Annotated in this window: 56 protein-coding genes, 1 tRNA gene and 1 pseudogene (2 of these 58 running past the window's edge); 30 read left to right on the top strand and 28 right to left on the bottom strand. The window is 63.6% G+C overall.

The window, feature by feature from the left end; all coding sequences use genetic code 11:
• Nucleotides 1–132, top strand: partial view of a low specificity L-threonine aldolase gene (locus NMG46_RS06760; protein ID WP_254816920.1) — the end only. Its footprint begins 921 nt before the window's first position; only the last 132 of its 1053 coding nucleotides appear in the window; the start codon falls outside the window, past its left edge; the stop codon is at nt 130–132.
• A 90-nt stretch (nt 133–222) separates the two neighbouring features.
• On the opposite strand, the gene NMG46_RS06755 is transcribed toward NMG46_RS06760, so the two are convergent.
• Nucleotides 223–687, bottom strand: a complete 465-nt coding sequence (locus NMG46_RS06755) for an Hsp20 family protein (protein WP_254816919.1) — start codon at nt 685–687, stop codon at nt 223–225.
• 471 nt (nt 688–1158) lie between these two features.
• On the opposite strand from NMG46_RS06755, the gene NMG46_RS06750 reads away from it, so the two are divergent.
• Together NMG46_RS06750 and NMG46_RS06745 are read left to right on the top strand one after the other, a co-directional pair.
• Nucleotides 1159–2133 carry an alpha/beta fold hydrolase gene (locus NMG46_RS06750; protein ID WP_254816918.1) on the top strand — a complete coding sequence of 325 codons (975 nt, stop codon included), beginning with the start codon at nt 1159–1161 and terminating at the stop codon, nt 2131–2133.
• A gap of 139 nt (nt 2134–2272) precedes the next feature.
• On the top strand, nt 2273–2731 hold the full coding sequence (locus NMG46_RS06745; protein WP_254816917.1) for a hypothetical protein: 459 nt from the start codon (nt 2273–2275) through the stop codon (nt 2729–2731).
• Between the two features lie 149 nt (nt 2732–2880).
• Here the strand turns inward: NMG46_RS06745 and hisN are convergent, their stop codons facing one another.
• Nucleotides 2881–3654, bottom strand: a complete 774-nt coding sequence (gene hisN / locus NMG46_RS06740) for a histidinol-phosphatase (RefSeq protein WP_254816916.1) — start codon at nt 3652–3654, stop codon at nt 2881–2883.
• Between the two features lie 343 nt (nt 3655–3997).
• Nucleotides 3998–4939 carry an N-formylglutamate amidohydrolase gene (locus tag NMG46_RS06735; RefSeq protein ID WP_254816915.1) on the bottom strand — a complete coding sequence of 314 codons (942 nt, stop codon included), beginning with the start codon at nt 4937–4939 and terminating at the stop codon, nt 3998–4000.
• A gap of 135 nt (nt 4940–5074) precedes the next feature.
• Here NMG46_RS06735 and cpdR point away from each other — a divergent pair, with 135 nt between their 5' ends.
• Both cpdR and NMG46_RS06725 read left to right on the top strand, forming a co-directional pair.
• Complete coding sequence (gene cpdR / locus NMG46_RS06730; protein ID WP_006199474.1) at nt 5075–5437, top strand: cell cycle two-component system response regulator CpdR; 363 nt, start codon at nt 5075–5077, stop codon at nt 5435–5437.
• Between the two features lie 104 nt (nt 5438–5541).
• Nucleotides 5542–5616 (top strand) — tRNA-Val (locus NMG46_RS06725).
• Between the two features lie 92 nt (nt 5617–5708).
• Here NMG46_RS06725 and NMG46_RS06720 read toward each other — a convergent pair.
• Both NMG46_RS06720 and NMG46_RS06715 read right to left on the bottom strand, forming a co-directional pair.
• Nucleotides 5709–6671: a GDP-L-fucose synthase gene (locus NMG46_RS06720; protein ID WP_254816914.1), complete on the bottom strand. Its 963-nt coding sequence runs from the start codon at nt 6669–6671 to the stop codon at nt 5709–5711.
• A 162-nt stretch (nt 6672–6833) separates the two neighbouring features.
• Nucleotides 6834–7988 carry a dihydrodipicolinate synthase family protein gene (locus NMG46_RS06715; protein WP_254816913.1) on the bottom strand — a complete coding sequence of 385 codons (1155 nt, stop codon included), beginning with the start codon at nt 7986–7988 and terminating at the stop codon, nt 6834–6836.
• A 243-nt stretch (nt 7989–8231) separates the two neighbouring features.
• Here NMG46_RS06715 and NMG46_RS06710 point away from each other — a divergent pair, with 243 nt between their 5' ends.
• The 13 genes from NMG46_RS06710 (at nt 8232) to NMG46_RS06650 (ending at nt 22909) form a co-directional block, all read left to right on the top strand.
• Nucleotides 8232–9287 (top strand): LacI family DNA-binding transcriptional regulator, encoded by a 1056-nt coding sequence (locus NMG46_RS06710; protein WP_254816912.1) that lies wholly within the window; start codon nt 8232–8234, stop codon nt 9285–9287.
• Nucleotides 9284–10300: a Gfo/Idh/MocA family protein gene (locus NMG46_RS06705; RefSeq protein WP_254816911.1), complete on the top strand. Its 1017-nt coding sequence runs from the start codon at nt 9284–9286 to the stop codon at nt 10298–10300. Before NMG46_RS06710 ends, NMG46_RS06705 begins: the two co-directional genes overlap by 4 nt.
• Complete coding sequence (locus NMG46_RS06700; RefSeq protein ID WP_254816910.1) at nt 10297–11898, top strand: acyl CoA:acetate/3-ketoacid CoA transferase; 1602 nt, start codon at nt 10297–10299, stop codon at nt 11896–11898. The genes NMG46_RS06705 and NMG46_RS06700 overlap by 4 nt, the downstream gene beginning before the upstream one ends.
• A complete protein-coding gene (locus NMG46_RS06695; protein WP_254816909.1) occupies nt 11891–12667 on the top strand; it encodes an enoyl-CoA hydratase/isomerase family protein in 777 nt (258 codons plus the stop codon). Before NMG46_RS06700 ends, NMG46_RS06695 begins: the two co-directional genes overlap by 8 nt.
• Nucleotides 12668–12682: 15 nt before the next feature.
• Entirely contained in the window at nt 12683–14194 is a 1512-nt protein-coding gene (locus NMG46_RS06690; RefSeq protein ID WP_254816908.1) for an aldehyde dehydrogenase family protein, read from the top strand.
• Nucleotides 14195–14254: 60 nt separating this feature from the next.
• On the top strand, nt 14255–15508 hold the full coding sequence (locus NMG46_RS06685; RefSeq protein WP_254816907.1) for an ABC transporter substrate-binding protein: 1254 nt from the start codon (nt 14255–14257) through the stop codon (nt 15506–15508).
• 139 nt (nt 15509–15647) lie between these two features.
• A complete protein-coding gene (locus NMG46_RS06680) occupies nt 15648–16607 on the top strand; it encodes a carbohydrate ABC transporter permease (protein ID WP_254816906.1) in 960 nt (319 codons plus the stop codon).
• Nucleotides 16604–17548 carry a carbohydrate ABC transporter permease gene (locus NMG46_RS06675; RefSeq protein WP_254816905.1) on the top strand — a complete coding sequence of 315 codons (945 nt, stop codon included), beginning with the start codon at nt 16604–16606 and terminating at the stop codon, nt 17546–17548. The genes NMG46_RS06680 and NMG46_RS06675 overlap by 4 nt, the downstream gene beginning before the upstream one ends.
• Before the next feature lie 4 nt (nt 17549–17552).
• A complete protein-coding gene (locus NMG46_RS06670) occupies nt 17553–18668 on the top strand; it encodes an ABC transporter ATP-binding protein (RefSeq protein WP_254816904.1) in 1116 nt (371 codons plus the stop codon).
• Nucleotides 18669–18673: 5 nt separating this feature from the next.
• Complete coding sequence (locus NMG46_RS06665; protein WP_254816903.1) at nt 18674–20188, top strand: GMC oxidoreductase; 1515 nt, start codon at nt 18674–18676, stop codon at nt 20186–20188.
• On the top strand, nt 20185–20946 hold the full coding sequence (locus NMG46_RS06660; protein ID WP_254816902.1) for a 3-ketoacyl-ACP reductase: 762 nt from the start codon (nt 20185–20187) through the stop codon (nt 20944–20946). The genes NMG46_RS06665 and NMG46_RS06660 overlap by 4 nt, the downstream gene beginning before the upstream one ends.
• A gap of 12 nt (nt 20947–20958) precedes the next feature.
• A complete protein-coding gene (locus tag NMG46_RS06655; RefSeq protein WP_254816901.1) occupies nt 20959–22587 on the top strand; it encodes a GMC family oxidoreductase in 1629 nt (542 codons plus the stop codon).
• Nucleotides 22588–22597: 10 nt separating this feature from the next.
• Complete coding sequence (locus NMG46_RS06650; protein ID WP_254816900.1) at nt 22598–22909, top strand: Dabb family protein; 312 nt, start codon at nt 22598–22600, stop codon at nt 22907–22909.
• Here the strand turns inward: NMG46_RS06650 and NMG46_RS06645 are convergent, their stop codons facing one another.
• The 12 genes from NMG46_RS06645 to NMG46_RS06590 all read right to left on the bottom strand — a co-directional run bounded on the left by NMG46_RS06645 (nt 22910) and on the right by NMG46_RS06590 (nt 37308).
• Complete coding sequence (locus tag NMG46_RS06645; RefSeq protein ID WP_023675361.1) at nt 22910–23755, bottom strand: EamA family transporter; 846 nt, start codon at nt 23753–23755, stop codon at nt 22910–22912.
• 7 nt (nt 23756–23762) lie between these two features.
• A complete protein-coding gene (locus tag NMG46_RS06640; RefSeq protein WP_254816899.1) occupies nt 23763–24677 on the bottom strand; it encodes an endonuclease/exonuclease/phosphatase family protein in 915 nt (304 codons plus the stop codon).
• Nucleotides 24678–24766: 89 nt separating this feature from the next.
• On the bottom strand, nt 24767–26317 hold the full coding sequence (locus NMG46_RS06635) for a sodium:proton antiporter (protein WP_254816898.1): 1551 nt from the start codon (nt 26315–26317) through the stop codon (nt 24767–24769).
• A gap of 155 nt (nt 26318–26472) precedes the next feature.
• On the bottom strand, nt 26473–27537 hold the full coding sequence (locus NMG46_RS06630; protein ID WP_254816897.1) for an ABC transporter ATP-binding protein: 1065 nt from the start codon (nt 27535–27537) through the stop codon (nt 26473–26475).
• Nucleotides 27538–27553: 16 nt separating this feature from the next.
• Entirely contained in the window at nt 27554–28345 is a 792-nt protein-coding gene (locus NMG46_RS06625; protein WP_254816896.1) for an ABC transporter permease, read from the bottom strand.
• Complete coding sequence (locus NMG46_RS06620) at nt 28342–29256, bottom strand: ABC transporter permease subunit (protein ID WP_023675356.1); 915 nt, start codon at nt 29254–29256, stop codon at nt 28342–28344. Before NMG46_RS06620 ends, NMG46_RS06625 begins: the two co-directional genes overlap by 4 nt.
• A 64-nt stretch (nt 29257–29320) precedes the next feature.
• Nucleotides 29321–30427, bottom strand: coding sequence for an ABC transporter substrate-binding protein (locus NMG46_RS06615; protein ID WP_254816895.1), 1107 nt, complete (start codon nt 30425–30427; stop codon nt 29321–29323).
• Between the two features lie 242 nt (nt 30428–30669).
• Nucleotides 30670–31842: an iron-containing alcohol dehydrogenase gene (locus tag NMG46_RS06610; RefSeq protein ID WP_254816894.1), complete on the bottom strand. Its 1173-nt coding sequence runs from the start codon at nt 31840–31842 to the stop codon at nt 30670–30672.
• Nucleotides 31843–31859: 17 nt separating this feature from the next.
• Complete coding sequence (locus NMG46_RS06605; protein WP_254816893.1) at nt 31860–33248, bottom strand: aldehyde dehydrogenase family protein; 1389 nt, start codon at nt 33246–33248, stop codon at nt 31860–31862.
• Nucleotides 33249–33428: 180 nt separating this feature from the next.
• A complete protein-coding gene (locus NMG46_RS06600; RefSeq protein ID WP_254816892.1) occupies nt 33429–34799 on the bottom strand; it encodes a glutamine synthetase family protein in 1371 nt (456 codons plus the stop codon).
• Nucleotides 34800–34905: 106 nt separating this feature from the next.
• Nucleotides 34906–36462 carry an amino acid permease gene (locus NMG46_RS06595; RefSeq protein ID WP_254816891.1) on the bottom strand — a complete coding sequence of 519 codons (1557 nt, stop codon included), beginning with the start codon at nt 36460–36462 and terminating at the stop codon, nt 34906–34908.
• A 21-nt stretch (nt 36463–36483) separates the two neighbouring features.
• A complete protein-coding gene (locus NMG46_RS06590) occupies nt 36484–37308 on the bottom strand; it encodes an N-formylglutamate amidohydrolase (protein WP_254816890.1) in 825 nt (274 codons plus the stop codon).
• A 146-nt stretch (nt 37309–37454) separates the two neighbouring features.
• Here NMG46_RS06590 and NMG46_RS06585 point away from each other — a divergent pair, with 146 nt between their 5' ends.
• The 3 genes and pseudogenes from NMG46_RS06585 to NMG46_RS06575 all read left to right on the top strand — a co-directional run bounded on the left by NMG46_RS06585 (nt 37455) and on the right by NMG46_RS06575 (nt 40129).
• On the top strand, nt 37455–38282 hold the full coding sequence (locus tag NMG46_RS06585; RefSeq protein WP_254816889.1) for a MurR/RpiR family transcriptional regulator: 828 nt from the start codon (nt 37455–37457) through the stop codon (nt 38280–38282).
• A 520-nt stretch (nt 38283–38802) separates the two neighbouring features.
• Nucleotides 38803–39595, top strand: a pseudogene (locus NMG46_RS06580) (SDR family oxidoreductase).
• Between the two features lie 39 nt (nt 39596–39634).
• The gene (locus NMG46_RS06575; protein ID WP_031211357.1) at nt 39635–40129 is read left to right on the top strand and encodes a MaoC family dehydratase; all 495 of its coding nucleotides are present in this window, start codon (nt 39635–39637) and stop codon (nt 40127–40129) included.
• Nucleotides 40130–40169: 40 nt separating this feature from the next.
• Here the strand turns inward: NMG46_RS06575 and NMG46_RS06570 are convergent, their stop codons facing one another.
• Nucleotides 40170–40871 carry a hypothetical protein gene (locus NMG46_RS06570; protein WP_254816888.1) on the bottom strand — a complete coding sequence of 234 codons (702 nt, stop codon included), beginning with the start codon at nt 40869–40871 and terminating at the stop codon, nt 40170–40172.
• A 192-nt stretch (nt 40872–41063) separates the two neighbouring features.
• Here NMG46_RS06570 and NMG46_RS06565 point away from each other — a divergent pair, with 192 nt between their 5' ends.
• The gene (locus NMG46_RS06565; RefSeq protein ID WP_254816887.1) at nt 41064–41705 is read left to right on the top strand and encodes a TetR/AcrR family transcriptional regulator; all 642 of its coding nucleotides are present in this window, start codon (nt 41064–41066) and stop codon (nt 41703–41705) included.
• 177 nt (nt 41706–41882) lie between these two features.
• On the top strand, nt 41883–42122 hold the full coding sequence (locus NMG46_RS06560; protein WP_254816886.1) for a DUF680 domain-containing protein: 240 nt from the start codon (nt 41883–41885) through the stop codon (nt 42120–42122).
• Nucleotides 42123–42223: 101 nt separating this feature from the next.
• Here the strand turns inward: NMG46_RS06560 and NMG46_RS06555 are convergent, their stop codons facing one another.
• Genes NMG46_RS06555 through NMG46_RS06530 form a run of 6 tightly spaced genes read right to left on the bottom strand, consistent with a single transcriptional unit; the run spans nt 42224 to nt 48043 of the window.
• Entirely contained in the window at nt 42224–42448 is a 225-nt protein-coding gene (locus tag NMG46_RS06555; RefSeq protein ID WP_254816885.1) for a hypothetical protein, read from the bottom strand.
• A 53-nt stretch (nt 42449–42501) separates the two neighbouring features.
• Nucleotides 42502–43080 carry a sarcosine oxidase subunit gamma gene (locus tag NMG46_RS06550; RefSeq protein WP_254816884.1) on the bottom strand — a complete coding sequence of 193 codons (579 nt, stop codon included), beginning with the start codon at nt 43078–43080 and terminating at the stop codon, nt 42502–42504.
• On the bottom strand, nt 43073–46066 hold the full coding sequence (locus tag NMG46_RS06545; RefSeq protein ID WP_254816883.1) for a sarcosine oxidase subunit alpha: 2994 nt from the start codon (nt 46064–46066) through the stop codon (nt 43073–43075). Before NMG46_RS06545 ends, NMG46_RS06550 begins: the two co-directional genes overlap by 8 nt.
• Nucleotides 46063–46359, bottom strand: coding sequence for a sarcosine oxidase subunit delta (locus NMG46_RS06540; protein ID WP_254816882.1), 297 nt, complete (start codon nt 46357–46359; stop codon nt 46063–46065). Before NMG46_RS06540 ends, NMG46_RS06545 begins: the two co-directional genes overlap by 4 nt.
• Nucleotides 46360–46367: 8 nt before the next feature.
• On the bottom strand, nt 46368–46790 hold the full coding sequence (locus NMG46_RS06535; RefSeq protein ID WP_254816881.1) for a hypothetical protein: 423 nt from the start codon (nt 46788–46790) through the stop codon (nt 46368–46370).
• Nucleotides 46790–48043: a sarcosine oxidase subunit beta gene (locus NMG46_RS06530; protein WP_254816880.1), complete on the bottom strand. Its 1254-nt coding sequence runs from the start codon at nt 48041–48043 to the stop codon at nt 46790–46792. Before NMG46_RS06530 ends, NMG46_RS06535 begins: the two co-directional genes overlap by 1 nt.
• 200 nt (nt 48044–48243) lie before the next feature.
• Here NMG46_RS06530 and NMG46_RS06525 point away from each other — a divergent pair, with 200 nt between their 5' ends.
• The 7 genes from NMG46_RS06525 to NMG46_RS06495 all read left to right on the top strand — a co-directional run bounded on the left by NMG46_RS06525 (nt 48244) and on the right by NMG46_RS06495 (nt 53996).
• A complete protein-coding gene (locus NMG46_RS06525) occupies nt 48244–48618 on the top strand; it encodes a YrdB family protein (protein WP_254816879.1) in 375 nt (124 codons plus the stop codon).
• Nucleotides 48619–48724: 106 nt separating this feature from the next.
• Nucleotides 48725–49483, top strand: coding sequence for an SDR family oxidoreductase (locus tag NMG46_RS06520; protein ID WP_254816878.1), 759 nt, complete (start codon nt 48725–48727; stop codon nt 49481–49483).
• A gap of 106 nt (nt 49484–49589) precedes the next feature.
• Nucleotides 49590–49976, top strand: a complete 387-nt coding sequence (locus NMG46_RS06515) for an SET domain-containing protein (protein ID WP_254816877.1) — start codon at nt 49590–49592, stop codon at nt 49974–49976.
• A gap of 266 nt (nt 49977–50242) precedes the next feature.
• Entirely contained in the window at nt 50243–50515 is a 273-nt protein-coding gene (gene rpsU / locus NMG46_RS06510) for a 30S ribosomal protein S21 (RefSeq protein ID WP_023675331.1), read from the top strand.
• A 161-nt stretch (nt 50516–50676) separates the two neighbouring features.
• The gene (locus tag NMG46_RS06505) at nt 50677–51522 is read left to right on the top strand and encodes a tetratricopeptide repeat protein (protein WP_254816876.1); all 846 of its coding nucleotides are present in this window, start codon (nt 50677–50679) and stop codon (nt 51520–51522) included.
• Nucleotides 51523–51658: 136 nt separating this feature from the next.
• Complete coding sequence (locus tag NMG46_RS06500) at nt 51659–52132, top strand: DUF992 domain-containing protein (RefSeq protein ID WP_254816875.1); 474 nt, start codon at nt 51659–51661, stop codon at nt 52130–52132.
• Between the two features lie 409 nt (nt 52133–52541).
• Nucleotides 52542–53996: an MFS transporter gene (locus NMG46_RS06495; RefSeq protein WP_254816874.1), complete on the top strand. Its 1455-nt coding sequence runs from the start codon at nt 52542–52544 to the stop codon at nt 53994–53996.
• Here the strand turns inward: NMG46_RS06495 and coaBC are convergent.
• The 4 genes from coaBC to ubiB form a co-directional block, all read right to left on the bottom strand.
• Entirely contained in the window at nt 53993–55219 is a 1227-nt protein-coding gene (coaBC, locus tag NMG46_RS06490) for a bifunctional phosphopantothenoylcysteine decarboxylase/phosphopantothenate--cysteine ligase CoaBC (RefSeq protein ID WP_254816873.1), read from the bottom strand. The two genes, NMG46_RS06495 and coaBC, sit on opposite strands and share 4 nt — an antisense overlap.
• 25 nt (nt 55220–55244) lie before the next feature.
• Entirely contained in the window at nt 55245–55652 is a 408-nt protein-coding gene (locus NMG46_RS06485; protein WP_254816872.1) for a type II toxin-antitoxin system VapC family toxin, read from the bottom strand.
• Nucleotides 55649–55909, bottom strand: a complete 261-nt coding sequence (locus tag NMG46_RS06480) for a hypothetical protein (protein WP_254816871.1) — start codon at nt 55907–55909, stop codon at nt 55649–55651. The genes NMG46_RS06485 and NMG46_RS06480 overlap by 4 nt, the downstream gene beginning before the upstream one ends.
• A gap of 70 nt (nt 55910–55979) precedes the next feature.
• A protein-coding gene (ubiB, locus tag NMG46_RS06475) for a 2-polyprenylphenol 6-hydroxylase (RefSeq protein ID WP_254816870.1) crosses the window boundary here: on the bottom strand, nt 55980–56241 show its 3' end. The gene runs 1313 nt beyond the window's last position; the window shows 262 of its 1575 coding nt (coding positions 1314–1575); its start codon lies beyond the right edge, outside the window; its stop codon occupies nt 55980–55982.

Raw genomic sequence — 56241 nt, 5'->3', positions numbered from 1 at the left:
TTCCATGACTGGCACAGGCCGCTCGGCTACGACGGCCACATCGGCGAGGACGAAGCGCTCTACCGCTTCGTCACCAGCTTCGCGACCACGCCCGACGAGGTCGACCGTTTCGGCTACCTGCTCGCCGGATAGCAAGCCTTACCCAGCAAAAAGAGCGGCGCATTGCTGCACCGCCCTTTCTTCCGGGGGAGTTGGCGTCCCCGGAGAACTTAGCTGCCTGGCTTAGGCGGCAGTCTTGGCCTCGATCTGCTTGGCCTTGGCCGGAGCCGAGGTGATCGCGATCTTGCGCGGCTTCAGCTCTTCGGGGATGTTGCGCTTGAGGTCGACGGAGAGCAGCCCGTTCTTCAGCGCAGCGCCGACGACCTCGACGTGATCGGCAAGCTGGAAGCGGCGCTCGAAGGCTCGGCTGGCGATACCGCGATAGAGCAGTTCGGAGCCTTCGCCATTGCCTTCCTCCTTGCGCTCACCCTTGACGGTCAGCACATTGCGGTGAGCTTCGATCGAAATCTCATCTTCCGAGAAGCCGGCCACAGCCATCGAGATGCGATAGGCATCCTCGCCCGTGCGCTCGATGTTGTAAGGCGGATACGTCGGGCCTTCCGGCTGCGCAAGCGAATCGAGCATGGTGAACAGCCGGTCGAAACCGACGGTCGAACGGTAGAGCGGGGAAAAATCAACGTGACGCATGATGTGTTCTCCTGTTGAGCAACAAGGTTGCGTATGGCCGGTGCGAAACCCGTAACAGCGTTTCGGATGGGCCAGCGGCCCCGACATTGGCGACCGCATGACAAATTTGGGAAGCGGACGACGGCATTTCAAGATTTTCCCGCGTCCAAACGGGACTGGTCTCGGCCGACGTCCCGATGCCGATGAACGGCAGATGAACCGTGGCTTCGGCGAGCGTTCAGCCAGGCGGCATTAAACTGTTCTCGAGATAACGAACAGGTCGCGAAAAAGGCGACACGACGAGGCCGAACCGGGTGCAACGTCCCTTCCTCCCGGGTCGACAGAGGCCGGAAGTACGCCCAAGGCTGCTTCCGGCCTTATTTCTTCGCTGCATCGGTCGACCTCCCCGGCGTCCCGAATTCCTTTGCTTTTGGTGCATGGGCGTTTATGCCTGACTTGCGCCCGTCGGCACCGACACCAACCAAACACCGTATGACCGATCTTTTCCACCAGACCCCCGTCTTCCACGAAACTCCGGGCAATCCGCTGCCGGAAAACGCAGCCGGTGGCTTCTTCACCACGCGCGACGACAAGAAGATCCGCTATGGGCTGTTTGGCGCGGTTGCCCGCCCCATGAAGGGCACCGTGGTCGTCCTGACCGGCCGCAACGAGTGCATCGAGAAGTATTTCGAGACCATTCGCAACCTTGCCGACCGGGGCTTTGGCGTGGCAACCCTCGACTGGCGCGGCCAGGGCGCTTCCGACCGGATGATCGGCGACCGACAGCGCGGCCACGTCCAGAGCTTCTTCGACTATACCGGTGATCTGGAGCAGTTCTTCGAAGAGATCGTGCTGCCCGATTGCCGAGGGCCCTACTACATACTGGCCCATTCGGCTGGCGCGGTGATTGCGCTGCTTGCCGCGCCCTCAATGGCGAACCGCGTGCGCCGCATGGTGCTGATCGCACCGTTCTTCACAGTGCCCGACCTGCCGGTTTCGGTAAAAACCGTTCGCCGCATCTGTTCGCTGTTCTGCCTTCTCGGCCTCGGCCGGCTCTATGCCGCATGGGGGCCGCGGCCGAAGGAATCGGTGCCCTTCGCCATGAACAAGCTGACCAGCGACCCGGCGCGCTATCGACGCAATACGCTGATCTACGAAACCTATCCGCAGCTGGCGCTCGGCGGACCGACGATCCGCTGGCTGAAGGCGGCCACGGAGGCGTCCTTGATCGTCAGCGACCCGGATTTCATGGCCAAGATCCAGGTGCCCTTGTTGATGATCGCCGCCGGCGCCGACCAGGTCGTCTCGACCAGGGCAGTCGAAGCCTATGCGAGACGTCTGCGCGTCGGCTCGCTAGTGATGATCGACGGCGCCCGCCATGAGATCCTCCAGGAAGCCGACCTCTATCGCGAGCAGTTGCTTGCGGCATTCGATGCCTTCATCCCCGGAACCGGCGACGCTGTTTGACCACTTCGCCAGCGCCCGCCAACAAAGCCCGTACGGGTCGCTTGTCCGGCGCAGCGTGCTCCCCTTATTCCCGTTCAGGCATCGAGCGCTAGCTTGCTGCCAAAGAGGTTGGAGGCCATTCGCCGGGAGAAAAACGACCATGAACGCATCAAACACGCTGTCACGTCAGGGGCATCGGCTACTGCAGATTGGCGTCGCGCTGCTGCTGTTTTCGTCATTCGAAGGGTTTGCAATACCGTATCTCGCCGCACCGCGGCTCGGACTGTCCGCGCACACGCTCGGCGCCCTGGAGGGCGTTCTCTTGCTGGCTCTAGGCCTCACATGGTCTAGGCTCAATCTCGGCGCGGCGACGTCGCGGATTGCATTCTGGCTGCTGATCTATTCGGCTTTGGCGATCCTGGCCGCCTACGTGATCGCCAGCGCCTGGGCGGCCGGCAACGAGACTATGCCGTTAGCGGCCGGAGCCTTCCACGGAGGCGCTTTTCAGGAAGCGGTGATCAAAGGTGTGGCGTATTCGTCCGCGCCGACCGGCCTCATCTCTTTCGTGCTCATTTTGTGGGGCCTGCGTCTCTCGGACGCTTGGCCTGCCGATAGCTAATGCATGTCGCGCAAAAGTGCGCAGCGGTCGTGCGATAACGACATACAAAAAATGCGCGCGCGCCCCGTTCAAACGCGACGCACTTTGGAACCGTACCGCGGTTTCCGTCGGATTTTGCGCAAAACCAGACGCGTGGGTGCACCGGATGCCTAGCCGCGCAGCGCCGCCATCGCCGCCGCGTGCAGTTCCGGTGTCGCCGCCGCCAGGATGTCGCCGCCGTTTTCCGCCGGCCCGCCTTCGAAGGTGGTGACAACGCCGCCTGCCTTCTCGATGATCGGGATCAGCGCGACGATGTCGTAGGGTTTCAATCCGGGATCGGCAACGATATCGACGCTGCCCGCCGCCACCATGGCGAAGGCATAGCAGTCGGTGCCGTAACGGGCGAGTTGGACCTGTTGCTCGAACAGGTCGTAGCGCAGGCGCGCGTCTCCCTTGAACAGCGCCGGCGTGGTCGTGAACAGCGTCGCCTCGGCGAGATTCGTCGTCTTGCGCGTTGCGAGTTTTCGTGGGCCACCCGGACCTTCATAGTGCGAGCCGGAGGCATTGGCGTAGAACAGCTCGCCGGTGAAGGGCTGCGACATCATGCCGGCGACGGCGTCGCCGTCGACCGTCAGCCCGACCAGTGTTCCCCATACCGGCAGGCCGGAAATGAAGGCGCGTGTTCCATCGATCGGATCGATCACCCAGACATGCCGGCTGGAGATGTTTTCGCTGCCATGCTCCTCGCCGAGGATCCCGTGATCGGGGTATTGCGCGTTGATCAGCGCCCGGATGGCCCGCTCGGCCTCGCGGTCGGCTTCGGTGACGGGGTCGAAGCTGCCGCGCTCCTTGTTGGTGACCGCGCCCTGATTGCGAAAGCGCGGCAAGGTCTCGGCTGCGGCGGCATGCGCAACGCGCCGCATGAACTCGATGCTGACGTCCAACTGATTCTCCCGCTCCAGCATGTTTGAGATGCCCGTTAGCCCACGGTTTTATGCCGAAACAAGGGCGTTTGTGCCGAAACAAGGGCGTTCGGAGCTTTTCGCTGGACGCTAACTGTTGCTCGAATGCAACGCAATCATCGTGGAAATGCAATTTCCACTTCACAGTGAATTAAAAAACCCGGAACGCGCCTTGACATTTGTGCAGCGCACAATACGTTTGTTCTCGGACAGGGTTCCTGTCCATGCCCTCCTTGGGCGTTTCCTCCCTAGACTTCGACCGTGTCGTGCAAACGATGCGGTCTTTTTTTATGCCGCATGAGCGGCGAGTGCCGCGATTTCGGCGCTATTCTGCGGCCAGAGGCAGATCCATGAAATTGTGATCGGGCATCGCCATCAGTTCGGCTGAAAACCGCGCCAGATCGTCCGCCAGGGCGTCGAAACCAGATGATCTCTGGAACGTCCGCTCATTCATGTAGAGCCCGCGATTGACCTCGATCTGCAGCGCATGCAGATGGCGCACGGGCCGGCCATAGTGCTCCGTGATGAAGCCTCCGGCATAGGGCTTGTTGTGGGCGACGCTGTAACCCATGCCGGTGAGCAGGCCGATCGCGGTTTCGGTCAACGCCGCCGCGGCCGAGATGCCGAAACGGTCGCCGACGATGAAATCCGGCCGCAATCCGCTGTCGCCGACCCTTATACTTGCCGGCATCGAGTGGCAGTCAATCAGCACGGCATAGCCGAAGCGCGCATGGGTTCTGGTCAAGAGCCGTTTCAGCGTCTCGTGATAGGGCTTGTAGACCGCTTCGATGCGCGCCACGGCTTCCGCCAGCGGCAAGCGGCCGGAATAGATGTCGAGCCCCTCGCCTACAAGCTTGGGCACGGTGCCGAGTCCGCCGGCCACCCGCGCTGAGCGGATGTTGCAGAATGACGGCACCGGTTCGGCGAACATGCGCGGGTCGAGTTCCCACGGCTCCCGGTTGACGTCGAGATAGGCACGCGGGAAGTTTGCCGCCAGCATCGGCGCCCCTAGCGCGACGGCACCGCCGAACAATTCCTCGACATAGCAGTCCTCGGAGCGACGGATCGCGTTGCGGTCCAGCTTGGCCATCGCCATGAACCGGTCCGGATAGTAGCGGCCGCTATGCGGCGAGTTGAAGAGGAAGGGAACGCGCTGTTCGGCGCCCGATCGGATTTCGAAGGGTGGAACGACCGAAAAATCCTCGGCTGCCGTTTTCAATTTGAACGAACCCGGGAATACCAATGCATCATGATAGGAAAGTGCCACCTCGCCGCCCGCATGTCCAGCCGCCGAAGCGTCAGCCAAATCAGGATTGTGCGCCCAACGTTCACTTGATGTTTACCGTCACCTCCTCATATACAGCATGGTTAACGGGCGGTTGGGTGATTCGGACGGGACAAGATGGCACGCATTCTGCTGGCGGAAGACGACGACGACATGCGCCGGTTCCTCGTCAAGGCGCTGGAGCGCGCCGGTTATCAGGTCAGCGATTTCGACAATGGCGCCAGTGCCTATGAGCGGCTGCGCGAGGAGCCTTTTTCGCTGCTTTTGACCGACATCGTCATGCCCGAGATGGATGGCATCGAGCTCGCCCGCCGCGCTACCGAGATCGATCCCGACCTCAAGGTGATGTTCATCACCGGCTTCGCCGCCGTCGCCCTGAACCCTGACTCCAAGGCGCCGAAAGACGCCAAGGTGCTATCGAAGCCGTTCCACCTGCGCGACCTCGTCAACGAAGTCGAAAAGATGCTGCAGGCCGCCTGACGCGCTTTTTGTCGCGTCTTGACCAACGCCGCAAGCCGGCCATTCTTTCCCCTTTCCCGCTATTGACGTGCAGAACCAAAAATGGTGTATGCGCGGCTTCGGATGGGCGTGTAGCTCAGCGGGAGAGCACTGCATTGACATTGCAGGGGTCACAGGTTCAATCCCTGTCACGCCCACCATCCAGACAATCCCTCGATTGACCGTAGGTATTTTCATCGGCTGTCGTTCCCGGCCTCATCCGATCCTGATGCCGAGCTTGCCTATTCCAGCCTCAGGCCGCGCCGAGGCGGAGATCACCGGTCTCGACGTGCTGGAGAAACCACGCATAGGTCTGTTCCAATCCGCTGCGCAGCGAGTAGCGCGGGCGCCAGCCGGTGGCGAACAGGCGCGACACGTCCATCAGCTTGCGCGGCGTGCCGTCCGGCTTCGTCGCATCGAATGTTATTGCGGCATCGGCGCCGGCGACCGACACGATGGTGCGGGCAAGGTCGGCAATGGTGATGTCTTCCCCCGAGCCGACATTGATGTGGCTGTCGCCCGAATAATTCTTCAGCAGCCAGACCAGCGCGTCGGCGGCGTCGTCGACATGCAGGAATTCACGCATCGGCGTGCCTGATCCCCACACCTCCAGGCTCTTGCGGCCGGCGCGCTTGGCCTCGTGCGCCTTGCGCATCAGAGCGGGCACGACATGGCTGGAATTGAGGTCGAAATTGTCGCCCGGACCGTAGAGATTGGTCGGCATCGCCGAGATGTAGTCGACACCGTACTGGCGCCGATAGGCCTGGCACAGTTTCAGCCCGGCGATCTTGGCGATCGCATACCATTCGTTGGTGGGCTCGAGCGGCCCGGTCAGCAAGGCGTCCTCGGAGATCGGCTGCGCCGCGAATTTGGGATAGATGCAGGATGAACCGAGAAACAGCAGCTTCTGCACCTCGTTGCGGAAGGCGCTGTCGATGACATTGTTCTGCATGACGAGATTGTCCTGCAGAAAATCGACCGGAAGCCTGTTGTTGGCCAGGATACCGCCAACCTTGGCCGCCGCCATCACCACTGCATCCGGCTTGCGGTCGGCCATCCAGTGCCGCACGCCGGACTGGTCGAGAAGATCGAGCTCGGCGCGCGAGGCGGTCAGGAGCTCGCAATCCTCGTCGGCCAATCGGCGCAGGATGGCCGAGCCGACCATGCCGCGATGTCCGGCCACGAAAACACGCTTGCCCTGAAGGTCGAAGGTCATCAGCTTACCCCAATGCAGAACGGCAGCTATGCCAGTTGGCCGGCGGAGCGCCGGATCGGCTTCTCTGTTGCCGGACGCATACCGCATACAGATTTGCCCAGACAAGGCAAATCGCAAAGCCACGCGAAGCAACCTTTGGATCGGACGCTGTAGCGCTCGCGATCAGACGCCCGCTACCGCGCAGAGGCTTGTCATTCTGGCAATGGCAAGCTCGGGGTCGGCCAGCAACCCTGCCTGGTCGGCAAGGCGAAAGACATCGGAATAGTGGCGGATGCCGCGCGCCGATTGCATGCCGCCGATCATCGAAAAATGCTCCTGGTGGCCGTTCAGCCATGCCATGAAGACGATGCCGGCCTTGTAATATTCGGTCGGCGCCTCGAAGATTTTGCGCGACAGCGGCACTGTCGGCGCCATCAGCGTGTCATAGCCGGCGCGGTCGCCGGCGGCCAGCTTTGCCAGCGCTGCATTGGCGACCGGCGCGATCGCATCGAAAATGCCGAGCAGCGCGTGCGAATGTCTGTCGCCGTCGCCGGCGATCAGCTCGGCGTAATTGAAGTCGTCGCCGGTGAACATCACCACGCCCTCGGGCAGCCGGTGCCTGAGCGCGATCTCCTTGCCGGCATCGAGCATCGATATCTTAATGCCCTCGACCGTGCCGGCGTGGCGTTCGATGATGGCGATCACCGTCTCGAGCGCAGTTTCGAAATCGCTGCTGCCCCAGTAGCCTTTCAGCGCCGGATCGAACATGTCGCCCAGCCAGTGCAGGATGACCTTGCCGGATGCCTGGGACAGGATGCGGTCGTAGACGCGGGCATAATCGTCGGGGCCTTTGGCGATCGCCGCAAGCGCGCGGCTGGCCATCATGATCGCCTTGCCGCCAAGCCCTTCGATGAACCCGAACTGCTCCTCATAGGCCGCGATGACATCGTCGAGCGTGCTCGCCGCCCCCGGCGTCAGATGGTCGGTGCCTGCGCCTGACGCGAGAGTGGCGCCCTCGACGCTCCGCGCCTCGGCGATCGAGCGGCGGATCAATTCCCTGGCATTCACCCAGTCGAAGCCCATTCCGCGCTGCGAGGTATCCATCGCTTCGGCGACACGGAAGCCGAGCCGCCAGAGGTGATGGCGAAACGCCATCGTCTTGTCCCAGTCGACCGCGGGCCTCGACCATGGATTGGTCATGGCGAAAGGATCGGCGACGACATGGGCCGCGGCGTAGGCGATACGCGAGAACCGCGCGCCGGCCACAGGCTGCACCGGCTGGCCGATAAGCCGGTAGAGGACGCGGCCGCCGCCTTTCCCGGGCAAGGTGATGTCCATGGCTCTCTCCTTCCCAGCGCCTATTAAATGGAACGTTCCAATAAATCAAGAGACTTTGCCGCCCTGCCTCGCGCAGCTCAAATTGCTGCATCGCAGCAGGTGAAAGCCGTGTTTAGGAGACGATTGCACCCACTGAGCCGCATTTTTCTCGGGTTCGCAAAAACACGATTGACTCAAATGCCTCGCAGAGATTAGATCGTTCCAATAAAATCGCATAAGAAACCGCCGGGAGGACAGATCTGGATGGCCAGCCGGGCCAAGGCAACGATACTCGACATCGCCCGTGAGGCGGGCGTGTCCAAATCGACGGTATCGCTGGTGTTGCAAGGCAGCCGGCTGATCCGGCCTGAGACCGCGCTCAAGGTGCGCAAGGCGATCGAGGATGTCGGCTATGTCTACAACCGCGGCGCCGCCAATCTGCGCAAGGCCCATTCCAACGTCATCGGCATGGTCATCAACGATCTTACCAATCCGTTTTTCGCCGAGATGGCGGTCGGAATGGAGCGCGTCTTCCAGTCGGCCGGCATCGTGCCTTTCATCGCCAACACGGCGGAGAGCCCGGTGCGCCAGGAAGAGGTTCTGAAATCGCTGATGGAGCAGGGTGTCGCCGGGCTCGTCGTGTCGCCGGCGCGCGGCACCACGCCTGGCGCGTTCCGCCGCCTTGAGACTGCAGGCGTTCCGGTCGTTTTCGTCATGCGCCGCCTCCCGGAAAGCCGCATCCCGGTGATCACGCCCGACAATCATCGCGGCGCCTATCTTGCCACCGCCCATCTGATCGGCAAGGGCCACCGCCGGCTGGCCTTCTTCGGCGGCTCGTCCGACCTTGTCGTCTACCACGAGCGGCTGGGCGGCTTTCGCGCGGCCTGTGAAGCGTTCGGCATCGCACCAGCCGACAGGCTGGTCTTTGAGGGCGAAACCAGCCGCAAGGGCGGCATTGCCTGCCTGGAAACCGCGCTTGCCATGGCCGCGCCGCCGACCGCGGCCCTTTGCTTCAACGATGCGGTCGCCTTCGGCGTCTTGCTGGCGCTGCGCAAGCGCGGCCTTGAGCCCGGCGCGGACTTTGCCGTCGTCGGCTTCGACGACGTGGCCGAGGCCGAGCACTACATGCCGGCGCTGACCAGCGTCGCGGTGAACACCGCCGGCCTCGGCGAGCGCGCCGCCCATGTCGTGCTGAAGATGATCCAGTCGCGCACCACGCGCGCCGAGGATCATATCGGCGCCGTCAACCTCGTAGTCAGGGAGAGCTGCGGCCCTGATCGCAAGGAGCATGGCTGCGCAGGAATGGGAGACGCGGCATGACCGTCAGTTGGGGGCTGATCGGCGCCAGCACGATCGCAAGACAGTTCATGATCGGCGCCATCCGCGCGCAGCCGGACGGCGAAATCGCCGCAGTGATGAGCTCCAGCCCGGAGCGGGCTGCCGCCTATGCTCGGGAAAACCGCATTCCGGCGGCGGTCTCGACGCTTGATGAATTGCTCGGCTCCGACATCGACGCCGTCTACATCTCGACCACCAACGAATTGCATCTCGAACAGGCACTCGCCGCCATCGAAGCGGGAAAGCATGTGCTTTGCGAAAAACCACTGGCGCTGACCAGCGCCGACGCCCGCAAGATCGTCGCGGCGGCCAGGGCCGCCGGCGTCGTGCTCGGCACCAATCACCACCTGCGCAATGCGGGCTCGCATCGGGCGATGCGCGAAGCGATCGCTGCCAGCCGCATCGGCAGACCGATCGCCGCGCGCGTCTTCCACTCCGTCTATCTGCCGGAAAACCTGCAGGGCTGGCGCATCACCAGGCCGGACGCCGGCGGCGGCGTGGTGCTCGACATCACCGTCCACGATGCCGACACGCTGCGCTTCGTGCTCGGCGACGATCCCGTCGAGATCTCGGCGTTCACGCAATCGGCCGGCATGGCCGCCGGCGGGCTGGAAGACGGCGCCATGTGCCTCTGGCGCTTCGCATCGGGCGTCATCGCCCAGTCGCATGAGGGCTTCACCACCAGATTCGCCGGCACCGGCTTCGAGGTGCATGGCAGCGAAGGCTCGCTGATCGCCAGGGATGTGATGACGCAGAAGCCGGTCGGCTCGGTATTGCTTCGAACGGCAAAGGGCGAGGAGGAATTGAGCTTCGACCGCGAAGATCTCTATGCCCGTTCGCTGCGCCAATTCCACGCCGCAATCCGTGGCGAGGGCCAGCCTTCCGCCACCGGCGAGGACGGCGTCTGGTCGCTGACATCAGCCGAAGCGGCATTGCAATCGGCCAGGTCCGGCAAGGCCGTTGCCATCGACCCGAAGCTCGGGAGTGCTGGATGAGCAAGCTCGTGTCCGCGGCTGAGGCTGCCGGCCTGATCAGGGATGGCGTGGTCGTTTCCGTGTCGTCGTCGAGCGGCCTCGGCTGCCCGGATGCGGTGCTTGCCGCGATCGGCGAGCGCTTCGACGCCGAAGGCCATCCCAAGGACATCACGACGCTGCACCCGATCGCCGCCGGTGACATGTACGGCATCAAGGGCATCGATCACTTAGCCAAGCCCGGCCTGTTGAAGCGCACTTTGTGCGGGTCCTATCCTTCCGGGCCGTCATCTTCCGAACCACCGCAGATCTGGAAGATGATCGGCGACAATTCGGTCGCTGCTTACAACGTGCCGTCCGGCATCCTGTTCGACATGCATCGCGAAGCCGCCGCCAAGCGTCCCGGCGTGCTGACCAAGGTCGGGCTCGACACCTTCGCCGACCCGCGCCACCAGGGCTGCGCCATGAATGCTGCCGCCAGCGAGCCGATCGTTTCGGTGCAGCAGTTCGATGGCGAGGAGTGGCTCTATTTCCGCGCGATCGTGCCGCAGGTCGCGGTCATTCGCGCCACCACCGCCGACGAGCGCGGCAACCTCACCTATGAGCATGAAGGTGCCTATCTCGGCGGCCTCGAACAGGCGCTGGCCGCCCGCAACAATGGCGGCATCGTCATCGCGCAGGTCAAGCGCGTCGTCGAGAACGGCACGCTGAAGCCACACGATGTGCGCGTGCCCGGCGTGCTGGTCGATCATATCGTCGTGGCGCCCGACCAGTTGCAGACGACGCTGACGCCCTACGATCCGGCCATCTCCGGCGAGATTTTCCGGCCGCTGTCGAGCTTTCGCAACGCCGAGATGAACGTCCAGAAGGTCATCGCCCGCCGCGTCGCCATGGAGCTTGCCGACGGCATGGCGGTCAATATCGGCTTCGGCATCTCGGCCAACGTGCCGCGTATCCTGATCGAGGAAGGCCAGCACGGCAAGGTCACCTGGGTCATCGAACAGGGTGCGGTCGGCGGCGTGCCGCTGCTCGACTTCAAGTTCGGCTGCTCGTCGAATGCCGACGCCTTCATGCCCTCTCCGCACCAGTTCATCTATTTCCAGGCTGGCGGCTTCGACGCTTCGCTGCTGTCCTTCCTGCAGATCGACCGCCACGGCTCGGTCAACGTGTCCAGGCTTTCGGCGCGACCGCATGTCACCGCCGGCGCCGGCGGTTTCGTCGACATCACCGCTCGGGCGAAGAAGATCGTCTTTTCCGGTTTCTTCAACGCCGGCGCCAAGCTGTCGCTTGCTGATGGCGGCATCCGCATCGACAAGGAGGGCAAGGTCAAGAAAGTCGTCGGCGAGGTCGAGCATATCTCCTTCTCGGGCAAGCGTGCCGTCGCGCAGGGACAGGATGTCACCTATGTCACCGAGCGCTGCGTGATGAAGCTGACGCCGGCGGGGCTGATGGTGACCGAGTTGGCGCCGGGGATCGACCTCGAGCGCGATGTGCTGGCGCAGGCCGAGATCCCGCTCGCCGTCGCCAACGACCTGAAAATCACACCGGATGCGCTCTACCGGGACCGGCCGATCGGCCTATCGCTCAATGGCGGCGCGTCGCTTGGAGGCGCACATGGCTGAGCGTCTGGTTACCTTTGAAACCGACGGCGCCATAGGCATTGTCACGCTGCGCCGGCCGGCGAAATTCAACGCGCTCGACATTCCGATGCTGCGGGGGTTGGAAGCAGCGCTCGACGAAGCCGAGGCGGCGCAGACCGTCCGCGTCGTGCTGATCTGCGGCGAAGGCAAGGGCTTTTGCGCCGGCGGCGATGTCGAGGCTTGGGCAGAAATGAGCGCCGCCGATTTCCAGGTGCAATGGGTGCGCTACGGCCACCGCGTCTTTGATCGGCTGGCGCAGCTGCGGCAGCCGACGATTGCCGTGCTTGCCGGCCATGCGCTGGGCGGCGGGCTGGAACTGGCGGCGGCTGCAGACTTCCGCGTGGCGGAAACACAGATGAAGCTGGGGTTCCCCGAAACCTCGATCGGCGTCGTTCCCGGCTGGTCCGGCACCCAGCGCGCCGTGCGCCGCTTCGGCGCGCAGGCGGTGCGGCGGATGGCGCTCGGCGGCGAAGTGTTTCTGGCTACCGAGGCTCTTGCTCTGGGGATTGTCGACCGGGTGGTCGAGACCGGTAAGGCGTTCGCCGAAGCCAAGGCCTGGGCCGGCAAGATCGCCGAGCGCGGCCCGCTCGCGACCGAAGCCGCCAAGCTGATGATTGCCATCGCGGAGGGCGAAGAGAGTGCTGCCGCGACCGAAGCGCTGGCCAGCGGCTTCATCGCGCTGACAAGCGATCTCAGGACCGGCGTCGAGGCTTTCAGCGCCAAGCAGAAACCGGCCTTCTCAAGATCTTAGGAACCTGAAACTCACATGAACGCACCTCTCAACATCGCCATGCCCGCCGAGGCAGCCGCAGCGCCGAAAAGCTACCGGCTGCTGATCGACGGCAAGTTCGTCGACGCTCGGGACGGCCGCACGCTGGAGCGCAGCAGCCCCGGCCACGGCTTCACCGTCTCGCGCTATGCACAGGCCGGCGCGGCGGACGTCGAGGCTGCGGTACAGGCCGCGCACAAGGCCTTCGAGACCGGCCCGTGGCCGCGCATGAAGGCCGCCGAACGCGCCGCGATCCTGCTCGAGGCAGCTGACCTGATCGAGGCGCGGCTGGACGAGATTGCCCGGCTCGACGCGCTGGAATCCGGCAAGCCGATTGCCCAAGCGCGCGGCGAGATCGGCGGCGCCATCGATATCTGGCGTTATGCCGCGGCACTTGCCCGCACGCTTCACGGCGAAAGCTACGCCAATCTCGGCGACGCCATGCTCGGCGTCGTGCTGCGCGAACCGATCGGCGTCGTCTCCATCATCACGCCGTGGAATTTCCCGTTCCTTATCGTCAGCCAGAAACTGCCCTTCGCGCTCGCCGCCGGCTGCACGGCGGTGATCAAGCCGAGCGAGATGACCTCGGCCTCGACTTTCGTGCTCGGCGAGATCCTGATGCAGGCCGGCCTGCCGGACGGCGTCGTCAACATCCTTGCCGGTCTGGGCGCCGATGTCGGCGCACCGATGGTCAGCCATCCGCTGGTCGAGATGGTGTCGTTCACCGGCTCTACCCGGGTCGGCAGGATGACCATGGCGTCTGCCGCCAACTCGCTGAAGAAAGTCTCGATGGAGCTCGGCGGCAAGAACGGCCAGATCGTCTTTCCCGATGCCGACCTCGATGCCGCCGCCGACGCGGCGGTATTCGGCGGCTTTTTCAATGCCGGCGAATGCTGCAATGCCGGCAGCCGGCTGATCGTCCATGAGGCGATCGCCGACGACTTCCTCGGCGCCGTCAAAGCCCTCACCGCCAAGGTGACTGTTGGCGACCCGCTCGACGACCGCACCAAGGTCGGCGCGATGATCTCCGCCGACCACATGGCCAAGGTCACCGGCTACGTGACGGCAGCGGAAAACGGCGGCGGCCGGATCTATAGCGGCGGCAAGCAGCTTGCTGCGAGCGCCGGCCAGTATCTTGATCCAACCATCGTTCGCGACGTCACCGAAGACATGGCCATTGCGCGCGAGGAAGTGTTCGGGCCGGTGCTCTCGGTGCTGACTTTTGAATCGATTGAAAGGGCGTTGCGCATCGCCAACAACACGCCCTATGGTCTGTCGGCGGGCGTGTGGAGCGCCAGCATCGATACCTGCATGTCGGTGGCGCGGAATGTGCGTTCGGGAACCGTTTGGGTGAACACGTTCATGGAAGGTTATCCCGAACTGCCTTTCGGTGGCTACAAGCAGTCCGGTCTCGGACGCGAACTCGGCAAGCGCGCCGTTGAGGATTATACCGAGGAAAAGACAATCCAGTTTCATCGCGGCCAGCGCACCGGATGGTGGGTCGGCTGAGTTGGGAAGAACCCGGTGGCCATTCGCCGGTCGTTGTAAGTTCAACAAGGGAGGAAGTACATGTTGCGCAAACTGCTTATCGGGACGGCTCTCGCAGCGGGCGTTGCGTTCGCGGCCCATGCCGAGGACGTCAAGGAAGTCCAGATGCTGCATTGGTGGACGTCGGGCGGCGAAGCTGCCGCTCTGAACGTGCTCAAGCAGGATCTGGCCAAGGAAGGCTTTGCCTGGAAGGACGTGCCGGTGGCCGGCGGTGGCGGCGACGCCGCCATGACCGCGCTGAAGGCGATGGTGGCGGCCGGCAACTACCCGACCGCCTCGCAGATGCTTGGCTATACCGTGCTCGACTACGCCGCGGCCGGCGTCATGGGCGACCTGACCGAGACGGCGATAAAGGAAGGCTGGGACAAATCCGTTCCCGCCGCCCTGCAGAAATTCTCGGTCTATGACGGCAAGTGGGTCGCGGCTCCGGTCAACGTCCACTCTGTCAACTGGCTGTGGATCAACAAGGCGGTGATGGACAAGATCGGCGGCACCGAGCCCAAGACCTTCGACGACTTCATCGCGCTGCTCGACAAGGCCAAGGCGGCGGGCGTCATCCCGCTCGCGCTGGGCGGCCAGAACTGGCAGGAAGCGACCATGTTCGACTCGGTCGTGCTGTCGACCGGCGGGCCTGAGTTCTACAAGAAGGCCTTCAACGACCTCGACGAGGAATCCCTCAAGTCCGACACGATGAAGAAGTCGTTCGACAATCTCGCCAAGCTCGTCACCTATGTCGACCCGAACTTCTCGGGCCGGGACTGGAATCTCGCCACCGCCATGGTCATCAAGGGCGATGCGCTGGTGCAGGTGATGGGTGACTGGGCCAAGGGCGAATTCAACGCCGCCAAGAAGGTCCCGGGCACCGACTTTCTCTGCTATCGCTTCCCGGGCACCGACGGCAGCGTGATCTACAACTCCGACATGTTCGGCATGTTCAAGGTTCCGGAAGACCGCAAGGCCGCCCAGATCGCTCTGGCCACCGCAACTCTGTCGAAGAGCTTCCAGTCGGCCTTCAACGTCGTCAAGGGCTCCGTCCCGGCCCGCACCGACGTGCCGGACACCGACTTCGACGCCTGCGGCAAGAAGGGCATGGCCGACCTGAAGGCCGCCAATGAAGGCGGCACGCTGTTCGGCTCGCTGGCGCAAGGCTACGGCGCCCCTCCGGCGGTTGCCAACGCCTACAAGGATGTCGTCTCGAAGTTCGTCCACGGCCAGATCAAGACCTCGGACGAGGCGGTGACCCAACTGGTCAGCGCGATCGAAGACGCCAAGTAAGGCCGCTGCGTCAGTGATCTCCCCGGCGCAAGCCGGGGAGATCCCCTGCGGAGGGGTTTTGCGGTTGCGCTGACCGGCACGCTTCGTGCCGCAGAGGCCGCGACGACAGAATTCCGGACCCGCCATACGGAATGGATCGATGAGCATAGTTGCTGAAACCAGTATCACGCTGACGCCGGAGCACGACGCCCGTCCGGGCGCTTCGGTGCGCTCGCGCCTGCAGGATGCGCTGCCGAAGCTCGTGCTGGCGCCGAGCTTCGCCGCCACCATCGTCTTCGTCTACGGCTTCATCCTGTGGACGATCTATCTGTCCTTCACCAATTCCAAGACCTTTCCCTCCTATGCGATCACCGGGCCACGCGCCTATCAGCGGCTGTGGCGCTGGACTTTCGAAAGCGATCCGCCGTCCTCCTGGTACACCTCGATCACCAATATGGGGATTTTCGGCTTCCTCTATATTTCCATCTGCCTGGCGCTCGGGCTGTTCCTGGCGATCCTGCTTGACCAGAAGATCCGCGGCGAAGGCATGTTGCGGCCGATCTATCTCTACCCGATGGCACTGTCCTTCATCGTCACCGGCGTTGCCTGGAAATGGTTTCTCGACCCGGGCCTTGGCCTCGAGCAGACGCTGCACCAATGGGGCTGGACGAGCTTCCATTTCGACTGGATCAAGAACAAGGACTTCGTCATCTACACTGTGGTCATCGCCGGTGTCTGGCAGGCGTCAGGCTTCATCATGGCGATGTTCCTGGCCGGGCTGCGCGGCATCGACGGCGAGATCCTGAAGGCGGCGCAGATCGACGGTGCAACCACCTTCCAGCTCTACCGTCGCATCGTCATCCCGCTGCTGCGGCCGATCTTCCTGTCCGCCTTGATCGTCCTCGCGCATCTCGCCATCAAGTCCTACGATCTGGTCGTCGCGCTGACCAGCGGCGGGCCGGGCGGCTCGGCCTGGCTGCCGTCGAACTTCATGTATGAGTACACCTTCAAGCGCAACGAAATGGCCGTCGGCTCGGCTAGCGCCGTGATCATGCTGATGACCATCACCGCGATCATCGTTCCCTATCTCTATTCCGAGCTTCGGGAGAAGCCGCGATGAGCGCCATAGCCACTCCTGCTCGCCAAAGCACAGGCGGTATCAGCGCCAGGACGGTCAACCGTATCGTCATCTACGGGCTGCTGGCGCTGTTTGCGCTGTTCTATCTGATGCCGCTGTTCGTCATGCTGGTGACCTCGTTCAAGACCATGGACGAGATCCAGAACGGCAACATGCTGGCGCTGCCGCAGGCGCCGACCTTCGCACCCTGGATCAGGGCGTGGAGCGAAGTTTGCTCGGGTCTCACCTGCGTCGGCATGAAGGGCTATTTCTGGAACTCGATCAAGATGGTGGTTCCGGCGGTCATCATCTCGACGCTGCTCGGCGCGCTCAACGGCTATGTGCTGACGAAGTGGCGCTTTCGCGGGGCGACGCTGGTGTTCGGGCTGATGCTGTTTGCCTGCTTCATCCCGTTCCAGTCCGTGCTCTTGCCCATGGCAACGATCCTCGGCAGCCTCGGCCGGTTCGGCGTCAAGCTGCAGAACGCGACCGGCTTCACCTTCGGCTTCGGCAATCCAACCGTGAACCTGGTGTTCGTTCACGTCGTCTACGGCATCGGCTTCACCACCCTGTTCTTCCGCAATTATTACGAAGCGTTTCCGAACGAGCTGGTGAAGGCGGCGCAGATCGACGGCGCCAGCTTCTTCCAGATCTTCCGGCGCATCATGCTGCCCAACTCGCTGCCGATCATCGTGGTGACGGTGATCTACCAGTTCACCAACATCTGGAACGACTTCCTCTTCGCCTCCGCCTATGCCGGCTCCGGCGACGTGATGCCGATGACGGTGGCGCTGAACAATGTCGTCAACACCTCGACCGGCGTCGTCGAATACAACGTCAACATGGCGGCGGCGATGATCGCCGCGCTGCCGACGCTCCTCGTCTATGTGCTCGCCGGCCGCTATTTCGTGCGCGGCCTTATGGCCGGCGCCGTCAAAGGATAATCGCATGGCTTTTCTGGAAATTGACGGGCTGAAGAAGCGTTTCGGAGCGGTCGAGATCCTGAAAGGCATCGACCTCGACTTGGAAAAGGGCGGCTTCCTCGTGCTGGTCGGGCCTTCCGGTTGCGGCAAGTCCACGCTGCTCAACACCATTGCCGGCCTGGAAACCATCACCGAAGGCGAAATCCGCGTCGACGGACGCACGATCAACGATCTCCACCCCTCCAAGCGCGACATCGCCATGGTGTTCCAGAGCTATGCGCTCTATCCGAACATGACGGTTGCCGGGAATATCGCCTTCGGCATGGAGATGCGCGGCGTGCCGGCCGATGAGCGCCAGAAGGCGATCGACAAGGTGGCAAAGGTCCTGCAGATCGGCCATTTGCTGAAGCGCAAGCCAAGCCAGCTTTCCGGCGGCCAGCGCCAGCGGGTCGCCATGGGTCGGGCGCTGGTGCGCGATCCAAAGCTGTTCCTGTTCGATGAGCCTTTGTCCAATCTCGACGCCAAGCTGCGCGTCGACATGCGCATCGAGATCAAGCGCCTGCACGCCACCACCGGCACCACCATCGTCTACGTCACCCACGACCAGATCGAGGCCATGACGCTGGCCACCAAGATCGCGGTGATGCGCGACGGCGAGGTGCAGCAGTTCGGTACGCCGGCCGAGATCTATAACAATCCGGTCAACCTGTTTGTTGCCGACTTCATGGGCTCGCCGGCGATGAACCTGATCCCGGCGACGATCGGCAGCAACGGATCCGGCTTCTCGGTCGTCATGGAGCGCGAGGCGCGCCATCCGATCTCGCTGCCGCTGGCCAATGCGCCGGCCGGCCTGTCGGCATTCCACGGAAAACCAATCATCTTCGGCGTCCGCCCGGAAGCACTGACCGATCCCGAAGGGGCCGAACGCAACGCCTCGAACATCGCCCGCGCCGACTGTCACATCGAGGTCATCGAGCCGGCCGGCTCGGATACGTTCGCGGTCACCAATCTCGGCGGCAAGGCGGTGGTGGCGCGGCTGCGCGCCGATGCCAACATCCAGCCCGGCACGGTCACGCCGCTCGCCTTCAACCTGACCAAGGCGGTGTTCTTCGATCCGGCGACCGAGAAACGCATCGTCTGACCGCCATGACAAATCCAGACATCGTCATCATCGGCTCCGGCATCGGCGGCGCCACGATCGCCTCCGGCCTTGCCGGCAGTGGCGCCTCGATTCTGATGCTGGAGCGCGGCGAAGCCCTGCCGGCAACCCCGCACGCACGCGACACCCGCGCGATCTTCGTCGATGGCCACTATAGGCCGAAGGAGATGTGGCTCGAGGCCGGCGGAGCGCCTTTCAACCCGGGCAATTACTACTATGTCGGCGGCAATTCGAAATTCTACGGCGCGGTGCTGATCCGCTACCGCAGGGAAGACTTTTCGGAGATGGAGCACTATGGCGGCATCTCGCCGGCCTGGCCGTTTTCCTACGAGGAATTCGAACCCTGGTATTCCAGGGCCGAGCAGCTGTACCGCGTGCGCGGTGCACTCGGCGAAGACCCGACCGAGCCGTTCCACTCGATGCCCTACCCTTTCGGGCCGGTGCCGGACGAGCCGCCGATCGCGCGTGCCCGCGCCGAGCTCAGGAGCCTGGGCCTGCACCCGGCATCGCTGCCGCTCGGCGTCGACATCGAAGCCTGGCTGAAAGACGGCAGCACGCCGTGGGACGCGTTTCCCAACACTGGCGCCGGCAAGGTCGACGCGCAAACGGGGCCGCTGGCGTCGGCCCTTGCCGACCAGAACATCAAGCTCGAGACCGGCGCCCACGTCGAACATCTCGAGGCATCGCCGGATGCCCGGACGATCGCGGCCGTCCATTATCGCCAGAACGGTACGCTGAAGAAAGTCGCGCCAAAGCTGGTCATCCTATCGGCCGGCGCGGTCAATTCCGCCGCCATCCTGCTGCGCTCGCCCACCCCTAACGGCAAAGGCGGTGGCAAAGGCCTGGCCAACCGCTCCGACCAGGTCGGCCGCAACTTCATGAACCACAATTCGAGCGCCATGCTGGCGATCGATCCACGCCGCCGGAACAAATCCGTCTACCAGAAGACGCTGATGCTGAACGATTATTATCTGTCCGACGGCAAGGGCGGCAAGCCGCTCGGCAATGTCCAGCTCCTCGGCAAGATCGACGGCAATATCCTTAAGGCCAATGTCAGGCGCGCGCCCAAATTCGCGCTCGATTTCATGGCCGGCCACGCCGTCGACTGGTATCTGATGTGCGAAGACCTGCCCGATCCCGAGAGCCGCATCATGCTCGACGGCAAGGACATCGTCATGCAGTGGCGGCGCTCCAACATGCAGTCGCTCGACGGACTGACCAAGGTGATGCGCGAGAATTTCCGCGCCTGCGGCTATCCGATCATCCTGTCGCGTCCGTTTGACAAGCGCACGCCCTCGCATCAGTGCGGCACGGTGAAGATGGGCAAAGATCCAGCGACCTCGCCTCTGGATCCGTTCTGCCGCTCCTTCGACCACAGCAATTTGTTCGTCGTCGATGCCGGCTTCCTGCCGAATTCGGCCGCCGTCAATCCGGCGCTGTCGATCGCCGCACAGGCGCTGCGCGTCGCCGACCACATCTGCAAGACGGAGCTTGCAACATGAGCCGCCCCGCAGCGATCGTCACCGGCGGCGCGCGCGGCATCGGCCTTGCTTGCGCCGAGGCGCTGGCCGATGCAGGCTTCGACATCCTCGTTGCCGACCTTGCCGGCGAAGCCGCCGACGGGCTCGCCGCCGACATCACCGGGCGCGGCGCGAAATTCGCCTATGCCAGCAGCGACATCGCCGACCTCGACGGCCATGCAGCGCTGATCGATGTCGCGACAAGCGCCTTCGGCCGCATCGACTGCCTGGTCAACAATGCTGGCATCGGCAGTGTCCTGCGCGGCGATCTGCTCGAGCTCAAGCCGGAAAATTTCGACCGGGTGCTCGGCATCAATCTGCGCGGCACGGTGTTCCTCAGCCAGGCCGTCGCCAAAGCGATGCTAGGCCTGCCGGGCGATGGTGCGAGATCGATCATCACCGTCACCTCGGTCAGTGCCGCCATGGCCTCGCCGGAACGTTCCGACTACTGCATTTCCAAGGCCGGGCTTTCGATGTGGGTGAAGAACCTGGCGCTGCGGCTTGCCACCGAAAACATCGCCGTGTTCGAGGTGCGGCCGGGCATCATCCGCACCGAGATGACCGCGGGTGTCACCGCCAAATATGACGCGCTGATCGAGAGCGGGCTGGTGCCGGCGATGCGCTGGGGCGAGGGCCAGGATATCGGTGCCGCCGTGGCGGCGCTCGCCGGCGGCAAGCTCGGCTTTTCGACCGGCTCGGTCATCAATGTTGACGGCGCGCTGTCGGTGCCGAGGCTATGAACAGGTGATGCCATGACCGACTTCATAATCGTCGGCGCCGGCCCGGCCGGCTGCGTACTCGCCAACCGGCTGAGCGAAGATCCGTCGCATCAGGTGCTGCTGCTCGAAGCCGGCGGCAAGGACTGGCATCCGCTGATCCACATGCCGGCCGGTTTTGCCAAGATGACCAAGGGCATCGCCGCCTGGGGCTGGTCGACTGTGCCGCAAAAGCACATGAAGGACCGCGTCTTCCGATACACGCAGGCCAAGGTGATCGGTGGCGGCTCGTCGATCAACGCCCAGATCTACACGCGTGGCAACGCCCGCGACTACGACGCCTGGGAGAAGGAAGAAGGGCTTGCCGGCTGGGGCTATCGCGACGTGCTGCCCTATTTCAAACGCGCCGAGAACAATCAACGTTATGCTAACGATTTTCACGGCGACCAGGGCCCGCTCGGCGTGTCGAACCCGATCGCGCCGCTGCCGATCTGCGAGGCCTATTTCCGCGCCGGGCAGGAGATGGGCATCCCCTTCAATCCCGACTTCAACGGCGCCAGCCAGGAGGGCGTCGGCTATTACCAATTGACGCAGAAGGACGCAAAACGCTCTTCGGCCTCGGTCGCCTATCTCCGGCCGATCCGCGAACGCAAGAACCTGACGGTCAGGACCGGCGTTCTGGTGACGCGCATCGTCGTTGACAAGGGCCGCGCAATCGGCGTCGAGATCGTCGACAGGCCGGGCGGTCAGCCAGCGATCCTGCGCGCCGAACGCGAGGTGATCGTCTCGTCCGGCGCCATCGGCTCGCCGAAGCTTTTGATGCAGTCGGGCATCGGCCCGGCCGACCATTTGAAAGCGGTCGGCGTGACGCCTGTGCACGACCTGCCAGGCGTCGGCTCCAATCTGCAGGATCATCTCGACCTGTTCGTCATCGCCGAATGCACCGGCGATCACACTTACGACAACTACGCCAAGCTGCACTGGATGGCGTGGGCCGGCCTTCAGTACCTGCTCCTGAAGAAAGGCCCGGTGGCCTCCAGCCTGTTCGAGACCGGCGGCTTCTGGTACGCCGATCCGACCGCCGCCTCTCCTGATATCCAGCTGCATCTCGGCCTCGGCTCCGGCATCGAGGCCGGCGTCGAGAAGCTGAACAATCCGGGCGTGACACTGAACTCGGCCTTCCTGCGCCCGCGCTCGCGCGGCACGGTGCGGCTGAACAGTGCCGACCCGGCCGACCGCCCGCTGATCGATCCGAACTATTGGTCCGATCCCTATGACCGCGACATGTCGATCAAAGGGCTGAGGCTGGCGCGCGAGATCATGCGGCAGAAAGCGCTGCAGCCCTATGTGCTGCGCGAGGTACTGCCGGGACCCGACCTGCAGAGCGGCGACGAGCTGTTCGACTACGCCTGCCGCAGTTCCAAGACCGACCACCACCCGGTCGGCACCTGCCGCATGGGTTACGATGCGATGAGCGTGGTGACGCCGGAGCTCAGGTTACGTGGGATCGATGGCCTGCGTGTCTGCGACGCCTCGGTGATGCCGCGCATCCCCTCCTCCAACACCAATGCCCCGACGGTCATGGTTGGTGAAAAGGGCGCCGATCTGATCCTTGGCCGCGAGCCGCTGCCGCCGGCGGTGTTTTCCACCAACCGAGCGGCATGAGGGACAAGGAATGATCCGGCACTGTGTTTTCGTCAGAGTCCGCAACGATGTCGCTAACGCCGAGCGGGCGGCGATCCATGCCGATCTCGAAGCGTTGCGGGCGATGATCGACGGCATGGGCAAGGTCGAATTCGGCGCCAACACCAGCCCCGAACCCTTCGCCCGCGGCTTCACGCACGGCTTCACCATCGACTTTCGCGATGCCGCCGCGCGCGATGCCTATCTCAAGCATGAAGCGCATCAGCGAGCCGGCGCAAGACTGGTCGCGGCGCTCGAAGGCGGCACGGACGGGCTGATGGTGTTCGACCTGGAGATCGCGTGACTATCCCATTCTCAGCGCAACCACGCCGGCAACGATGCTGAGCACCGCGGCACCCCGCCATGCCGTCATCTTCTCGCCGAGCGCGAACACCGAGATCATCATGGCGAACAGGATCGATGTTTCGCGCAACGACGCCACCGAGGCGATCGGCGCCTTGGTCATCGCCCACATCACGATCCAGTAGGCGCCGCCGCTGAGCACGCCGGTATAGATTCCTGCCTTCCAGTCGCGGGCCAGTACCGGCAGCGCCTGTGGGCCGCGAAAGACGACGCAAAGCACCAGCGCCCACAGCGCATCGCAGACGAACAGCCAGGCCGCATAGCTCGATGCGGTGGCGGCCAGCCGCGCGCCGCTGCCGTCCGACAGCGTATAGCTGGCGATGAAGATCGATGTGCCCAACGCGAAACCGACAGCGCGCAGGTTCAATTTCTCCAGATGCGCACCGCCGCGAAACGACAGCACCAGCGTGCCCGCCGACAACAAGAGAATGCCGAGAATGGCGAGCGGCGCCGGCATCTCGGCAACCACCACAACGCCCCCCAAAGCGGCCAGCAATGGCGCGGTGCCGCGCGCCAGCGGATAGGTCTGGGCGAAATCGCCGGCCTTGTAGGCGCCGATCAGGAACGTCCGGTAGCCCATGTGGAAGACAACAGAGGCGAGGATGTATGGCCACACTTCCGGCTTCGGCACCTCGACGAAGGGCAACGTCACCAGCGCGGCGGCACCCATGCCGAGCGTCATCAGCGTTATCGACAGGAAACGGTCGAGATGGACCTTGACCAGCGCATTCCAGATCGCATGCATGGAAGCGGCGGCGAGCACCGCGAAAAAGACAAACAGGCTCATCGGCGGTTCATCCGCCGCCCGTCCCTATGACGATCGGCGTCTCCAGGTCGATATCGACCCAGAGCGGAAAATGGTCGGAGGCGATTTGGCCGATTTCGGCGCTGACCGAGCGCACGCGCCCGGCAAACATGCCGCCGACGAAGCAATGGTCGAGCCGGCGCTTTGCGATCCTGCCGTCGATGGACTTCACATGGGTATGAAAGTCCGACGTCGGTTCGCTGGCGACGGCGGCGGCGTCGACAAAACCGTCGAGATAGGCGGCACCGCGATGATAGGGCGCGCTGCCGACGATGCGGCGGTACTCGGCGCTACCCGGCTCCATATTGAAGTCGCCCAACCAGATCGCCGCTACGGGGTTTTCTGGCTCCTGTTCGCCATTGCTCCAGTTGCGCGCCGGTTCATCGTCGGTGCCGCTCCATGGGCCGCCCTCGGACGGCGCGCGGCGATGCTCGGCCAGCAGATAGTCGATCTGCTCCAGCCGCTCCTCGGCCGCGATATGCGCCAGATGCAGCGAAAAGAACCGCACCGGGCCGGCAGGGGTGCGGATCATGCATTCAAGTGCGGCGTTGCGGGTGTTGAGCGGCCGCAGCGTGCGCCTGAGCGGCAGCGTGTGCAGCCGCGACCAGACAATCGGCAGCTTAGACAGAACCATGGTGCCGAATTGCCGCCGCCGGTTGACGATGCGGCCGTCACGCCGCTGGCTGGCATCCATGTCGAAGGCCGGGCCGTAGACCCAATGGTAGTCGGGCAGCAATCGCGAAAGAAGTTCCGGCTGGTCGTCCTCGTTGCTGCGTAACCAGTGCCGCTCGACTTCCTGCAAGGCGATGATGTCGGCGCCGGCGACGACCTTGGCGCAACGCGCCAGATCGTAGCGGCCATCGCCGCCGAAGCCGTACTGGATGTTATAGCTGACCAGCTTCATTGCTTATCCGGCTCAGTTTCCTGCTGGCAGTAGCCGTTCGGTGGATTGGTTGCAATGTGCAGCCGAACGGAGGGAGCTTGGGCCAGATGCTAAGTCGTCAGTGGCTGGAACCGCCCGGGCGGGGATGCAGCCAGTTCCGACCAGTCGATCTCTTCCTCGAGGCGGTGGTAGGCCTCGTCGCCGATCGTTCCGTCGATGCGCAGGCGCTCCAGCGCATCGCGCTGGCTTTTGATGGCATAAAGACGCAACCTGTCATACTCGGTCGCCGCCTGGGCATCCTCCGGGTTCTCGGCAATGGCGCGCTGGGCGGCATATTGCTCGCGCACCGCCCCCGCGGCGCTCGACGTCTTGCCGCTGAGCACGTCGAGCGCAGCCTGCATGATGGCGACGCGCGCCTGCGCCACCTCCCGGTCGACCGTCTGGTCGGGCTTGAGATTGAGCACACTGAGCAACGGCTTCAGGCTGACGCCTTGCAGCACCAGCGTGCCGAGCACGACCGTGAAAGCGGCGAGCACGATCGGATCACGGCCCGGAAAGTCGGCCGGCAAGGCGAAGGCTGCCGCAAGCGTCACCAGGCCGCGCATGCCGCACCAGCCGATAAGCACGCCGCCGCGAAATGTCGGCGCGTCCTTCCGCCTGTCCTCGTCGCCTAGACGTGCCAGCGCTCTGAGGATCGCGCCGCAGCCCAGCACCCAGACGAGCCGCGATACGATGACAATGGCCAGCACCGCCAGGGCAAACACGAACGCCTCGCTTTGTCCTTGCTCGGCAAGTCGACCGACAATCGATCGCGCTTGCAGGCCCATCAGGACGAAGGCCAGGACGTTGAGCACGAACACCGCCGTCTCCCAGACCGAGTAGGAACTGACGCGATTCCTTGCCGGCATGCGGCGCGGCGATGTACGGGCGATCGTCATGGCATAGACGACGATCGTGATGATGGCGGACAGCCCTATCCTGTCGGCCAGGATCCAGACGCCAAAGGTTGAGGCGAATTGCACCACGGTGCCGCTCGCCGGGTCGTCGATACGGCCGAGTATGGCGAGAGACAACCGGCCGAGCACATAGCCTGCGGCAAGGCTGCCGACCGTCGACAGCAGGATCATTGGTACGGCACTGCTCAACAGGATGGAGCCGGCGGCTGCGGAAACCGACATTCGGTAGATCAGCAGTGCCGTCGCGTCATTGAGAAGGCTCTCGCCTTCCAGGATGGCGGTGATGCGGTGCGGAACCTTGAACTGTCCGAGCACGGCCGCCGCTGCCACCGCATCGGGCGGCGCCACGATCGCGCCAAGCGCTATGGCGGCGGCGACGGGCAGGCCTGCCATCGTCCAGCCCACCAGAGCGACCGTCACCGTGGTGAAGATGACGGCGCCAAGCGCCAGCAGGATGAGCGAAACCTTGTAGCGGTTGAGATCGCGCAGCGACGTGTCGTAGGCGGCGTCGAGCAGCACCGGCGCGATGAACAAAGCAAGCGCCAACTCCGGGTCGATCTCGATGGTCGGGGCAAACGGCAGGAAGGCGATGCCAGCGCCGGCCAGCGCCAACAATGAAGGATAGGGAATCTGCAGACGCCGCGACAGCGCGGTCAGGACGACCGCGATGAGAAGCAGGACAAGGGTGAGTTCAAAAAGCGCCATGCCTTATCGTAGCGGTGAAGCCGGGCGATTGGCACTGCAAAAACGGCAACGGCTTTGGCTGCTGGCGAATGGTGAATGGTGAATGGTGAATGGCTGCGTGCAGAGGAATTTCGGCGCGTAAAGCGCATGCTCACTATTCACCATTCCCTCTACCCCTAATGCAGCACCAGCATGTCGCCCGACGAGAACGAAATCTCGGCCTTTTCGCCGACGGCCGGCGGCGGCGTGGCCGGGCTGTTGAACGTGTCGAGCGAGACCGTGGCGCCGCCGATGCCGACGCGCACCCGGATGACCGAGCCGAGGAAATGCACCTCGGCGATTTCGCCCGAAAGGCTGGAGTCGCGGCCGGGGTGGCGCCCCAGCGAAATCGCTTCCGGACGCAGTGCCAACGACAGCGTGTCGCCGGATTTCGAGCCGTTGAGCTTGCCCTTGAGCGAAACCTCTTGCGAATTGACGCGCACCTTGCCCGAAGCCGCGTCGGTGACCGTGCCCTCAAGCACGTTCAGCGTGCCGACGAAATTGGCAACGAATTTGGTTGCCGGCCGGTTGTAGATCTCGAACGGCGTGCCGACCTGTTCGGCCTTGCCGCCATACATGACAGCAATGCGGTCGGAGATCGACAGCGCCTCTTCCTGGTCGTGGGTGACGAAGATGGTGGTGATGCCGAGCTTCTTCTGGATCGAGCGGATTTCCTCGCGCAGCGACACGCGCACCTTCGCGTCAAGCGCCGACAGCGGCTCATCGAGCAGCAACAGCTTCGGCTTCGGCGCAATTGCCCGCGCCAGAGCGATGCGCTGCTGCTGGCCGCCGGAAAGCTGGTAGGGATAGCGGTCGCCCATCTGCGGCAGCTTGATGATGTCGAGCATTTCGGCAATGCGCCTGTCGGCATCGGCCTTTGGCATGCCGGCGACCTTCAGCCCGAAGCCGATATTCTGCGCCACGGTGAGGTTCGGAAACAGCGCATAGGCCTGGAACACCATGCCGACATTGCGCTGGTTGGGCTTCAGCCGGGTGATGTCCTTGCCGGCCACGACGATCTTGCCGGCGCTTGGCTCTTCGAAACCGGCGACCATGCGCAGCACCGTCGTCTTGCCGCAGCCCGATGGCCCAAGGAAAGAGACGAATTCGCCCGGCTCGACGTCGAGGTTGAAATCCTGCACCACGGTGATGGGGCCGAAGGATTTTCGCACATGCTGGATTGAGAGGAATGGCTCGGTCATGGCTTTTTCCTTCGGGTCAGTTCGGACGGTTCGCCGATCGCGGCGCGAAACGCGACAGGATCTGGATCAGCGACATGCAGCCCCAGGTGATGGCGAAGGCGATGATGGCAAGCGCCGCCGGCTCGTAGGCCCGGTTGGCGCCGACGTTCTGCAGATAGGGTCCGAAGGCAGGCCGGTTGAGCAGGCTGGCCATGGTGAATTCGCCTATCACGATGGCGAAGGTCAGGAAGGCGCCCGACAGCACCGCGATCAGCACATTGGGCAGGATGACCCGGGTGATGATCGTGCCCCAGCCGGCGCCGAGAATCTGCGCCGCCTCAGTCAGTGTCCGCACGTCGATCGTGCGAAGTCCGGTGTCGACAGCGCGATACATATAGGGCAGCGCCAGTGTCGCATACCCGATGACCAGCAAGGCATTGGCTCCTGTCTCGCTGCCCAGGAACGGCAGCGGTGAGTTCGACCCGTACATTCTGATGTAGCCGAAGACGATGACGATGGCGGGAATGACCAGCGGCAGCAGCGTGATGAACTCGACGACGGGCCTGAGCTGCGGCATCCGCAGGCGGATCCAATAAGCGGTAGGCACCACGATCAGCACGCCGAGAATGATGGTGAAAACAGCAGTGAGTACGGAATAGCCGAAGGTCGCCTGGAAACGGGGGTCGCCAAACACGACTTTGTACGCATCGAAGGAATAGGCGCCGCGCCGCATGCGCATGGAAAATTCCACCGTCGCGATAAGCGGAATGAAGAAGTAGGCAGCGCCCAGCGCGAAGACGACCCAGGCCCAGAAACGTCCGCTCTTCATTTAAGCCACCTTTCCGAGCGCGTCCGGAACCAGATGTAGAAGACATTGGCAAGCCCGGTGATGACGATCATACCGAAGGCAATCGCATAGCCGAGATGGGCATTGTGCAGCACGTCGCCGCGGATCTGCGCGTAGAGCAGGATAGGGACGATGTTAAGCGAGGAGCCGGTCAGAGCGTAAGCGGTGGCGATGGCACCGAAGGCGTTGGCGAACAAGAGGATGACGGTGCCGAGGAAGCTTGGCCAGATCACCGGAATGACGACCATACGCCAGAACTGCGCCTGGGTCGCGCCAAGCGTTGCCGCCGCTTCGCCCCATTCCTTCTTCAGCCCGTCGATCGCCGGCACGATGATCACCACCATCAGCGGGATCTGGAAATAGACATAGGTCAGTGTCAGGCCCCAGAACGACAGAATGTTGAAACCATGGGCATAAATGTTGAAGCCGACCAAGACGTTGAGCAGCACCGTGGCGAGCCCGAGCCGGCCGAGCGTCGCGAGAAAGGCGAAGGCCAGCGGCACGCCGGCAAAATTGGAGGCCACGCCGGAGAAGGTCAGTGTCGCCGAGCGTATCCACTCCGGCAGCCCGCCGCGCACGATGGCGATGGCAATGGCAAGCCCCGCGAAAGCACCGATCAGCGACGAGGCGAGGCTGACCTTGATTGAGATCCAGTAGGCGGCAACGATCGACGGCTGCGCCAAGGCCGCTATGTTTTCGAAAGTGAATTCGCCGGCATCGTTCCGGAATGCGCCCAGCATCAGATAGAGCGTGGGCAGGATCAGGAACATGATGGCGAAGATGAAGAAAGGCGCAACGCCAAGCCATTGTGTCGGCAGCCTCATGCTGCGGGCGTCGGCAGGAGGCGCGGTCTTCCCGGCAACAGCGTGATCGGACAACGAGATATCGGTCATGCGCCGGCTACCGTCCTGGAGGTATGCCGGGCGGCGATCTAAGCCGCCCGGCTGATCTCAAGTCTTACTTGACGTTGGCGCCGACGACGGCATCCCAGTTCTTGGTGATGGCTTCCTTGGCCTTGCCCTGCTCGTCGAGCGTCGGGAACACCGCGGCTGCATAGGACTCGGCCGGCGGCAGCTTGGCCATCACGTCAGCCGGGAGCTTGCCATTCTTGGCGAGGTCGTTGAAGCGGATCGGGTGACAATAGCCCTTCAGCCAGCCGATCTGGCCTTCGTCGGAATAGAGATATTCCAGCCATAGCTTGGCAGCATTCGGGTGTGGCGCGTAGGCGCTGATCGCCTGAACATAGACGCCGGCGACGACACCGGTCTTCGGCACGACGACGTCGACCGGCGGATTGCCCTTCAGCGTATCGCGGCCGGCAAGCGCGTTATAATCCCAGGTCACCAGGATTGGCGTCTGGCCTTGGGCAAGCGTCGCGGGCTTGCCGATGACCGGCACGAAATTGCCGGCGGCGTTGAGCTTCTTGAAGAAGTCGAGACCAGCCGTGCCGGCGGCTTCGCCGGCGGCCGCACCGCTGGAAAGGCCGGCGGCATAGACGGCCTGGATGGCCTGGTTCGAAGCACGCGGGTCACCGGCGAGGGCCACGGTATTGGCAAATTCCGGCTTCAGCAGGTCGGCCCAGTCGGCCGGCGCTTCCTTGACCAGGTCCTTGTTCACCAGAAACGAAAGCACGCCGTAGTAGTCGCCGGTCCAAAAGCCTTCGGCATCCTTGGCGCTGTCCGGGATCGAGTCCCAGGTTGATACTTTATAAGCCTGGATCAGGCCATCCTTCTTTGCGGTCGGGCCGAAGGACAGGCCGACGTCGATAACGTCGGGCGCCTGCGGGCCCTTGTTGTCCTTGTTGGCCTTGATCGCTTCGACCTCGTCGCCGGAGCCGGCATCGGGGTTGAGTTCGTTGATGGTGATTTCCGGATACTTCGCCTTGAAGCCGTCGATGACGGCGCCATAGCCGCACCAGTCATGCGGCAGCGCGATAGTCGTGAGCTGGCCTTCAGCCTTAGCTGCGGCGACCAGTTCATCCATGGACTGGGCCGACGAGATGGCAGAGGTCGCCATCAGGGCGACGGCCGTAAGGGAAAGCAGTTTTCCCGTGAATTTGAACATGTGTTCTCTCCGTTGAACTGACGCCGTTGGACGCCTGCGATGCGGTATCGTTTTCGTGTGACAGCCAGATGAAAGCTCTGTGAAAGCGATGCCCTGCAGTACGAAAAAGTAAACTCTTTTTAGCCGGCCGTAGCAATCGCTACGCGGCTATTTTTCCGGCTAACTAGTTTCGGCCTTGCCGTTCATCCTTTCCCCCTTTCTTCGCCTCTTTTCCAAAGTGGATTTCCAGTGCGGAAGTTGTCTCAGACGGCGCCGGCGATGGCATTTTCCAGCAGCGTCAGCGCCGCCTTCTTGGTCAGCTTGACCGGGTTGCCGCCGGCGGTCGGGTCGACCACCGCCATGTCGGCGATCAGGCCCTTGCGCTTCTTGTCCATGTCGAGCCCCTTGATCAGGCCGGGCAGCGCATGCGGCACCTTGAGCTCTTTGCGCAGCTTGATGATCGCCTTGGCAAAACCGTCGAAGCCGCCCTTGATGCCGCAATAGGCGGCAAGCCGGGCTATGCGCGGCTCAATCGCCTCGCGGTTGAAGGCCAGCACATAAGGCATGAACACGGCGTTGGTCATGCCGTGGTGGGTGTCGTAGAGCGCGCCGATCGGATGCGACAGCGAATGAATCGCGCCAAGCCCTTTCTGGAAGGCGGCGGCTCCCATGGCGGCGGCACTCATCATGTTGGCGCGGGCAACCAGATCCTTGCCGTTGGCATAGGCTTTCGGCAGGTTTTCGAAGACCAGCCTGATGCCTTCCACCGCGATGCCGTCGGCCATCGGGTGATAGCCCGGCGCACAATAGGCTTCGAGGCAATGGGCAAGCGCATCCATGCCGGTGCCGGCGGTGATGAAGCCGGGCATGCCCACCGACAGCTCCGGATCGGCAATGACGATCGCCGGCAAAAGCTTTGGATGGAAGATGACCTTTTTGGTGTGGGTCGCCTCATTGGTGATGACGCCGGCGCGCCCGACCTCCGAGCCGGTGCCGGCGGTGGTCGGCACCGCGATGATCGGCGCGATCGCATCGGCATCGGCGCGCGTCCACCAGTCGCCGACATCCTCGAAATCCCAGACCGGCCGGGTCTGCCCGGCCTGAAAGGCGATCAGCTTGCCGAGATCGAGCGCCGAGCCGCCGCCAAAGGCAATGACGCCGTCATGCTTGCCCTGCTTGAAAACGGCAATGCCGGCGGTCAGGTTGGAATCGACCGGGTTCGGCTTGACCTCGGAAAACACGCCATACGGCACCTTGGCATCGTCCAGTATTTTCAGCGTCGAAGCCACCACCGGCAGTTTGGCCAGTCCCGGGTCGGTAACGAACAGCGGCCGCTTGATGCCGGTCGCCGCCAGCACCTCCGGCAGCTCCTTGATGCGTCCGGCGCCGAAGCGGACGGTCGTCGGGTAATTCCATTTGGAAACGAGTTTTGTCATTTTTGTCTTTCGAAAAGTCAGATGGCTTCGCGCAGATGGTATGATTTCGGCCTGGTCAGATTGTCGTAGCCGATGGCCGACAGTGCCGCGCCCTTGCCGGTGTCCTTGACGCCGGTCCAGACCAGCGCCGGGTCAAGATAGTCGCAGCGGTTCATGAACACCGTGCCGGTCTCGACGCGGTCGCCGATCGCCGCCGCGTGCTCGCTGTCGCGCGTCCAGATCGAAGCCGTCAGCCCATAGGGGCTGTCGTTCATCAGCGCGATCGCCTCCTCGTCGTTGCGCACCTTCATGATGCCGACGATCGGCCCAAAGCTTTCCTCGCGCATGACGCTCATCTGGTGGTCGACCTGGGTCAGCACTTCCGGCGCCAGATAGGGCGAACCTTGCCTGTCGTTGGCCACCTTCATATTGATGTGTGCCCTGGCGCCCTTGCGCAACGCCTCGGCCTTCTGCTCGCGGATCAGGTCGGCGAAGCGCGCCTGCGCCATCGGCCCCATGGTGGTCGCCTGGTCGAGCGGATTGCCGACGACGTAGTTCCTGGTCTCGGCAATGAAGCCCTCGACGAATTCATCGTAGACCTTCTCGTGGACATAGACGCGCTCGATGCCGCAGCAGCACTGGCCGGAATTGTAGAAGGCGCCGTCAACCAGATTGGCAACGGCATGGTCCATCTTGGCGTCCGGCAGCACATAGGCCGGATCCTTGCCGCCGAGTTCGAGGCCGAGCGTCATGAAGGTGCCCGCGGCCGCCTTTTCGATGGCGCGGCCGCCGGCGACCGAGCCGGTGAAGTTGACATGGTCGATCTTGCCGGAGCCGAGCAGCCTTTCGGTCTGCGCGTGGTTCATGACAAGGTTCTGGAACAGGCCCTTGGGCAGGCCTGCTGTGTCGAACGCCTGCTGAAAACGTTCGCCGACCAACAATGTCTGCGCCGCGTGCTTGAGGATGACGGTGCTGCCCGCCATCAGCGCCGGGACGATGGTGTTGACGGCGGTGAGATAGGGATAGTTCCATGGCGCGATCACCATGACCACGCCGAGTGGCACCTTCTTCACATAACGGCGAAAGCCGTCCTTCGGGTTGGAGGCCATGACCGGCTTCAAGGCCGCCTCGGCGATCTCGACCATGTAGCTGACACGTTCCCTGACGCCGCCGAACTCGCCGCCATAGCGCACCGGCCTGCCCATCTGCCAGGCGATCTCCGGCACGATCTCGCTGGTCATGGCGACCAGCGCTTCAAGCATGGCAAGCATGTATTTGCCGCGCTCGACGACCGGCGTTTCAGCCCACTTCTCCTGCGCCGCCTTGGCACGCTCAACTGCGGCACCGATCGCCTGGTCCGTCGCCAGAGGCCGTTCGGCATAGATCGAACCGTCGACAGGGGATTTTATCTTGACCGTTTCGGTCATGCCTTGGGTCCTCGCATTCTACAATAATTATCGTTGGTCACGCCGCCCTCATCCGCCTGCCGGCACCTTTCCGCCTATAGTGACGGAGAAGGGACAAGCTCCAGCGCTGGCGACCCCCTCTCCCCGTTCTTCACGAGAGGGTAAAGGTGAGGGGCGGGCGGCGCCGACATTGCCATCCATTCAATACCGCTCGAAACCCCTGTGCAGTTCCCAGTCCGTAATCCGGCGGTCGTACTCGAACTGTTCCCAGTGTGCCGTGTGGATGTAATGCTCCAGCACATCGTCGCCGAGCGCGTGCCTCAGCATCTTCGATTCCGCCAGCGTTGCGGTGGCGTCGCGCAGTGTCTTTGGAATTTCAGGCAGCTGCGAGGCCTGGTAGGCGTCGCCGACGAAGGGCTTCTGCAGTTCAAGCTTTTCATCGATGCCGGCAAGGCCGGCTGCGATCAGTGCCGCGAAGGCGAGATAAGGATTAAGGTCGGCGCCGCCGATGCGGCATTCCATGCGGATGCCCTTGGTGCCCTCGCCGCAAAGACGGAAACCGGCGGTGCGGTTGTCCTCGCTCCACATGATCTTGGTCGGCGCAAACGTGCCGGCCTGGAAGCGCTTGTAGGAATTGATGTAGGGCGCCAGGAACCAGGTGAATTCCTTGGCATATTTGAGCTGGCCGGCCGCCCATTGCTGGCCGAGTGTCGACAGCGTCCACTCGGCATTTTTGTCGTAGAACAATGGCGTCTTGCCGTCGGCGCTCCACAGCGAATTATGGATGTGGCTGGAATTGCCGGCGAGCCCGTAATTGTACTTGGCCATGAACGAGATCGCCTTGCCTTCGGACTCGGCGATTTCCTTGGCGCCGTTCTTCAGGATCACGTGGCGGTCGGCCATGTCGAGCGCCTCGGCGTAGCGGACATTGATCTCTTCCTGGCCTGGCCCCCACTCGCCCTTCGAATTCTCGATCGGGATGCCGGCCGCTTCCATCTCGTTGCGCAGCCGGCGCATGACGCCTTCTTCCTTGGTGGTGATGCCGATCTGGTAATCGCCGATGTAGGGCGATGCCGTCTCGAGGCCCTGCCAGTGCTTCTTGCGGGCGGAATCGTAGGTTTCGCTGAACAGATAGAATTCGAGCTCGGAAGCGAAATAGCCGATATAGCCGCGTTCCTGCAGCCGCTTGACCTGCTTCTTCAGCATGGCGCGCGGCGAATGCGCCAGGTCGTCATGGGTATGGTGGTCGAGCACGTCGCAGATCACCAGCGCTGTCTTCTCCAGCCAGGGGATCCGCCGCAGCGTCGCAAGGTCCGGCTTCATGACGAAATCGCCATAGCCCTTCGACCAGCTCGCCGCCTTGTAGCCGGGCACCGGTTCCATATCGATGTCGGCGGCCAGCAGGTAGTTGCAGCCATGCGTCTCGTCATGCGCGGAATCGACGAAATACCGGGCCAGGAACCGCTTTCCCGCAAGCCGTCCCTGCATGTCGACGATGCAGGCCAGCACGGTGTCGACCTCTCCGCTGGAGACCGCTTGCTTCAACTGATCGAAGGAGAAATTTCCGGCCATTCCTTTGGCACTCCAGCGCTTGTCGTTTCGGACCTGTAAAAAGGCCACTTTGAAGATGTGGGAAGCTATGGCCGGCAAAGCGCCGGCCATAGTTGGAGGACTTGCCTCAGTGGCCGGTTTCGCCGACGGCCTGTTCCGCAGCCTTGATCGCTGCCTGGCGCGCCGCGATGATGTCGCCGAGCGGCGGGCCCTGGAAGCGGTTGCGCTCGAAGGCAAACCAGACGATCGCCGTCAGGATGAAGAAGCCGACGGTGATGTAGAGCGCCCAGTCGTTCGGCGGCTGGATGCCGATGACGAAGATCAGGAGCATCGACAGGATCGAAAGCACGCCGAACAGCATGAAAATGGCGCGCCCCATGTTCCACGGCCCCATCTTGTCCCATTTCGGCGTTCCCCAGGCCAGCATGCCGAGCACGATCGGCACGGTGAAGGAGAGGAACAGGAAGATGACGGTGCACGACACGACGATGGTGTAGGCCGAGGTGCCTGCGACTGAAACCAGCGTCGAGCCCCAGACGAACAGGACGGACAGGATCGACGCCGTCCAGATCGCCGCCACCGGCGTGCGGTAGGTCGGGCTGACCTTGGCCAGTGCCGAGGAACCCGGCAGGCCGCCGTCCCGCGAGAAGGCGAAGATCATACGCGAAGCGGAGGTGACGGTGGCGAGGCCGCAAAGCAGCTGTGCCAGGAAGACGACGAGGTAGACGAACTCCTTGACGCCCGGGCTGACGCGCTGGTCGAAGGCCCAGAAGAACACGTTCCAGCCCTGCTTGGCCGCATCGTCCATGTTCGGGATCATCAGCACGAAGGCTGCGAGGAACAGATAACCGAAGACGGCCGACCAGATCACCGACATGACCATGGCGCGCGGCACGGAGCTCGCCGCCTTGATGGTCTCCTCGGAAGTATGCGCTGACGCATCGTAGCCGGTGATCGTATAGATCGGCAGCAGCAGGCCAAGCGCGAACACCCAGGCATTGGATACCGACGGCCACACACCGGCGCCGGCATCGCCGGAATAATTGTGGAAGGTGAACAGCCGGCTGAAATCCCAGGTTTCGGCCGAGATCAGGCAGACGACCGCGATGAGGATCGAGCCGAAGAAGATCAGATAGCCCGAGAAGTCGGTCAGCTTGGCCGTCAGCTTGATGCCGAGGTGGTTGATCAGTGCCTGGGCGCCCGTGATGATGACCAGGAAGATCATCTGGTTGGTCAGCGTACCCTCGATGCCGAGCGCCGGTCCGAAGGCGCCGAGGAAAAACGTCCAAGTGCCGACATTGATGGCGCCGAGCACGGTGATCAGCCCGAGCAGGTTGAGCCAGGCCGTCACCCAGCCGGTGCCGCGATTGCCGAGGATCGAGCCCCAATGATAGAGGCCGCCGGCGGTCGGATAGGCCGAGCTGATCTGCGACATCGCTACAGCGAAGGTCAGCGAAACGAAACAGCCGACCAGCCAGCCAATGCCGATGCCGATGCCGCCGGAGCCGGAGGTTGCCTGCGCCAGCGAGTTGATGCCGCCGGACAGGATGCAGATGATCGAAAAGGAGACCGCGAAATTTGAAAAGCGACTGAGGCGCCGCTCCAGTTCCTGGGCATAGCCCATATTGTGGAGGACCTTTACGTCCTCCGCCTTGTCAACTTCAGTGTAGCCCGATGCTGCCATTTTTAGTCCCCTTTTGGTTTCTTAGCTGGCCGATTGAACTGACTTTCCGACTGCGCTTGGTCTGGAGGCCTTGGCCGCCTCGGGCTCCAGATTGAGAAAAATACTCGCGAGCAAATCCGCCCATTTCCGCTGCCCGGCTGCGCCGGCGATCTCGTCGTTGCGGATTTCGATCATCGCGCAGGGCAGCCCGCGCGAGCGCGCATGGCGTTCCAGCGTGAAATAGACCCGGTCGGCCGGCGAATAGGGTTCATTGACGCCGACGGTGACGCCGGCAAGCTGCTGCAGCGCCGCGATCAGCGGCGCCGCCAGCCGGCGGTCCTCGTCATGGATGATGCCGATGTGCCACGGCCGGCTTTTGCCTTTGTAGAGCGGCGTGAAGGAATGGATCGAGACCAGCCTGGTCTCCCGCCCGGACGCCAGGCGCTTGTCGATGATCGTTGCGATCCGCTCGTGAAACGGTCGCCACGCCAGCGCGATGCGCGCCTCCCGCTGGTCGGCCGAAAGTCCCTGGTTGGCCGGGACCACGGTTTTTTCGCTGGCGCTGACCGTCACTATCAGGTCCGGCGCGTCGAGCGGCCGGTTGCAGTCGATAACGAGCCGCGAGATGCAGGTCTCGACCAGCGTCGCATCGAGTGCCTCGGCCATGCGGCGCGCCACCGGCAAGGCGCCGGGATCCCAGGCGATGTGGCGGGAAAGATCCTCGGCGGCAAGGCCGAGCGTTCCGAATTCCGGTGGCAGGAAGTTTGAGGCGTGGTCGCAGGTCAGCACGAAAGGGCTCGATCCGCCAGGGTTCGTCACCCTTACGGTTTCAGGCGATGCAAGGCTGGCGGGCCGTGCTGTCTCCATTGTCTGCTGTCCCCGGGGGAGCGCTGTATCGTATGTTACGTATTTTGCCTCATTGCGTCCCTGCGGATGATTTCATACAGTTTGGCCGGCTTTGTCAAACGCGATTTCAATAATGCGGTAACGGCACGGCCAGGGTGGGGGAAAACATGGTTTCCAGCATTGCCGAACTGATCTCCGACCGCATCGGCGCCATGCCGGCCGGCGAGCGGCGCGCTGCACAAACACTGATCGCCAGCTATCCGCTGATCGGGCTGAAGACGGTCGCCGAATTCTCGGCTGCCGCCGGCGTGTCGTCGCCGACGATCCTGCGTTTCGTCGCCCGGCTCGGCTTCCAGAACTATCCGGAATTCCAGTCGACGCTGCAAGACGAGCTGGCGGCGCAATTGCAGTCGCCGGCCTCGCGCACGCTCAATCCGCCATCGCAGGGCGCCAGCGCCGTCTCGCCGATGCTGGAGGCAACGCTCGACAATATGCGCGAGACATTCCGGCATCTCTCGGACAAGCAGCTTGCCGACATCGTCGCCAAGCTGGCCGACCGGCGCGGCAAGACATTCCTGATCGGCGGCCGCTTCACCGATCCGCTGGCGCGCTATATGGCGGCCCACCTTGCTATCATCAAACCCAACGTCTTCCATCTCGCCGGCCAGGAAAGCGTCTGGCGCGACCGGCTGATCGACATGGGCAAGCGAGACGTGCTGGTGATCTTCGACATCAGGCGCTATCAGGACAGCCTCGTCCGCTTTGCCGAGACCGCCAACCAGCGCGGCGTGCAGATCGTGCTGTTTACCGACCAGTGGCTGTCGCCGATCGCCCGCTTTGCCCGCCATGTCATCGCCGGGCGCACCGCCGTGCCTTCGGCCTGGGACTCATCCGCCGCCCTTTTCGTCGTTGCCGAAGCGCTGATCGGCGCCGTCACAAGGCAGCTCGAGGCCGACGGCGCCAAACGCATCCGCGAGCTGGAAAGCCTGCGGTAGCGCAGGCTTTTGGAAAAGCACGCTCCCAGCCGTGCCTAGTCAACCAAAAAACTGACCATCTGCAGGATCAGGATCAGCAAGAAAACGCCAAAGGCAGACGCCAAAACAGCTGCCAGCAGGACGATGCGTTGTTTCTTACCCACAGCTCCCCCGGGAAAGCATAGCTCCAGTCCACGAACGAATGTCAGTCCTGCCCTATCGCTCGGCCACCGTCCCACGTCATCAAGACCCGCCTGCAGCTTGGCGGAGGAGTAATGACGACTTGCTTCACGCGCGAAATGAACCGCTGGGGCCAAGGTGCTCGCTTAGAGGGACGGCTGCATCATTCATCCGACCCATGTCACGGCCGAATGACCGCCTTGCCGTTCGGGCTTAACCATTTCAGCCGCAAACCGTGCCATTGCCCCAATCCGGATACTTTAGCCGTGGCAAGGATAATCGTAGTTCGGCTAGCCTTGTCGATGCGAAGCCGCTCCTTGAACCATCAGTCAAACAGCGGTGAACTGCGCGGAGGAAATCGATGAGCTATCTGGACGAGCTGTTCTCAGTCGCCGGCAAGACGGCGCTGGTCACCGGCGCCGCGACCGGCATCGGGCGCATGGCGGCGACCGCTCTGGTCAAGGCCGGCGCCACCGTGATGATCGCCTCGCGCAAGGGCGAGGATTGCGTCGGGGTTGCAGGCGAACTGAACGGGCTTGGCGCCCCCGGCCGGGCCGAGGGTTTCGCCGGCGACGTCTCCAGCGAGGCCGGCATTGCGGCGCTTGTGGCCGAGGTCAGGGCGCGGACGGAGCGGCTGCATATCCTGGGGCGCGCCGCTGGAAAGCTTTCCCTACCATGCCTGGGCCAAGGTGTTCGGCGTCAACGTCACCGCGGTCTTCCACCTGACGCGCGAATTGCTGCCTCTGCTCGAGGCCGCCGCCAGCGATGCCGACCCAGCCCGGGTGATCAATCTTGGATCGGTGATGGGCACGCAGCCGTTGGCCGAAGATGCCTACTCCTACTCGGCCTCGAAGGCCGCGGTTCACCACCTGACGCGCATCCTGGCGATCGAATTCGCCGCCCGCCGCATCACCGTCAACGCCTTTGCGCCTGGCCCTTTCCGGAGCCGGATGACGGCCTTCGCCACCGGCACGGAAGACCAGGCAAGACATGTCGGCAACCATGTTCCGATCGGCCGCCTCGGAGCACCGGATGACATTGCCGGCGCAACGCTCTATTTGTGCAGCCGTGCCGGCAGCTATGTCACCGGCGCCATCCTGCCGATCGATGGCGGGCAGTCGGTGCAACACGGGCTGACATTATTCAAGGAATGAGACGCACGCCATCCGGCGAGTGAAATGCCGGGGGTGAAGATGGAGGACATCAGCGTGGAACCGATCAGTCTCGATGTGCTTCTGGCCAACGTCGGCAAGGAAGTCGGCGTGTCGCCATGGCGGGTCGTCACCCAGCGCATGATCGACCAGTTCGCCGATGCCACCGACGACCATCAGTTCATCCATTGCGATCCTGAACGCGCCAGCCGCGAAACGCCGTTCGGCGGCACCATCGCGCATGGCTTCCTGTCGCTTTCGCTGTTGTCGGCGATGACCTTCGAAACCATGCCGCCGCTGGAAAACAGCAAGATGGGCGTCAATCATGGCTTCGATTCGCTGCGCTTCCTGGCGCCGGTGAAGACCGGCTCGCGTATCCGCACCCGTTTCGTGCTGGCCGACGTCAAGGTCAGGCCGTCGGGGTGGGTGCAGACGGCGCACGACGTGACGATCGAGATCGAGGGCTCGAAAAAACCGGCGCTGACCGCGCGCTGGCTGACGCTGACGCTGATCGAACGCCAACCGGAAGCGGTCTGACTCTCGTCAGGCGAAGAAGCCCAAATTATCTGTGCCAAATCTATTTAGCTTCGGCCGCCACGTACTTCATGTGACGGCTGACCTGCAGCGCAATGTAGACGACCAGTGAGCAACCGATTGGAAACACGATCTCGTTGAGGCCGGTTGCGATCGCCTGTGGCAATGCGAGAGCAGCGTCATTTGCCGCGGCAGTCTCGATGGTCAGCACCGTGATGCCGCCGCCGAATACCGCGCCTATCAGGGCGCCTGCCAGAGCGAAATGGAGCGGACGGGGTTCTTCCTTCGATGCCAGCGACGCCAGTATCCAGCCGAGCAGCCCGTATTCGATCGCCCGCAGCACACCGAGCGTCGTGAGCGACAGGATGGCCGGCTTTGCCGCCGCGTCCAGCGCGCTGACCATGACCTTTTGCGTCCCTTTGGCGATGCCCATCGCCAGTGGCGCTGAAATCGCGCTGATCAAGCCGCCGAGCGAGGCTCGCACCTTGGTGAGTGCCGTGCCGAGGCTGACGCCGGCGCAGACGAAGAACGACCAGGTCACGCCTTGCGCCAGTTCGATCAGAACCTGCGTCGTCGCGGGGTAGGCACCTGCCGCAAATCTGACGGTCAGAATGAGAGCTTCCATGGCAAAGCCGAGCGCGATCGCCAGCCATGCGACCATGACGACGCGCCTGAGCGCCGTCCTGGCGCGATGGGAAAGCGGGTCCACGTCCGGCACGCCGGACGAAAGCTCAGTTCCGGTCATAACGGCCTCCCGAAACGAAATTCTTGCAGAGCCGCGAATTAGTCTTTGTCTGTAACAGTCCGATGTTGCCGGCTTTATTGCCGGGTTACATGGGTATTGCGACAGTCAACCTTCTGCTTCGTGCCACCCTTGCCCGACGCCGTACAGCGTATATATGCTGCATCCAGCCATCAGTCATAAGGCAGTAGAAAGTTGCAGCTGAGCGTCCAGGAGCGCCGCGAAAAACAAAAAGCCGAACTGCGTTCCGAACTTGTCGACGCCGCGCACAAGCTTGTCCAGGAAGAAGGCTATGACGGCCTCACCATCCGCAAGCTCGCAGAGCGCGTTGGCTATGCGCCGATGTCGGTCTATTCCTATTTCGCCGACAAGCAGGACATCCTGTTCGCGCTGGCCGAGGATGCCTTCGAGACCTTGGCCAGGCGCATCGCAAATCATACGGCCGACGACCCGATCGAGGCGCTCAAGGCGGTGCTTGTCGAATACGCCGCCTTTGGGCTGGAAAATCCCAACGAATACCGCACCGTCTTCATGACCGAAAAAGTCAGGCCGCCAGCCGGAAAAACCTTCGCCGAAATGGAGAGCGGCAACCCGGCGATGAAAGTGCTGATCGCGAGGGTCGAAGCCTGCGTTGCCGCCGGCAGGCTCAAAGGCGATCCACGCGCCATCGCCACCATGCTGTGGGCGGTCGGCCACGGCGCCATCTCGCTGCTGATCACCTTCCCGTTCTACCCGTTCGGCGACCAGACGACGTTCATCACGCGGATCGGCGACATCATGCTCGAAGCCATCGCCGCGCACGAGATTGCGCCGCTCACGCCGCCGGTCAACTGCTGAAGAGCGGCGCTCCTCCCGATCTGCAGGGTCTTCTCCGAACGATCTGCGCTGCGGCGCCGAGCGTTCGGCAATTCTCCGTACGCGTACGATTTTGCTTGAACACCGGCAGTCAAGGGCGTATCTGTACGCAGTTCCGTACACGTACGAGAAATTCGATAGCTGAACCGGAGACCGACGATGAAAAAGGCAATCCTCACGCTCGCCTCCCTGCTGGCGCTCTCTGGCGCCGCATTTGCCGGCAGCAGTCAGCCAGCCAAGCAAGAAGCGGCCTGCATCGACACCAAGGCCGATGTGAAGCTCGATTGCGCGCCGACCGGATCGCTTGAAAACGCCGATGCCCCGACACACAAAGCCGGCAGCAAGGGCCCGAGACTCGGCATCGGCATCGATCCGTGGATCGTGCCAAGCAGCTTCTGAGCCGGCCCGGCGACAATACGCGGTGATGAACCGAAAGGGCGGCAGGAATTTCCGGCCGCCGATCTTGTCTGCTTCAGCCCTGCTTTATCGCGGCGTGCAGATCACTTCCTACGCTTCTGTCCCGCCACGTTTTTACGCTTGCCGGGTCTTGCCGGTGCGCCGGGAATGGCCGTTCCGGTGATCGACACCGGATCGCTGGCCGGGAATGTATCCTCGAGGCCTTCCTCGAGTTCCTCTTCGATATCCGTCCCAGTGCGCTGCTCGTCTTCAAAAGAGCGCACGGCCGGCGTCTTGACCGGCGACTTCGGCGCGGAGTTCGGCGGCATGTGCATTCTCCCTCGGCTCGCTGTCGCAGAACGGTCGAGCGCGGCGAACATGCCTATGCTGCCGCGTCGCGCGCTGCCTCCGACAGAAAAGTAAAGACATAATCGGAAAAGGAACGCCAGCATTCGACGCGGAACGCGTCGGCCGCCGTGCGCAACAGCACAATTTCGACCTTGCCGAGAATGCTACGCGACGCCGCCCCGACCGGAAAGGCGTCGAGCGACAGATCCTGCGGGCAGCCGGCATTGATCGTCGCCGCGGCAGCCGGACCGGTAACCGATATGGCGACGTTGCGGTGCGAGATGCCGACCGCCGAATGCAGTACGGAAATGCTGGCGCAGTCGGCGAGCGGATCTTTTCCGTTCTCGTCGATAACCAGCCATTCGTCCGGCCCGAGCCACAAGGCCGTGCGTCCGGCCTTTGCCGCCGAGGTTTTCGGCCTTTGCGGCAGGACGACACCGAGTGCTTTCGAAAGTGCCGCAATCGAGGCTTCCGGCGCGCGCAACGATATGCGCTCGGCCGGCGGCAGCACGGCAAGTGTAACGCCGGCGGCGGAAAGCGACTGGCCGGCGAGAGCCGGACGGCGTTCGACTGAGGGTCCGGCGGCGTTGGTTTTCACGGCGGCCTTAGCCATTGAGGCGCTCCCCCTTCTCGTCGAAGAACACCACGCCGGTGACCTCCACCTCGATCACCCCGTTCGGCATCGGCACATAGAGCGTCTCGCCCGTGCGATCGCGGCCGCCGGCGACCAGCCCCAGCGCGATCGAGCGGCCGCAATTTTGCGACCAATAGCTCGACGTGACATGGCCAATCATCTTCATCGGGATTGCCTGCTTCGGGTCCGCGACGATCTGCGCGCCCTCCTCCAGCACCACCTTGGGATCCCTGGTCTTCAGGCCGACAAGCTGCTTGCGGCCCTTGGCGACCAGATCCGGCCGCGCCATGCCGCGAATGCCGACGAAGTCGGTCTTCTTCTTGCCGACCGCCCAGTCGAGCCCGGCGTCGTTCGGCGTCACCGTGCCGTCGGTATCCTGGCCGACGATGATGTAGCCCTTTTCAGCGCGCAGCACATGCATAGACTCTGTGCCATAGGCACAGGCGCCATGCTTCTGGCCCTCGGCCCACAACGCTTCCGAGACCGCTTCGCCATAGTCCGCCGGCACGTTGACCTCGAAGCCGCGCTCACCGCTGAACGACATGCGAAACAGCCTGGTCGGCACGCCGCAAATCCGGCCTTCGCGCACCGACATATGCGGCAGCGCCTCATCCGACATGTCGATGCCCTCGACCAGCGGCGCAATGATGTCGCGAGACTTGGGTCCCTGCACGGCAATCACCGCCCATTGCTCGGTGATCGAGGTCAGCCAGACGTTGAGATGCGGGAACTCGGTCTGGAGATAGTCTTCCATATGGTTCATGACGCGCGGCGCGCCGCCGGTCGTCGTCGTCACATGGAAACGGTCGGGTGCAAGCCTGCCGACGACACCGTCGTCATAGATGAAGCCGTCCTCGCGCAGCATGATGCCGTAACGGCAGCGGCCGGGCTCGAGCTTTTCCCATGGATTGGTGTAGAGCAGTTCCATGAATTTGGCCGCATCCGGCCCGACCACCTCGATCTTGCCCAGCGTCGAGGCGTCAAACAGGCCGGCTGTCTTGCGCACCGTGACGCATTCGCGGTCGACGGCGGCATGTATGTCCTCGCCCGGCTTCGGGAAATACCAGGCGCGCTTCCACTGACCGACATCCTCGAATACAGCGCCCTGGCGCTCGGCCCAGGGATGGATCGCCGTCTTGCGGGTCGGGTCGAACAGGGGACCCCGTGCGTGCCCGACGATCGAGCCGAATGTCACCGGCGTATAGGGCGCGCGGAACGTCGTCAGCCCGACCTGCGGGATCGGCTTGCCCAACGTCTCGGCGGCAATCGCCAGGCCGTGCATGTTGGAGGTCTTGCCCTGGTCGGTCGCCATGCCATTGGTGGTGAAGCGTTTGACGTGCTCGATCGAGCGCATGCCCTCATGCACCGCCTGGCGGATGTCCTTGGCGGTGACGTCGTTCTGGAAGTCGACAAAGGCCTTGACCGTCGTATCCGATCCGGCACCGGGTGCTGCACCCAGCATGCCGCGCGACCAGCTCTCGCCGGCGTCGACCTTCGGCTTGGTGCCCTTGGCCGGCCTGCTGCCGGCGTCCTTGGCCGCCTTGGCGCCGGCGGCGTAAGCTTCGTCGATGGTCGCCGACAGCCCGTCGGTGCCGTTGCAGGCGCCGACCGAGACGCAGTCCTGCGCATAAATTCCGGGCACAAAGCGCTTGGTCTCGTCGTTGAAGGCGACCTTGCCGCGCGATTGCGAGAACAGATGCACCGACGGCGTCCAGCCGGCCGACATCAGGATCGCGTCGACCGGAATGGTGCGTTCGCCGCCGCCATTCTTCGGCTGCACGGTCATCGACGACACCCGCAATTTGCCGCCGGCGCGTATCACCGCGCGGCCGAAATTGACCTCGATGCCGAGCGCCCTCGCCTCGTCGATCACCGGCCCGGTCGGGTTGTCGCGCAGATCGACGATCGCCGCCACGTTGATGCCGGCCTTTTTCAGGTCGATCGCCGCCGCGTAGGCGGAATCGTTTGCCGTATAGACGCCGACATTCCTGCCGACGGCGACGCCGTAATGGTTGAGATAGGTGCGCGCCGCCGATGCCAGCATGATGCCGGGGCGGTCGTTGTCGGCAAACACCATGTGCCGCTCGATGGCGCCGGTCGCCAGCACCACGCGTTTGGCGCGAACCTGCCACAGCCGCTCGCGCGGCAGGTCGCGGCCGGGGTTCTGCAGATGGTCGCTGACGCGCTCGACCAGCCCGACGAAATTCTGCGCGTAATAGCCGAACGCCGTGGTGCGCGGCAGCACGCGCACATTGTCCATCGACTTCAACTTGGCGACGGCGGACTGCGCCCAGGCAAAACCGTCCTGGCCATCGATCCTGGCGCCGCTCTCGAAATGAAGGCTGCCGCCGAATTCCGCCTGCTCGTCGGCAAGGATGACACGCGCCCCGGTTTCAGCCGCGGCCAATGCCGCGGCGATACCCGCGGCACCGCCGCCCAGCACCAGCACATCGCAGTGGGCGAAGCGCGCCGAATAATGGTCGGGGTCCGGCTGGTCGGGAGCGACGCCAAGGCCGGCGGCGGCCCTAATCTTTGGTTCGTAGAGGTTTTTCCACGCAGTCTTCGGCCACATGAACGTCTTGTAGTAGAAGCCGGCCGAAAGCATCGGCGAGGCGATACTGCTGACGGCGCCGACGTCGAAGGCGAGCGACGGCCAGCGGTTCTGTGACTGTGCGGTCAGCCCGTCATAGAGCTCCTGCACCGTAGCTCGGACGTTCGGCGTCTTGCGTGCCGCGTCGCGTTTGATCTCGACCAGCGCGTTCGGCTCTTCGGCGCCGGCCGACAGAAAGCCGCGCGGCCGGTGGTACTTGAACGACCGGCCGACAAGATGGACGCCATTGGCAAGCAGCGCCGAGGCCAGCGTGTCGCCCTCGATACCGGTATAGGGACGGTCATCGAAGCTGAAGCCAGCTATCTTTGCCTGTTTGAGCCGTCCGGCGCCGGCAATGCGGAATGTCGCGCTCATTTGGTGGCTCCCGGCAGCTTTACGGGCTTCGGCTCGCCGGCCTTGTAGGTCATCAGGAACCTGTCGCTGACGGTGTCGCGCACGGCGTTGAAGAACCGCGCGCAGCCGTGCATGTGCCGCCAGCGCTCATAGATAATGCCCTTGGGATTTGAGCGGATGAAGAAGAACTTTTCGAAATCGTCGTCGCTCTCGCCAGCGATGTTTGGGGAACGCGCAATATGCGCCTCGCCGGCGTTGCGGAATTCGAGCTCCGGACGCTCTTCCTCGCAATAGGGGCAGCGGATGAGAAGCATGGTTGGTCCTACAATTCGCCGTGGCCGACGCGGGCGCCGGCCGGTTGGTCGCAAAGCCTCTGGCCCAAGGTCACGAAGGGCGCGACGAGCCGGATACGCTCCTCAATGCTTGCCGCAGGGCTGAAGAGGTCGCGGTTGGCCATGTTGCCGATCGTCAGCAGGACCGGATCGACCGTGACGATGACGACGCGCGGCTCGAACGGCTCGTCGTTGTCCAGATCCGCCGGCCGGCCTTCAAGAAACGAGACGACCCTTTGTCCGCCGCTCCAGACGCAGGTCAGAATGCCGTCGTCGACGGAAAACGGCCATTCGGTCTCGTTTTCGGCGCGGCTGATCGGCTGCGTGCGCACCTCGTCCGGCGACGGAAAATGGAACAGCCCCTGCTCGCCGGCGAGCATCAGCGGCATGGCGACGGCCATCTCGGTCATCATCAGTGCGCCACCGCTGCCGCCGCCGCCTCGTCGATGAGGCGGCCGGTGCGGAAGCGCTCGATGGTGAAGGGCGCGTTGATCGGGTGCGGATCGTCCCTGGCGATCGTATGGGCAAACACATGGCCCGAACCCGGCGTCGCCTTGAAACCGCCCGTGCCCCAGCCGCAATTGACATAAAGGCCGGGGACCGGCGTCTTGGCCAGGATCGGCGAACGGTCCGGCGTCACGTCGACGATGCCGCCCCATGAGCGCAGCATCTTCATACGGGTGAAGATCGGGAACATCTCGCAGATCGCATCGAGCGTATGTTGCAAAATGTGCAGCCCGCCGGTCTGCGAATAGGAGACATACTGGTCGGTGCCGGCGCCGATGACCAGTTCGCCTTTGTCGGATTGCGAGATATAGGCATGCACCGTGTTCGACATCACCACACAAGGCACCACCGGCTTGACCGGCTCCGACACCAGCGCCTGCAGCGGATAGCTTTCCAGCGGCATGCGCACGCCAGCCATGTTCATGATCACCGAGGAGTGGCCGGCGGCAACCACGCCGACCTTCCTGGCGCCGATGAAGCCGCGCGTCGTCTCGACGCCGGTGACCGCGCCGTTCGGCGCCCGTTTGACGCCGGTGACCTCGCAATTCTGGATGATGTGGACGCCGCGCGCCGAGGCGCCGCGCGCATAGCCCCAGGCGACCGCATCGTGACGCGCCGTGCCGCCGCGGCGCTGCAGGGAGGCGCCCATCACCGGATAGCGCGCATTGCGCGAAATGTTGAGCGGCGGACAGAATTCCTTGGCTTGCTCCGGCGTCAGCCATTCATTGTCGATGCCGTTCAGCCGGTTGGCATGGACGTGGCGCCTCAGCACCTGGATGTCGTGGATGTTGTGGGCCAGCATCATGACGCCGCGCGGCGAATACATGACGTTGTAGTTGAGCTCCTGGCTGAGCCCGTCCCACAGCTTCAGCGCGTGGTCGTAGATGCCGGCGCTCTCGTCGTAGAGATAGTTCGAGCGGATGATGGTGGTGTTGCGGCCGGTATTGCCGCCGCCGAGCCAGCCTTTTTCCAGCACCGCGACGTTGGTGATGCCGTGCACGGTGGCGAGATAATAGGCGGTGGCCAGGCCGTGGCCGCCGGCGCCGACGATGATGACGTCGTACTCCTTCTTCGGCTCCGGCGAGGACCACTGCTCCTCCCAACCCTTATGGCCGCGCATGGCCTCGCGGGCGATGGCGAATACCGAGTATTTCTTCAACGTCGCAGGCCTCGCAAATGGCGGCCGGGCAGATCAGCCAACCCCGGCGCGCGAGCTTGTATCACTAGCGAAACGGCGCTGCCAGCCTTGCACTGTTTGCGACGGCGCTTGCCGTTTTGCGCCATGGTGGAGAAGAGGCATGCGGGCAGGTTGATGCAATTCCCTTCGAGCGCTATCCGTTGACTGACGATCGGAGGATTATGGCGGTGGGTAACGTCTGGTGGAATCTGACATTGCGCTTCCTGCTGGAGCTCGCCGCTTTGCTCGGCCTCGGCATGGCGGGCTGGAGCCTCTCAGCGGGCATGGGGCGTTGGATCCTTGCCGTGGCATTGCCGTTCGGCGCCGCCGCGCTCTGGGGAATCTTCGCGGTGCCGAACGATCCGAGCCGCTCGGGGCGGGCGCCGGTTCCGGTGCCGGGCGGTTTGCGGCTGGTGCTCGAACTCGTCATCCTGTTCGGCGGCGCTGCCGGATTCCACCTGGCCGGTTACACGACAGCCGGCATAGCCGTTGCACTGCTGATCGCCGTCAGCTACGCATTTTCGCTCGATCGGCTCGGCTGGCTGCTTAGGCAATAGTCCAGGCCGACACGACCTCGCAGGTATCGGGTGGCTCGCGCCGCCTCGATTTGCGACCAAGCATCCCGATTGCCGGCAAGGGCCGGCGCGAAAAGGATGCAGGAAAATGCTCACACTTGCCAACAAAGTTGCCCTCGTCACAGGCGCCAGTTCCGGGATCGGCCGCGCCACGGCCAAGCTGTTTGCGGAGGAAGGCGCCAAGGTGGTCGTCGCTGCCCGCCGCAAGGCGGAGCTTGACGCGCTCGTTGCCGAAATCGAAGACGCCGACGGCACCGCCATCGCCCTTGCCGGCGATGTCCGCGACGAAGCCTACGCGAAGGCCCTGGTCGACCTCGCGGTCGAGAAATTCGGCGGGCTGGACATCGCCTTCAACAATGCCGGTTCGGTCGGCAAGACCGGGCCGGTTTCGGAGCTGTCGCTGGAGGGCTGGCGCGAGGCGCTCGACACCAACCTGACCAGCGCCTTTCTCGGCGCAAAATACCAGGTGCCGGCGATGGTCGACCGCGGCGGCGGATCGCTGATCTTCACCTCCACCTTTGTCGGCCACACGGTCGGCATGCCCGGCATGACCAGCTATGCCGCGAGCAAGGCCGGACTGATCGGATTGACGCAGGTGCTGGCCGCCGAATATGGCGCTAGGGGCGTCCGGGTCAACGCGCTGCTGCCGGGCGGCACCGACACGCCTTCGGCAACGTTCAAGACCCCTGAATCGCGAGCCTTCGTCGAAAACCTGCATGCCTTGAAGCGCGTCGCCGAGCCTGACGAGATTGCCCGCTCGGCGCTCTATCTGGCTTCCGATGCATCGAGCTTCACCACCGGCACGGCGTTGTTCGCCGACGGCGGCGTCTCGATCACCCGCACGTGAAGCGTTTCGCGGTCGGCGTAGGCCCGCCAGCCGCAATGCCTGAAAACCGGTCTTGCTTTTCCCGGCGATTTGACGATTCCGTCTTCTCCTCGAAAACGGGTGAAACATGCTGCTGATCAGGACCTATATCGCTGCAAGCGCAATCGAAGGCGTCGGCGTGTTCGCCGCCGAGCCGATCCGGAAAGGGGCGCAGATCTGGCGGCTCGATCCGGATTTCGACCGGCTGATCCCGGTGGAAAGATACGAGACGGCGCCGCCGCACCTCAAGGAATTGCTCGACAGATATGCCTATCCCAGTCCGGACCGGCCGGGCTTCATGGTCTATGAGGTCGACAATGGCCGCTTCATGAACCACGCCGACAAACCGAACACCGACTTTTCGCAATATGGCGGGGCCACTGCGACCCGCGACATCGCCGCCGGCGAGGAGATAACCTGCGACTACGGCGAGTTCTTCGAGGGTTTCGAGCAGCTCCACCTGGCCACGGCGTAGCGTCGCCTATCTGGCCCAAGGCGAATTTTGTTCTTGCTTTGTGCCGGCAGCTATGCTAGTAATCTCGGTATGGTGCTGATTCAGACCAACGACCCGCCGCTGAGGCGGGTTTTTCGTTTCGGGGTCGGCACCACCTCTCAATCGGCAGTGGACAGAGCGCCTTGATTCTGCTATCAGCCGCCCCAATTCGTGGTGTAACGCGCCGCGGAGGCTTGTGGCTATGGCCGCTTGCCTATTGATTTCAAACCCGAAAGACAGGATTGCCCGTGCAGGTACTCGTCCGCGACAACAATGTTGATCAGGCGCTTCGCGCGCTCAAGAAAAAGATGCAGCGCGAAGGCATTTTCCGCGAAATGAAGATGCGCGGACATTACGAGAAGCCCTCCGAGAAGCGCGCCCGTGAAAAGGCGGAAGCCGTCCGCCGCGCCCGCAAGCTGGCCCGCAAGCGTGCCCAGCGCGAAGGCCTGCTGCCGATGACGCCGCGTCCGGTCGCGGCCGGTGCTGCCGGTGCCGGTGCCCCGCGTCCGCCGCGGTTCTGACGCCAATTTTTCGTCCTTTTCCAAGGATATCCAGGGTGGCGCGATGCGGAATCGCCGCCACCTTTTTGTTGTGATGTAGACCCGGTCCGAAAGGACCGGTTGGGAGAGATGCCGGTTCGGAGGGGGAACGGACCAGACGGCGCAGTAAGGACAGGGCAGACATGGACGCAATTACCGTAGAGCGCAGAACCGCGTGGCGCGGCCTCGCCCTGACGGCAGCCCTGCTTTCCGGGATGGCGCTTGCCAGCTGCCAGAGCGTTCCGACCGGCGAGTTCAACAACATCGACAAGGCGCAAGCCTCGAGCGAGAACATCTCCTCGCTGTCGGCGGTGATCCAGCGCAACCCCCAGGATCCGGAAGCCTACAATGTGCGCGGCTCGGCCTATGGCCGCGGCGGTCAGTACCAGGCGGCGCTGAAGGACTTCAACACCGCCATCCAGCTCAATCCGAATTTTTACCAGGCCTATTCGAATCGCGCGCTCATCCAGCGCTTCCTCGGCGATCAGGCGAGTGCGCTTGCCGACTACAACCGCTCGATCCAGATCAATCCCAACTATGACGCCGCCTATATCGGCCGCGGCAATCTCTACCGCAGGGCCGGCCGGGTGCAGGAAGCCTTCAACGATTTCCAGAAGGCCATCCAGCTCGACACGACCGACGCGCGCGCCTATCACAATCGCGGCCTGATCTACCAGAGCCAGGGCCAGCACGCCTTTGCCATCGAGGACTTCTCGACCGCCATTTCGTTGGCGCCGGACGCCTCCGAGCCCTACAATGGACGCGGCCTCTCCTACCTGGCCATGAACGACGAGGACAATGCCTTCGCCGACTTCAACATGGCCATCAAGCTTGACGGCAAGAACGCCGAGGCCTGGTCCAACCAGGCGTTGATCTACGAGCGGCGCGGCGACAAGGCCAGGGCCGCGAAATCCTACCGCGAGGCCGTGCACCTCAATCCGACCTACCAGCCGGCCAAGGACGGCCTGGCCCGCACCAGCACCGGCTGAGCGGCCGGTTAATCGGGCGGCCCTTTCCGCGCCCCGACAACCCTGCGTTTACCCTTGCGTTGCTGGCGCCAAGTTTTCGGCGGAACGCTCGGCGTGCTCAGCCGTTTGTACAAGGCAATTTCGAAAGGACCCTGCCATGATCAAGAAACTCGCTTGTGCCGCCGCTCTCGCGACGACCGTCGTTGCCGCTCCCGCCAGCGCCAGCAAGCTCCAGCTCGGCGTGCTCGACTGCACCATCGACGGCGGCACGGCCTATCTCGTCACCTCCAACAAGGGTGTTTCCTGTGTTTTTCGTCCACATCGTGGCGGCCCCTCCGAAGTCTATACCGGGGTGATTTCCAAGCTCGGCGTCGATGTCGGCCGGACGCATCAGGGCCAGCTGGTATGGGCGGTTCTGGCGGCGACCCGCAACCACGATGAAGGCGACCTTGCCGGCAGCTACTATGGCGTGAACGCCGAGGCCAGCGTGGTCACCGGTGGCGGCGCCAATCTCCTGGTCGGCGGCCTCGACAGCGCCTTTTCGCTGCAGCCGCTCAGTGTCCAGGCACAGACCGGCGTCAACCTGGCGGTCGCCGTCACCTCGCTGGATCTGATCCACTCGTTGAAATAGCGGCGTAGCATGGCTCCCGAGCGGCGGGGAGCGTAGGTGTCGGCCTGCGAATAGCTGCCGAAGGCTTATAGTTTCCGGCAGGCCCACTCCGCGGAGAATGGGCCGCCCTGATGTTCAAAGTTGCGGCGCTCGAAGATCACGGCATGGCAACTGTGTTCATGCCGTTATCGTGACCGAAGATTGCGGCGATCCAATATTGCTTGTCTTCGGTCTGACCAGAATCTCAACGCTTCGTGATCGTCCCCCATCGCACAATTTGAAATCCGCCACGTCAACGGCGATCAAAGCCGCTTGCTCTCAACTGCGGTTGAGGTTCTAGAAGTCCTCCCATACTGCGGCATGTACTCATTTGGACGTGAAGAACGCTCCAATACTTTAGACCAGCGTCTAAGAAAGCTTGGGGGGCCGGATGACCAAGACAAGCACAAACAGGGTCGACTGGCGCGCGCTGTGGGCGAGCGGCGATCTGGCGCGCTTCTGCTTCATCAGCCTCGGCATCCTGCTGCACGCCACCAACGAAACGATGGTGGCAACGGTCATGCCGGCCATGGTCGGCGAGCTCGCCGGCGTGCAACTGGTCGGCTGGTCGCTGGCGATCTACGAGCTCGGCGCCATCGTTGCCGGTGCGGCCGCCGGACGGCTGGTGAGCTATGTCGCGCTGCGCACCAACATGATGGTCGCCGCGATGCTCTATGCCGGCGGCGCGCTGGTTTGCGCCACCGCGCCTTTGATGCCGCTGTTCCTCTGCGGCCGCCTGATCGAAGGGCTCGGTGGCGGCGCGCTGGTGTCGCTGGCCTTCGTCTCGGTCGAGCGGCTGTTTGCCCGCGCGATCTGGCCGCAGCTTTTCGGCGTCATGTCGGCGATCTGGGGTGTCGCCGCCTTCAGCGGGCCGGTGCTCGGCGCGGTCATGACCGACTTGCTGTCCTGGCGCTGGGCCTTCGGCGTCTTCACCCTCGGCGGCACGGCCATGGCGCTGGCAAGCTTCATCGTGCTCGACACACCGGAAGCAACAAGGCCGCAGGCGACCGGCGGTTCGGCGCCGCCCTTCCCCTTCGCAGCACTTGGCTGCCTCGCCGTTAGCGTCGTGCTGATCGCCACCGCCGGCGTCGACATCGCCCTGCTGCGCTCGTCGCTGCTGCTCAGCCTCGGCCTGATCGGCCTGGCGCTGTTTATTTATATCGATGCACTGAAGCCGCGCTCGCGCCTGTTCCCGTCGCAGCTGTTCTCATGGCGCTCGCCGGTCGGCGCGGGCATGACCATGGTCGCGGCATTTTCGGTGGCGACCTGCTCGTTCGCGGTCTACGGGCCACTGCTCCTGACCAGCCTGCACGGCATCCCGATCCTGACCACCGGCTACATCATCGCCGCCGAATCGATCGCCTGGTCGATCCTGTCGATCCTCGTCGCCAATGCGCCGCCGGAACGCGAGCGGCTGATCATTGTCGGCGGTGCGCTGATGATCGCCACGGGCGTTGCCGGTTTCGCCTATACTGTGCCGGCGGGCTCGATCCCGCTGATCCTGCTTTGTGCCTTGTTGCAAGGCGGCGGCTTCGGCATCGCCTGGCCGTTCGTCACGCGCGTAATCGTGGCATCGGCGCGGGAGGGCGAGCAGACGATCGCCTCGGCCGCCGTGCCGACCATGCAGCGCATCGGCTATGCCGTGGGTGCGGCATTGACCGGCATCGTAGCCAACGCCAGCGGCTTTTCAGAGGGCCTGAACCGCGAGGCCGCGGCAAACGTCGCTGCCTGGCTGTTCCTGGCGTTTATCCCGCTCGGGATCCTGGGATGCCTTGCCGCCTTGCGGATTTCGGGGGCGCCGCCAGCGAAGCTGCCGATCTCCCCCCTCGCAGGGGAGATTGACTAGACGACGACCGTCTTCAGCCGCTCGGCGATCAGTGCCGCGAGCCGCGTCGCCACCTCATCCTTGCTCATCTCCGGCCATTCCTCGACGCCGGCCTTTGAGACGATCCGCACCTTGTTGCGGTCGCCGCCCATCACGCCCGGAGCACCATCTTCATGCGAGACATCATTGGCGACGATAAGATCGGCCCCCTTTTTTGCAAGCTTGGCCTCGGCATTCCTGACCAGATCCTGCGTCTCCGCAGCGAAACCGACCACCAGCATCGGCCGCTTTTTGTGATGCCCGACACCGGCAAGAATATCGGGATTTTCCACCATCTGCAGCGCCGGCGGCCCCTCGCCCGCCACCTTCTTGATCTTTTCCCCGGCCGAACTTTGAGTGCGCCAGTCGGCGACAGCCGCGACGAACACTGCCGCGTCGGCCGGCAGCAGCTGCTCGACAGCGTCCTTCATCTCGACGGCCGTTTCGACATGCAGCGTGGCGACGCCGGCCGGATCGGCAATGCCAACCGGACCGGAGACGAGACGCACATCGGCGCCGAGCCTGGCCAGCGCCGCCGCAATGGCGTGGCCCTGCTTGCCCGACGACCGGTTGGCGATGTAGCGGACCGGGTCGATCGGCTCATGCGTCGGCCCGGAGGTGACAATGATCTTCCTGCCTGCCAGCGGCTTTGGCCGGCCGTCGAGCAGCGCCTCGATCGCGGCGACGATCTCCAGCGGCTCGGCCATGCGGCCCTCGCCCACCTCGTTGCTCTCGGCCATCTCGCCCTTCGCCGGGCCGACGAATGCGACGCCGTCCTTGCTCAGCGCCGCACGGTTGCGGCGGACCGCCGGATGCGCCCACATTTTCGGGTTCATCGCCGGCGCCATCAAAACTCGCTTGTCGGTGGCGATGAGCACGGTCGAGGCAAGGTCGTTGGCATGGCCATTGGCGAGCTTTGCCATCAGGTCGGCGGTGGCCGGCGCCACGACCACAAGGTCGGCCTCGCGCGACAGCCTGATATGGCCGATATCGTGCTCGTCCTGCCGGTCGAACAGTTCGGTGAAAACATGGTCGGCGGACAGCGCCCCGGCCGACAGCGTGGTGACGAATTCCTGCGCCGCGGCGGTCATCACCACCCGCACTGCCGCACCGCGCTCGCGCAGCCGACGGATCAGGTCGAGCGCCTTGTAGGCAGCAATGCCTCCGCCGATGATGAGCAGGATACGCTTGCCGGAGAGGGTCATGCCCGAGGCCAGTTCTTGTCCAATGTCATGCCGGCTTCAGCGCCGATTCGATGTCGGTATGGATGAAATCGTCACCCTTGAAAAGTAGCGGCAGGTTTCGGGTCTTGGCCAGGGCATAGGCGAAACAGTCGCCCATGTTGAGGTCAGCACGATGGCGGGATCCGCGACCGTACCGAGAGTAGGCAAGTCGTGCGACCTCGAGCTGAGCCAGATCAAAAGGAACGACCGTCAGTTCGAGGCGATCGATGAGCACCTGAAGTTCGGCGGGGTTGATGCCACCGCCGGACCGGTTCGCCACACAATGTGCCTCCAGAAGTGTTGCAGTGCTTATCAGTACAGCAGATGAGGTGCCGAAAACATCGACCAATGCAGCCGCATCCGGCTCTGCGCCGATGATTGCGATTAACGCAGACGTATCAACTGCAACGGTCACAGAAGTCCCTCATCCCACATGTGATCAGTAAGCGCTTTGAGGTCAATGGGGTGTTCTGACTTCCGTCCGAGCGCCAAGATCTCGTCACGTGACGCTTTCAGCCGCCACTCCCCGTTCTGGAGCTTGCTCTCGGGGATCGTCACTTTGCGCAGGGCATCCCGCGCTTCCTGCTCCATCGAAACGCCGCGCGCGGCAGCGCGTTCGCGCAGCACCTGCTTCACTTCGTCATCAAGATTACGGATTGTGATAGTGCTCATAGCGTAGCTCCTCGCCGTTAACATAGCGACAAGCGGCGTGATTGCAATGACAGCACTGCTGTCATTGCAATCAGAGCAGCTTCCAGGCGATATACACCAGCGTCAGCGCGATCACCCACAGCGCCAGCCGGCCGGAGCGGGTGTGGCGCGCCTCGGCTTTGCCGATCGCGTCCGCCGTCCCCTCGTCGAAGCGCAGGCCGTTTTCGGCCATCAGGTCGATCTCACGCGACAGCCGCTCGGTACGGGCTGCGAGGTCCGGCGCCTGACGGGCCAGCGCCAGCAGCGCGCTGGCACCGTCGCGCGCATCGGCCAGCAGCGCGCGCGGGCCGAGA

This window comes from Mesorhizobium sp. LMG 17147 (assembly GCF_024297145.1).
In the GTDB taxonomy this organism is placed as follows: domain Bacteria; phylum Pseudomonadota; class Alphaproteobacteria; order Rhizobiales; family Rhizobiaceae; genus Mesorhizobium.
This window is presented reverse-complemented; position numbering and strand designations above follow the sequence as displayed.

Excerpts from the sequence above, each read along its gene's own strand:
- NMG46_RS06755 (WP_254816919.1), bottom strand. The coding sequence starts at position 687 with ATGCGTCACGTTGATTTTTCCCCGCTCTACCGTTCGACCGTCGGTTTC.
- NMG46_RS06615 (WP_254816895.1), bottom strand. The coding sequence starts at position 30,427 with ATGTTCAAATTCACGGGAAAACTGCTTTCCCTTACGGCCGTCGCCCTG.
- coaBC (WP_254816873.1), bottom strand. The coding sequence starts at position 55,219 with ATGACCCTCTCCGGCAAGCGTATCCTGCTCATCATCGGCGGAGGCATT.
- NMG46_RS06635 (WP_254816898.1), bottom strand. The coding sequence starts at position 26,317 with ATGGCGCTTTTTGAACTCACCCTTGTCCTGCTTCTCATCGCGGTCGTC.
- NMG46_RS06610 (WP_254816894.1), bottom strand. The coding sequence starts at position 31,842 with ATGACAAAACTCGTTTCCAAATGGAATTACCCGACGACCGTCCGCTTC.
- NMG46_RS06495 (WP_254816874.1), top strand. The coding sequence starts at position 52,542 with ATGACCAAGACAAGCACAAACAGGGTCGACTGGCGCGCGCTGTGGGCG.
- NMG46_RS06650 (WP_254816900.1), top strand. The coding sequence starts at position 22,598 with ATGATCCGGCACTGTGTTTTCGTCAGAGTCCGCAACGATGTCGCTAAC.
- NMG46_RS06745 (WP_254816917.1), top strand. The coding sequence starts at position 2,273 with ATGAACGCATCAAACACGCTGTCACGTCAGGGGCATCGGCTACTGCAG.
- NMG46_RS06695 (WP_254816909.1), top strand. The coding sequence starts at position 11,891 with ATGGCTGAGCGTCTGGTTACCTTTGAAACCGACGGCGCCATAGGCATT.
- NMG46_RS06605 (WP_254816893.1), bottom strand. The coding sequence starts at position 33,248 with ATGACCGAAACGGTCAAGATAAAATCCCCTGTCGACGGTTCGATCTAT.
- NMG46_RS06575 (WP_031211357.1), top strand. The coding sequence starts at position 39,635 with ATGGAGGACATCAGCGTGGAACCGATCAGTCTCGATGTGCTTCTGGCC.
- NMG46_RS06715 (WP_254816913.1), bottom strand. The coding sequence starts at position 7,988 with ATGGACATCACCTTGCCCGGGAAAGGCGGCGGCCGCGTCCTCTACCGG.
- NMG46_RS06670 (WP_254816904.1), top strand. The coding sequence starts at position 17,553 with ATGGCTTTTCTGGAAATTGACGGGCTGAAGAAGCGTTTCGGAGCGGTC.
- NMG46_RS06585 (WP_254816889.1), top strand. The coding sequence starts at position 37,455 with ATGGTTTCCAGCATTGCCGAACTGATCTCCGACCGCATCGGCGCCATG.
- NMG46_RS06555 (WP_254816885.1), bottom strand. The coding sequence starts at position 42,448 with ATGCCGCCGAACTCCGCGCCGAAGTCGCCGGTCAAGACGCCGGCCGTG.
- NMG46_RS06710 (WP_254816912.1), top strand. The coding sequence starts at position 8,232 with ATGGCCAGCCGGGCCAAGGCAACGATACTCGACATCGCCCGTGAGGCG.
- NMG46_RS06705 (WP_254816911.1), top strand. The coding sequence starts at position 9,284 with ATGACCGTCAGTTGGGGGCTGATCGGCGCCAGCACGATCGCAAGACAG.
- NMG46_RS06590 (WP_254816890.1), bottom strand. The coding sequence starts at position 37,308 with ATGGAGACAGCACGGCCCGCCAGCCTTGCATCGCCTGAAACCGTAAGG.
- NMG46_RS06540 (WP_254816882.1), bottom strand. The coding sequence starts at position 46,359 with ATGCTTCTCATCCGCTGCCCCTATTGCGAGGAAGAGCGTCCGGAGCTC.
- NMG46_RS06665 (WP_254816903.1), top strand. The coding sequence starts at position 18,674 with ATGACAAATCCAGACATCGTCATCATCGGCTCCGGCATCGGCGGCGCC.
- NMG46_RS06720 (WP_254816914.1), bottom strand. The coding sequence starts at position 6,671 with ATGACCTTCGACCTTCAGGGCAAGCGTGTTTTCGTGGCCGGACATCGC.
- NMG46_RS06515 (WP_254816877.1), top strand. The coding sequence starts at position 49,590 with ATGCTGCTGATCAGGACCTATATCGCTGCAAGCGCAATCGAAGGCGTC.
- NMG46_RS06675 (WP_254816905.1), top strand. The coding sequence starts at position 16,604 with ATGAGCGCCATAGCCACTCCTGCTCGCCAAAGCACAGGCGGTATCAGC.
- NMG46_RS06645 (WP_023675361.1), bottom strand. The coding sequence starts at position 23,755 with ATGAGCCTGTTTGTCTTTTTCGCGGTGCTCGCCGCCGCTTCCATGCAT.
- NMG46_RS06700 (WP_254816910.1), top strand. The coding sequence starts at position 10,297 with ATGAGCAAGCTCGTGTCCGCGGCTGAGGCTGCCGGCCTGATCAGGGAT.
- NMG46_RS06535 (WP_254816881.1), bottom strand. The coding sequence starts at position 46,790 with ATGATGACCGAGATGGCCGTCGCCATGCCGCTGATGCTCGCCGGCGAG.
- NMG46_RS06640 (WP_254816899.1), bottom strand. The coding sequence starts at position 24,677 with ATGAAGCTGGTCAGCTATAACATCCAGTACGGCTTCGGCGGCGATGGC.
- NMG46_RS06630 (WP_254816897.1), bottom strand. The coding sequence starts at position 27,537 with ATGACCGAGCCATTCCTCTCAATCCAGCATGTGCGAAAATCCTTCGGC.
- NMG46_RS06620 (WP_023675356.1), bottom strand. The coding sequence starts at position 29,256 with ATGACCGATATCTCGTTGTCCGATCACGCTGTTGCCGGGAAGACCGCG.
- NMG46_RS06545 (WP_254816883.1), bottom strand. The coding sequence starts at position 46,066 with ATGAGCGCGACATTCCGCATTGCCGGCGCCGGACGGCTCAAACAGGCA.
- NMG46_RS06625 (WP_254816896.1), bottom strand. The coding sequence starts at position 28,345 with ATGAAGAGCGGACGTTTCTGGGCCTGGGTCGTCTTCGCGCTGGGCGCT.
- NMG46_RS06690 (WP_254816908.1), top strand. The coding sequence starts at position 12,683 with ATGAACGCACCTCTCAACATCGCCATGCCCGCCGAGGCAGCCGCAGCG.
- cpdR (WP_006199474.1), top strand. The coding sequence starts at position 5,075 with ATGGCACGCATTCTGCTGGCGGAAGACGACGACGACATGCGCCGGTTC.
- NMG46_RS06505 (WP_254816876.1), top strand. The coding sequence starts at position 50,677 with ATGGACGCAATTACCGTAGAGCGCAGAACCGCGTGGCGCGGCCTCGCC.
- NMG46_RS06560 (WP_254816886.1), top strand. The coding sequence starts at position 41,883 with ATGAAAAAGGCAATCCTCACGCTCGCCTCCCTGCTGGCGCTCTCTGGC.
- NMG46_RS06550 (WP_254816884.1), bottom strand. The coding sequence starts at position 43,080 with ATGGCTAAGGCCGCCGTGAAAACCAACGCCGCCGGACCCTCAGTCGAA.
- NMG46_RS06480 (WP_254816871.1), bottom strand. The coding sequence starts at position 55,909 with ATGAGCACTATCACAATCCGTAATCTTGATGACGAAGTGAAGCAGGTG.
- NMG46_RS06600 (WP_254816892.1), bottom strand. The coding sequence starts at position 34,799 with ATGGCCGGAAATTTCTCCTTCGATCAGTTGAAGCAAGCGGTCTCCAGC.
- NMG46_RS06520 (WP_254816878.1), top strand. The coding sequence starts at position 48,725 with ATGCTCACACTTGCCAACAAAGTTGCCCTCGTCACAGGCGCCAGTTCC.
- NMG46_RS06500 (WP_254816875.1), top strand. The coding sequence starts at position 51,659 with ATGATCAAGAAACTCGCTTGTGCCGCCGCTCTCGCGACGACCGTCGTT.
- NMG46_RS06750 (WP_254816918.1), top strand. The coding sequence starts at position 1,159 with ATGACCGATCTTTTCCACCAGACCCCCGTCTTCCACGAAACTCCGGGC.
- NMG46_RS06595 (WP_254816891.1), bottom strand. The coding sequence starts at position 36,462 with ATGGCAGCATCGGGCTACACTGAAGTTGACAAGGCGGAGGACGTAAAG.
- NMG46_RS06525 (WP_254816879.1), top strand. The coding sequence starts at position 48,244 with ATGGCGGTGGGTAACGTCTGGTGGAATCTGACATTGCGCTTCCTGCTG.
- NMG46_RS06685 (WP_254816907.1), top strand. The coding sequence starts at position 14,255 with ATGTTGCGCAAACTGCTTATCGGGACGGCTCTCGCAGCGGGCGTTGCG.
- NMG46_RS06655 (WP_254816901.1), top strand. The coding sequence starts at position 20,959 with ATGACCGACTTCATAATCGTCGGCGCCGGCCCGGCCGGCTGCGTACTC.
- NMG46_RS06660 (WP_254816902.1), top strand. The coding sequence starts at position 20,185 with ATGAGCCGCCCCGCAGCGATCGTCACCGGCGGCGCGCGCGGCATCGGC.
- NMG46_RS06680 (WP_254816906.1), top strand. The coding sequence starts at position 15,648 with ATGAGCATAGTTGCTGAAACCAGTATCACGCTGACGCCGGAGCACGAC.
- NMG46_RS06570 (WP_254816888.1), bottom strand. The coding sequence starts at position 40,871 with ATGACCGGAACTGAGCTTTCGTCCGGCGTGCCGGACGTGGACCCGCTT.